At 64.5% G+C, this 56,388-nt stretch carries 53 protein-coding genes (1 of these 53 only partly in view); 22 read left to right on the top strand and 31 right to left on the bottom strand.

Annotation, left to right across the window (positions count from 1 at the left end):
* The 3 genes from pimC to HZB49_RS18620 form a co-directional block, all read right to left on the bottom strand.
* On the bottom strand, positions 1–655 hold the 5' portion of the coding sequence (gene pimC / locus HZB49_RS18630; RefSeq protein ID WP_291614000.1) for a pimeloyl-CoA dehydrogenase large subunit. 536 nt of this gene lie to the left of the window's left edge; only the first 655 of its 1,191 coding nucleotides appear in the window; it begins with the start codon at positions 653–655; the stop codon falls past the left edge of the window.
* 161 nt (positions 656–816) lie between these two features.
* Positions 817–2,496 (bottom strand): dicarboxylate--CoA ligase PimA, encoded by a 1,680-nt coding sequence (pimA, locus tag HZB49_RS18625; protein ID WP_291613998.1) that lies wholly within the window; start codon positions 2,494–2,496, stop codon positions 817–819.
* Positions 2,497–2,632: 136 nt separating this feature from the next.
* Positions 2,633–4,729 (bottom strand): 3-hydroxyacyl-CoA dehydrogenase NAD-binding domain-containing protein, encoded by a 2,097-nt coding sequence (locus tag HZB49_RS18620; protein ID WP_291613996.1) that lies wholly within the window; start codon positions 4,727–4,729, stop codon positions 2,633–2,635.
* Between the two features lie 179 nt (positions 4,730–4,908).
* Between HZB49_RS18620 and HZB49_RS18615 the strand changes: the two genes are divergently transcribed.
* The 9 genes from HZB49_RS18615 (at position 4,909) to HZB49_RS18575 (ending at position 15,984) form a co-directional block, all read left to right on the top strand.
* Positions 4,909–5,769 (top strand): IclR family transcriptional regulator, encoded by an 861-nt coding sequence (locus HZB49_RS18615; protein ID WP_291613994.1) that lies wholly within the window; start codon positions 4,909–4,911, stop codon positions 5,767–5,769.
* Positions 5,770–5,838: 69 nt separating this feature from the next.
* Entirely contained in the window at positions 5,839–6,636 is a 798-nt protein-coding gene (locus HZB49_RS18610; RefSeq protein WP_291613992.1) for an ABC transporter ATP-binding protein, read from the top strand.
* Positions 6,633–7,346, top strand: coding sequence for an ABC transporter ATP-binding protein (locus tag HZB49_RS18605; RefSeq protein ID WP_291613990.1), 714 nt, complete (start codon positions 6,633–6,635; stop codon positions 7,344–7,346). The genes HZB49_RS18610 and HZB49_RS18605 overlap by 4 nt, the downstream gene beginning before the upstream one ends.
* 13 nt (positions 7,347–7,359) lie before the next feature.
* Positions 7,360–8,238, top strand: a complete 879-nt coding sequence (locus HZB49_RS18600) for a branched-chain amino acid ABC transporter permease (RefSeq protein WP_291613988.1) — start codon at positions 7,360–7,362, stop codon at positions 8,236–8,238.
* A 2-nt stretch (positions 8,239–8,240) separates the two neighbouring features.
* The gene (locus HZB49_RS18595; protein WP_291613985.1) at positions 8,241–9,257 is read left to right on the top strand and encodes a branched-chain amino acid ABC transporter permease; all 1,017 of its coding nucleotides are present in this window, start codon (positions 8,241–8,243) and stop codon (positions 9,255–9,257) included.
* Positions 9,258–9,472: 215 nt separating this feature from the next.
* Positions 9,473–10,702, top strand: a complete 1,230-nt coding sequence (locus HZB49_RS18590; RefSeq protein WP_291613984.1) for an ABC transporter substrate-binding protein — start codon at positions 9,473–9,475, stop codon at positions 10,700–10,702.
* Positions 10,703–10,859: 157 nt separating this feature from the next.
* Complete coding sequence (locus HZB49_RS18585; protein ID WP_291613981.1) at positions 10,860–12,083, top strand: ABC transporter substrate-binding protein; 1,224 nt, start codon at positions 10,860–10,862, stop codon at positions 12,081–12,083.
* 154 nt (positions 12,084–12,237) lie between these two features.
* Positions 12,238–13,521: a glycerate kinase gene (locus HZB49_RS18580; protein WP_291613980.1), complete on the top strand. Its 1,284-nt coding sequence runs from the start codon at positions 12,238–12,240 to the stop codon at positions 13,519–13,521.
* 312 nt (positions 13,522–13,833) lie between these two features.
* Complete coding sequence (locus tag HZB49_RS18575; protein WP_291613979.1) at positions 13,834–15,984, top strand: EAL domain-containing protein; 2,151 nt, start codon at positions 13,834–13,836, stop codon at positions 15,982–15,984.
* A 149-nt stretch (positions 15,985–16,133) separates the two neighbouring features.
* Here HZB49_RS18575 and HZB49_RS18570 read toward each other — a convergent pair whose 3' ends face one another.
* A complete protein-coding gene (locus HZB49_RS18570) occupies positions 16,134–16,655 on the bottom strand; it encodes a MarR family transcriptional regulator (protein ID WP_291613978.1) in 522 nt (173 codons plus the stop codon).
* Positions 16,656–16,840: 185 nt separating this feature from the next.
* Here HZB49_RS18570 and HZB49_RS18565 point away from each other — a divergent pair, with 185 nt between their 5' ends.
* The 3 genes from HZB49_RS18565 to HZB49_RS18555 are packed head-to-tail and all read left to right on the top strand — an operon-like array spanning position 16,841 to position 20,383.
* Positions 16,841–17,881, top strand: coding sequence for a branched-chain amino acid ABC transporter permease (locus tag HZB49_RS18565; protein ID WP_291613977.1), 1,041 nt, complete (start codon positions 16,841–16,843; stop codon positions 17,879–17,881).
* Between the two features lie 4 nt (positions 17,882–17,885).
* Positions 17,886–19,655 (top strand): branched-chain amino acid ABC transporter ATP-binding protein/permease, encoded by a 1,770-nt coding sequence (locus HZB49_RS18560; RefSeq protein ID WP_291613975.1) that lies wholly within the window; start codon positions 17,886–17,888, stop codon positions 19,653–19,655.
* Positions 19,652–20,383: an ABC transporter ATP-binding protein gene (locus HZB49_RS18555; RefSeq protein ID WP_291613973.1), complete on the top strand. Its 732-nt coding sequence runs from the start codon at positions 19,652–19,654 to the stop codon at positions 20,381–20,383. Before HZB49_RS18560 ends, HZB49_RS18555 begins: the two co-directional genes overlap by 4 nt.
* Positions 20,384–20,450: 67 nt before the next feature.
* Here HZB49_RS18555 and HZB49_RS18550 read toward each other — a convergent pair whose 3' ends face one another.
* The 9 genes from HZB49_RS18550 to HZB49_RS18510 all read right to left on the bottom strand — a co-directional run bounded on the left by HZB49_RS18550 (position 20,451) and on the right by HZB49_RS18510 (position 29,156).
* Entirely contained in the window at positions 20,451–21,596 is a 1,146-nt protein-coding gene (locus tag HZB49_RS18550) for an ABC transporter substrate-binding protein (protein ID WP_291613971.1), read from the bottom strand.
* Between the two features lie 85 nt (positions 21,597–21,681).
* Positions 21,682–22,101, bottom strand: coding sequence for a thioesterase family protein (locus HZB49_RS18545; RefSeq protein ID WP_291613969.1), 420 nt, complete (start codon positions 22,099–22,101; stop codon positions 21,682–21,684).
* Between the two features lie 9 nt (positions 22,102–22,110).
* Positions 22,111–22,872: an SDR family NAD(P)-dependent oxidoreductase gene (locus HZB49_RS18540; RefSeq protein WP_291613967.1), complete on the bottom strand. Its 762-nt coding sequence runs from the start codon at positions 22,870–22,872 to the stop codon at positions 22,111–22,113.
* A 27-nt stretch (positions 22,873–22,899) separates the two neighbouring features.
* Complete coding sequence (locus tag HZB49_RS18535) at positions 22,900–24,792, bottom strand: feruloyl-CoA synthase (RefSeq protein WP_291613965.1); 1,893 nt, start codon at positions 24,790–24,792, stop codon at positions 22,900–22,902.
* Positions 24,789–25,595: a crotonase/enoyl-CoA hydratase family protein gene (locus HZB49_RS18530; RefSeq protein ID WP_291613963.1), complete on the bottom strand. Its 807-nt coding sequence runs from the start codon at positions 25,593–25,595 to the stop codon at positions 24,789–24,791. The genes HZB49_RS18535 and HZB49_RS18530 overlap by 4 nt, the downstream gene beginning before the upstream one ends.
* A gap of 107 nt (positions 25,596–25,702) precedes the next feature.
* Positions 25,703–26,161, bottom strand: a complete 459-nt coding sequence (locus HZB49_RS18525) for a DUF3237 domain-containing protein (protein ID WP_291613961.1) — start codon at positions 26,159–26,161, stop codon at positions 25,703–25,705.
* A gap of 67 nt (positions 26,162–26,228) precedes the next feature.
* Complete coding sequence (locus HZB49_RS18520; protein WP_291613959.1) at positions 26,229–27,548, bottom strand: TRAP transporter permease; 1,320 nt, start codon at positions 27,546–27,548, stop codon at positions 26,229–26,231.
* A gap of 3 nt (positions 27,549–27,551) precedes the next feature.
* Positions 27,552–28,061 carry a TRAP transporter small permease gene (locus HZB49_RS18515; protein ID WP_291613958.1) on the bottom strand — a complete coding sequence of 170 codons (510 nt, stop codon included), beginning with the start codon at positions 28,059–28,061 and terminating at the stop codon, positions 27,552–27,554.
* Between the two features lie 78 nt (positions 28,062–28,139).
* The gene (locus HZB49_RS18510) at positions 28,140–29,156 is read right to left on the bottom strand and encodes a TRAP transporter substrate-binding protein (RefSeq protein ID WP_291614504.1); all 1,017 of its coding nucleotides are present in this window, start codon (positions 29,154–29,156) and stop codon (positions 28,140–28,142) included.
* Between the two features lie 254 nt (positions 29,157–29,410).
* Here HZB49_RS18510 and pobA point away from each other — a divergent pair, with 254 nt between their 5' ends.
* A complete protein-coding gene (gene pobA / locus HZB49_RS18505) occupies positions 29,411–30,580 on the top strand; it encodes a 4-hydroxybenzoate 3-monooxygenase (RefSeq protein WP_291613955.1) in 1,170 nt (389 codons plus the stop codon).
* A 39-nt stretch (positions 30,581–30,619) separates the two neighbouring features.
* Here pobA and HZB49_RS18500 read toward each other — a convergent pair whose 3' ends face one another.
* Both HZB49_RS18500 and HZB49_RS18495 read right to left on the bottom strand, forming a co-directional pair.
* Complete coding sequence (locus tag HZB49_RS18500) at positions 30,620–31,072, bottom strand: PaaI family thioesterase (RefSeq protein ID WP_291613953.1); 453 nt, start codon at positions 31,070–31,072, stop codon at positions 30,620–30,622.
* Positions 31,073–31,089: 17 nt separating this feature from the next.
* Entirely contained in the window at positions 31,090–31,689 is a 600-nt protein-coding gene (locus tag HZB49_RS18495) for a TetR/AcrR family transcriptional regulator (protein WP_291613951.1), read from the bottom strand.
* Positions 31,690–31,874: 185 nt separating this feature from the next.
* Here HZB49_RS18495 and HZB49_RS18490 point away from each other — a divergent pair, with 185 nt between their 5' ends.
* On the top strand, positions 31,875–32,321 hold the full coding sequence (locus HZB49_RS18490; RefSeq protein WP_291613949.1) for a PaaI family thioesterase: 447 nt from the start codon (positions 31,875–31,877) through the stop codon (positions 32,319–32,321).
* On the opposite strand, the gene HZB49_RS18485 is transcribed toward HZB49_RS18490, so the two are convergent.
* Positions 32,318–33,211 carry a LysR family transcriptional regulator gene (locus HZB49_RS18485; protein ID WP_291613947.1) on the bottom strand — a complete coding sequence of 298 codons (894 nt, stop codon included), beginning with the start codon at positions 33,209–33,211 and terminating at the stop codon, positions 32,318–32,320. The genes HZB49_RS18490 and HZB49_RS18485 overlap by 4 nt on opposite strands.
* A 106-nt stretch (positions 33,212–33,317) precedes the next feature.
* Here HZB49_RS18485 and HZB49_RS18480 point away from each other — a divergent pair, with 106 nt between their 5' ends.
* On the top strand, positions 33,318–33,947 hold the full coding sequence (locus tag HZB49_RS18480) for a pyridoxamine 5'-phosphate oxidase family protein (protein ID WP_291613945.1): 630 nt from the start codon (positions 33,318–33,320) through the stop codon (positions 33,945–33,947).
* A 4-nt stretch (positions 33,948–33,951) separates the two neighbouring features.
* Here the strand turns inward: HZB49_RS18480 and HZB49_RS18475 are convergent, their stop codons facing one another.
* Positions 33,952–34,686, bottom strand: a complete 735-nt coding sequence (locus tag HZB49_RS18475) for a glutathione S-transferase family protein (RefSeq protein ID WP_291613943.1) — start codon at positions 34,684–34,686, stop codon at positions 33,952–33,954.
* Between the two features lie 30 nt (positions 34,687–34,716).
* Positions 34,717–34,959, bottom strand: coding sequence for a hypothetical protein (locus HZB49_RS18470; protein WP_291613941.1), 243 nt, complete (start codon positions 34,957–34,959; stop codon positions 34,717–34,719).
* A gap of 99 nt (positions 34,960–35,058) precedes the next feature.
* Here HZB49_RS18470 and HZB49_RS18465 point away from each other — a divergent pair, with 99 nt between their 5' ends.
* Positions 35,059–35,757 carry a YafY family protein gene (locus HZB49_RS18465; protein WP_291613939.1) on the top strand — a complete coding sequence of 233 codons (699 nt, stop codon included), beginning with the start codon at positions 35,059–35,061 and terminating at the stop codon, positions 35,755–35,757.
* On the top strand, positions 35,757–36,059 hold the full coding sequence (locus tag HZB49_RS18460) for a YkgJ family cysteine cluster protein (protein ID WP_291614501.1): 303 nt from the start codon (positions 35,757–35,759) through the stop codon (positions 36,057–36,059). Before HZB49_RS18465 ends, HZB49_RS18460 begins: the two co-directional genes overlap by 1 nt.
* Position 36,060: 1 nt before the next feature.
* On the opposite strand, the gene HZB49_RS18455 is transcribed toward HZB49_RS18460, so the two are convergent.
* Together HZB49_RS18455 and HZB49_RS18450 are read right to left on the bottom strand one after the other, a co-directional pair.
* Positions 36,061–36,462 (bottom strand): hypothetical protein, encoded by a 402-nt coding sequence (locus HZB49_RS18455; RefSeq protein WP_291613936.1) that lies wholly within the window; start codon positions 36,460–36,462, stop codon positions 36,061–36,063.
* A gap of 259 nt (positions 36,463–36,721) precedes the next feature.
* Positions 36,722–37,069 (bottom strand): DUF3307 domain-containing protein, encoded by a 348-nt coding sequence (locus HZB49_RS18450; protein WP_291614499.1) that lies wholly within the window; start codon positions 37,067–37,069, stop codon positions 36,722–36,724.
* 413 nt (positions 37,070–37,482) lie between these two features.
* Here HZB49_RS18450 and HZB49_RS18445 point away from each other — a divergent pair, with 413 nt between their 5' ends.
* On the top strand, positions 37,483–38,907 hold the full coding sequence (locus HZB49_RS18445) for a TAXI family TRAP transporter solute-binding subunit (RefSeq protein WP_291613934.1): 1,425 nt from the start codon (positions 37,483–37,485) through the stop codon (positions 38,905–38,907).
* 111 nt (positions 38,908–39,018) lie between these two features.
* Here HZB49_RS18445 and HZB49_RS18440 read toward each other — a convergent pair whose 3' ends face one another.
* From HZB49_RS18440 to HZB49_RS18430, 3 genes are all read right to left on the bottom strand, one after another.
* A complete protein-coding gene (locus HZB49_RS18440) occupies positions 39,019–39,795 on the bottom strand; it encodes an outer membrane beta-barrel protein (protein WP_291613932.1) in 777 nt (258 codons plus the stop codon).
* A 238-nt stretch (positions 39,796–40,033) separates the two neighbouring features.
* Positions 40,034–40,915, bottom strand: a complete 882-nt coding sequence (locus tag HZB49_RS18435) for a DUF6537 domain-containing protein (protein ID WP_291613930.1) — start codon at positions 40,913–40,915, stop codon at positions 40,034–40,036.
* An 11-nt stretch (positions 40,916–40,926) separates the two neighbouring features.
* A complete protein-coding gene (locus tag HZB49_RS18430) occupies positions 40,927–41,580 on the bottom strand; it encodes a cyclic nucleotide-binding domain-containing protein (protein ID WP_291613928.1) in 654 nt (217 codons plus the stop codon).
* Between the two features lie 322 nt (positions 41,581–41,902).
* Here HZB49_RS18430 and HZB49_RS18425 point away from each other — a divergent pair, with 322 nt between their 5' ends.
* Together HZB49_RS18425 and HZB49_RS18420 are read left to right on the top strand one after the other, a co-directional pair.
* The gene (locus HZB49_RS18425) at positions 41,903–43,015 is read left to right on the top strand and encodes a cyclic nucleotide-gated ion channel (protein ID WP_291613926.1); all 1,113 of its coding nucleotides are present in this window, start codon (positions 41,903–41,905) and stop codon (positions 43,013–43,015) included.
* An 11-nt stretch (positions 43,016–43,026) separates the two neighbouring features.
* Complete coding sequence (locus tag HZB49_RS18420; RefSeq protein ID WP_291613924.1) at positions 43,027–43,809, top strand: enoyl-CoA hydratase/isomerase family protein; 783 nt, start codon at positions 43,027–43,029, stop codon at positions 43,807–43,809.
* Positions 43,810–43,888: 79 nt separating this feature from the next.
* On the opposite strand, the gene HZB49_RS18415 is transcribed toward HZB49_RS18420, so the two are convergent.
* The 8 genes from HZB49_RS18415 to HZB49_RS18380 all read right to left on the bottom strand — a co-directional run bounded on the left by HZB49_RS18415 (position 43,889) and on the right by HZB49_RS18380 (position 53,069).
* Positions 43,889–44,602 carry a nitroreductase gene (locus tag HZB49_RS18415; protein ID WP_291613922.1) on the bottom strand — a complete coding sequence of 238 codons (714 nt, stop codon included), beginning with the start codon at positions 44,600–44,602 and terminating at the stop codon, positions 43,889–43,891.
* A gap of 112 nt (positions 44,603–44,714) precedes the next feature.
* On the bottom strand, positions 44,715–45,959 hold the full coding sequence (locus HZB49_RS18410; RefSeq protein WP_291613920.1) for an acyl-CoA dehydrogenase: 1,245 nt from the start codon (positions 45,957–45,959) through the stop codon (positions 44,715–44,717).
* Between the two features lie 114 nt (positions 45,960–46,073).
* Positions 46,074–47,321: an acyl-CoA dehydrogenase gene (locus HZB49_RS18405; RefSeq protein ID WP_291613918.1), complete on the bottom strand. Its 1,248-nt coding sequence runs from the start codon at positions 47,319–47,321 to the stop codon at positions 46,074–46,076.
* Positions 47,322–47,440: 119 nt separating this feature from the next.
* Positions 47,441–48,568 carry an acyl-CoA dehydrogenase family protein gene (locus HZB49_RS18400; RefSeq protein WP_291613916.1) on the bottom strand — a complete coding sequence of 376 codons (1,128 nt, stop codon included), beginning with the start codon at positions 48,566–48,568 and terminating at the stop codon, positions 47,441–47,443.
* A gap of 116 nt (positions 48,569–48,684) precedes the next feature.
* Positions 48,685–50,556: an AMP-binding protein gene (locus HZB49_RS18395; protein ID WP_291613914.1), complete on the bottom strand. Its 1,872-nt coding sequence runs from the start codon at positions 50,554–50,556 to the stop codon at positions 48,685–48,687.
* 41 nt (positions 50,557–50,597) lie between these two features.
* Complete coding sequence (locus tag HZB49_RS18390; RefSeq protein ID WP_291613912.1) at positions 50,598–51,407, bottom strand: enoyl-CoA hydratase/isomerase family protein; 810 nt, start codon at positions 51,405–51,407, stop codon at positions 50,598–50,600.
* Between the two features lie 193 nt (positions 51,408–51,600).
* A complete protein-coding gene (locus tag HZB49_RS18385; RefSeq protein WP_291613909.1) occupies positions 51,601–52,359 on the bottom strand; it encodes an SDR family NAD(P)-dependent oxidoreductase in 759 nt (252 codons plus the stop codon).
* Positions 52,360–52,412: 53 nt separating this feature from the next.
* On the bottom strand, positions 52,413–53,069 hold the full coding sequence (locus tag HZB49_RS18380; RefSeq protein ID WP_291613907.1) for a TetR family transcriptional regulator: 657 nt from the start codon (positions 53,067–53,069) through the stop codon (positions 52,413–52,415).
* Between the two features lie 161 nt (positions 53,070–53,230).
* Here HZB49_RS18380 and HZB49_RS18375 point away from each other — a divergent pair, with 161 nt between their 5' ends.
* Positions 53,231–54,403, top strand: a complete 1,173-nt coding sequence (locus tag HZB49_RS18375) for an acetyl-CoA C-acetyltransferase (RefSeq protein ID WP_291613905.1) — start codon at positions 53,231–53,233, stop codon at positions 54,401–54,403.
* A gap of 186 nt (positions 54,404–54,589) precedes the next feature.
* A complete protein-coding gene (locus tag HZB49_RS18370; RefSeq protein ID WP_291613903.1) occupies positions 54,590–56,128 on the top strand; it encodes an acyl-CoA synthetase in 1,539 nt (512 codons plus the stop codon).
* Positions 56,129–56,388: the final 260 nt, after the last annotated feature.

Here is a 56,388-nt window from a genome sequence, read left to right as displayed (position 1 = left end):
CGTCGTCGAAGAACACTTCGTTGACCTCATGGCCGCCGTCGATGGTCTGGATCGGGCGCACGGTGACGCCCTTGCTCTTCATGCTGAACACGATGAAGGAGATGCCGGTCTGCTTCTTCGCCGAGGGATCAGTGCGGCAGAGGCAGAAGATCATGTCGGCGTGCTGGGCGAGCGTCGTCCAGGTCTTCTGGCCGTTGATGATCCACTTGTCGCCCTTGCGCTCGGCCTTGGTCTTGAGCGAGGCGAGGTCGGAGCCGGAGCCGGGCTCCGAGAAGCCCTGGCACCACCAGTCGTCGACATTGGCGATGCGCGGCAGATATTCCTTCTTCTGCTTCTCGTTGCCGAAGGTGTAGATCACCGGGCCGACCATGCTGACGCCGAAGGCGAGCGGCGCCGGCGCCGGATAGGACTGCAGCTCCTCGTTGAAGATGTAGTGCTGCACCGAGGTCCAGCCCGTGCCGCCATATTCCTTCGGCCAGTGCGAGACGCCCCAACCCTTCTTGTTGAGGATGCGCCACCAGGTGACCATCTCGTCCTTGGACAGATGACGGCCCTCGACCAGCTTGCGCCGCGTCTCCGGCGGCACGTTGTCCTTGAAGAACTGCCGCACTTCCTCGCGAAACGCGATTTCTTCCTTGGTAAAAGCGAGATCCATCGGATCCTCCTTCTCTGAATTGTCGTCCCGGCGAAAGCGGGGACCCATAACCACCGAACTCAGTTATTGCGAAAACCGTCTCCCCGAGTGCCCCAAGCGTGGCCGCGGCGTATGGGTCCCGGCTTTCGCCGGGACGACGCGGAGTTTGCGGAGCGACTGCATCAACGTCCTCCTGATACGACTTGTTGCTGCTTCACAGTCGCCGGCTGGGCCTTGCGCAACTCGTGCCGCGACAGCTTGCCGACCGGCGTGCGCGGCAATTCCCTGACGAACTCGACGGCTGCCGGCAGTTCATGCTTGCCGAGCTTGCCGGTGAGAAAGGCGCGCAGCTCCTCGACGCTGAACGGCGTCGCATTCGCGCGCAGCGTGATGAAGGCCTTCGCCGCCTCGCCGCGATAGTCGTCGGGAATGCCGATCACGATCACTTCCTGCACGGACGGGTGCGTGTAGATCGCCTGCTCGATCATCTGCGGATAGACGTTGAAGCCGCCGGAGATGATCATGTCCTTCTTGCGGTCGACCAGGTAGAAGTAGCCGTCGGCATCCATGTAGCCGATGTCGCCGGTGAGGAAGCGGTCGCCGACGAAGGATTCCGCGCTCTCCTTCGGCTTGTTCCAGTAGCCCCTGGTGACGTTCGGCCCCCTGATGCGGATCTCGCCGACCTCACCTGTCGGCAGCACCTTCTTCGGATCGTCGAGCGAGACCACGTCGAGCTCGATGCCGGGCAGCATCAGCCCGATCGAGCCGGGCTTTTCCGGGCCTTCCTTGGGATGGCCGGTGCCGGGCGAGCAGGTTTCGGTCATGCCCCAGCCGCTCTTCAGCTTCATGCCGACCTTGCGCTCGAAAATGCCGGCGACTTCCACCGGCAGCGGCGCGCCGCCGGAGCCGGCGACGACCAGCGAGGAGAAATCGCGCTTGTCGAGATCGGGAAGTGCTGCGATGGCGATCCACATCGTCGGCACGCCCGGAAAGATGGTAGCGCGCTTGACCTCGATGTCGCGCATCACGGCTTCGACGTCGAAGCGCTGGTGCAGCGAGATCAGATTGCCGCGGCGGAGCGAGGACAGGAGCACCACGGTGAGCGCGAAGATATGGAATAGCGGCAGCACGCAGATCACGCGCTCGACGGCGTTGCGCTTGAGCCGCTCCGGCCTGCCCCAGACATCGTAGATCGATACCGCCGCGGTGAGATTGCCATGGCTGAGCATGGCGCCCTTCGGCAAGCCCGTGGTGCCGCCGGTATATTGCAGCAGCGCGACGTCATCGACGCCGATCTGCGGCCAGGCGGAAGGTTTCGTCACGCCGTCGACGAACTGCTTGTAGGTGACGATCGCGGGATTTTGCGGCAGCGCCGTCTGCGGCGTGCCGACCTTGCCCCAATCGTCGTCCTCGCAAACAATCAATTTGTCGAGCAGGCCCTTGTCGAGAAATTTCAGCGCCGTCGGCAGCAGCGCCGAGAGATTGATGGTGATCAGAACGCGCGCGCCGGAGTCGGAGAGCTTGTGCGACAGCGCGATCTCGCCGTCGAGCGGCGACAAATGCACGATGCGTGCTCCCGCCTTCAGCGCGCCGAAGAAATTGACGGGATGATCCGGCGTGTTGCCGAGAAAGAGGGCAACGGACTTGTCGCGGCCATAGCCGGCGCGCAAGAAGGCGCTGGCAGCGATCTCCACCTTGTCTTCCAGTTCGGCATAGCTGATCGGCCGGTCGCGGAATTCGATCGCCGGGCGCGCGCCGTATTCAGCGGCGGCTTTCGACAGCAGGTCGGGCACCGTGAAGCGCTCGATCGTGTCGTCCCAGCGGACGCCTTGCGGATAAAATTGTTCGCCGGGATGGGGCATCGGTTTCAGCGCACCAAATTGAATTCGTCATTCCGGGGCGAGCGAAGCGAGAGCCCGGAATCCATAACCACCATCGGGAGTATGGATTCCGGGCCTGCGCCTTTCGGCGCATCCCGGAATGACACTTGATAACCCATCAAGCCGCCTTCGAGGGTGCGGCGAGCGAGGCGAAGGTCCCGCCCGAGGCGGCGAGGCGCTTGAGCAGCGGCGCGGGCTCGAGGCTCGGATCGTTGGTCTCCCTGGCGTAATAGGAGAGACGATCGGCGATGTGCTTGAGGCCCACCGTGTCGGCCCAGAACATCGGGCCACCGCGGTAGATCGGCCAGCCATAGCCGTAGAGCCAGATCACGTCGATGTCGCTCGGACGTGCCGCGATGCCCTCCTCGAGGATCTTCGCGCCCTCGTTGATCATCGGGTACATCATGCGCTCGAGGATCTCGTCGTCGCTGACGGCGCGACGCTTCTTGCCGAGCTTCTGCAGGGTCTCCTCGATCAGCTTCTCGACATCGGGGTCGGGCAGCGGCGAGCGCGAGCCGCCTTCATACTTGTAGTAGCCCTTGCCGGTCTTCTGGCCGAAGCGGCCGGCTTCGCAGAGCGCATCCGCGATCTCCGACTTGATGCCGCGGTCCTTGCGCGAGCGCCAGCCGATGTCGAGGCCGGCGAGATCGCTCATCGCGAACGGTCCCATCGGCATGCCAAACTTGGTGACGACGGCGTCGACCTGCTGCGGCAGCGCGCCTTCGAACAGCAGCTTCTCCGACTGCTTGCCGCGCTGGGCCAGCATGCGGTTGCCGACAAAGCCGTCGCAGACGCCGACCACGGCCGGCACCTTTGCAATCTTGCGCGCGATCGAAACCGCCGTGGTCAGCGCATCCGGCGCGGTCTTGTCGGTGCGGACGATCTCGCACAGCTTCATGACGTTGGCGGGCGAGAAGAAGTGCATGCCCAGCACATCCTGCGGCCGCTTCGTCACCTTCGCGATCTCGTCGATGTTGAGATACGAGGTGTTGGAAGCGAGCACGGCGCCCGGCTTGGCATGCTGGTCGAGCGCACCAAACACTTCCTTCTTCACCGCCATGGTCTCGAACACGGCTTCGATCACCAGGTCAGCGTCCTTGACGTTTTCGAGGCCGACCTTGCCGTCGATCAGCGCCATGCGCTTGGCCGGCGCATCGGCCGGGATGCCGCCGCGGGCGGCAGTCGCTTCCCAGTTCTTCTGCATCACGCCCATGCCGCGCTTGAGCGCTTCCTCGCCGGTCTCGATCAGGGTGACCGGGATACCGGCATTGGCAAAGGACATCGCGATGCCGCCGCCCATGGTGCCGGCGCCGATGATGGCGACGCGATCGACCTTGCGCGGCTTGGTTCCATCAGGGACGCCGGCGATCTTCGAGGCCTCGCGCTCGGCGAAGAAGGCGTAACGCTGCGCCTTGGACTGATCGCTGGTGAGGAGCTTCAGGAAACCTTCGCGCTCCTTCTTGAGACCTTCGTCGAACGGCAGCTCGATGGCCGCGCGCACGGCGTCGGCCGCGGCGAACGGCGCTTCCAGGCCCCTCGCCTTCTTGGTCAGGGCTGCGACCGCGTTGGTGAAGATCGAAATGTCGGCCTTGGCCGCGGCAAGCTTGCTGTCGTCATCGCGCAGCTTGCGCAGCGGGCGCTTCTCGGCGATCAGCTTGCGGGCAAAGGCTTCTCCGCCCGAGGCCGGGCCTTCCACGATCTCCTCGATCAGGCCGCTCTTGAGCGCTTCGGCCGCCCCGACCGGATCGCCGCTGACGATCATCTTCACGGCGAGTTCCGGGCCCACGGCGCGCGGCAGGCGCTGCGTGCCGCCGGCGCCGGGCAGAAGGCCGAGCTTCACTTCGGGCAGGCCGAGCTTGGCTTCCTTGACCGCCACGCGATAGTGGCATGCCAGCGCGACCTCGAGGCCGCCGCCGAGCGCGGTGCCGTGAATGGCGGCCACGATCGGCTTCGGCGAATTCTCCATCGCCACCAGCACCTCGTGCAGGCCGGGCGGCTTCGGCGGCTTACCGAACTCGGTGATGTCGGCGCCGGCAATGAAGGTGCGGCCGCCGCAGGTCAGCACGATGGCCTTGATCGAGGGATCGGCGATCGCCTCTTTCATGCAATCGAAAATACCGCCGCGCACGGCTGCGCTCAACGCATTCACGGGAGGGCTGTCCACCGTGACGATGCCGATGGCGTCATGACGTTCGAGCTTGACCACTGCGTTCACGAGACTCTCCCTGAATCTTGTTCTTGGTTGCTTCACTTGCGTCGAGTAGCTGCACGAATTTGCGTTCAGCAGCTACGCCGGAAGTTAGTTTCGCACTGCGAAATTAAATTCCACATCTTGACACGGAGGGTTATTTTGAAGCACGTCCGTTGTCAACGAGACAGAAAACCAAGCAGGGAATGAAACGTCCAGCCAAGAAGGTGGCGACTGATCGCAGCTTCGTCGTCGCGCTTTCCCGCGGCCTCGATGTGTTGCGCGCATTTCATCCCAATGACGGGCTTCTGGGCAATCAAGAGCTTGCCGCCCGTACCAAATTGCCAAAGCCGACCGTTTCACGGCTTACCTACACTCTGACAAAGCTCGGTTATCTTACACCCGTCCCCCGCTTCGAAAAGTATCAGCTCGCGCCCTCAGCCATGGCGCTCGGGTATGCCGCCCTGGCGAATTTGGGGGTCCGGCATCTGTCCGAAGCCTTCCGCGAGGAAGTCATGCGCGAGACCGGTGGCGCGGTTGCCGTCGGCGCCCGCGACCGCCTCAGCATGATCTATTTCGGGCAGAGCCGTAACGGCCTGACGCTCGGCGTCCAGCTCGACGTCGGTTCGCGGATACCGATTGCAACCACGGCCATGGGTCGTGCGTATATATGGGCGCTGCCGCCGGACGACCGCGCCGCCCTGTTGCGCGAGCTGCGCGAGCACTACGGCAGCCGCTGGCCGAAAATACGCGACGGCATCGAGCGATCGGGCGAGATGGTGGCGCGCCATGGCTTCGCTATTTCTGCAGGCGAATGGCAGGACGATGTGCACGCAGTCGGTGTCGCCTTGAAGCTGAACGATGGAACCGGACCCTATGCCTTCAATTGCGGCGCGCCGGCATTCCGTTTCGCGGAAGATCGCCTGATCAACGACATTGGACCTCGTATGGTCGCGATGGTAAGGAACATCGAAACGGCGCTGGGCGGCATCGTTGCGCCTGCAAAAAAAGAAGAAAGCAAGAGAGGACGAGGAGGGAGAACGCGTGTTGTCGAGGGGATCAGATAGCCGTCGCGCGAGCGAACGGCGGATGAATTCGCGAGGTCGCGTCAGCCCGACGATGACGGGCGCAACGATATGACGCAGACACAGCTCGCGCAGGGCAATGCTCCCCTGCTTGCGGTTCGCGACGTCAGCGTCGTGTTCGGCGGCATCATCGCCTTGAATGGCGTCACCTTCGACATGCACAAGGGCCAGATCCTCGGATTGATCGGGCCGAACGGCGCCGGCAAGACGACGCTGTTCAACTGCCTCAGCCGCCTCTATCAGCCGTCCTCCGGCGACATCCTGATGGAAGGCGCCAGCATCCTGACGCGGCCGGCGCACAAGATCGCCGAGATCGGCATCGGCCGCACGTTCCAGAACGTGGCGCTGTTTCCCAATCTCTCGGTGATGGACAATGTCCGCATCGGCTGCCACGCGCGCACCTCCAGCGACATCATCAGCGACTCCATCAAGCTCGCCTGGGTCCGGCGCGGCGAAGCCGAGATCAACAGGAAGGTCGAGGAGATCCTCGCCTATCTCGAACTCGGGAACGTCGCCCATACGGTGGTCTCGGGCCTGCCCTTCGGCACCCAGAAGCGCGTCGAGCTGGCGCGCGCGCTGGCGGCCGATCCGAAGATCCTGCTGCTCGACGAGCCCGCCGGCGGCCTCAACCACGAGGAAGTCCACGTGCTCGGCGATCTGATCCGCCGTATCCGCGACGAGCGCCACATGACCGTGCTGCTCGTCGAACACCACATGGGCCTCGTGATGTCGATCGCCGACCATGTCGTGGCGCTGAACTTCGGCCGCAAGCTGGCCGAGGGAACACCGGCCCAGGTCCAGGCCAACCCGGACGTCATCAAGGCCTATCTCGGGAGCAAGGACCAATGACCGCGATGCTCAACGTCAAGGATCTGCGCGCCTATTACGGCCAGGTCCAGGCCCTGCACGGGCTGTCCTTCTCGCTCAACGAGGGTTCGCTGACTACGCTGCTCGGTGCCAACGGCGCCGGCAAGACCACCACGCTGCGGGCAATCTGCAACATGGTGCGATCGACCGGCGCGATCGAGTTCGAGGGCGCGCCGCTGTCCAGCAAGTCCACCGAGAACATCGTGCGGCTCGGCATCGCGCACGTGCCGCAAGGCCGCGGCACCTTTACCACCATGACGGTGGAGGAGAACTTGCAGCTGGGCGCGATCTCGCGCACGGACAAGGCCGGCATCGTTTCCGACATCGAGCGCATGTACGAGCACTTCCCGGTGCTGAAGGAACGCTACACCCAGCAGGCCGGCACGCTGTCGGGCGGCGAGCAGCAGATGCTCGCGGTCGCGCGCGCCCTGATGCTGCGTCCGCGCCTGATGCTGCTGGACGAGCCGTCGTTCGGACTTGCTCCGCTGGTGGTGCGCGACCTCTTCAAGATCCTCGGCAAGATCAACCGCGAGGAAAAGGTCACCATCCTGGTGGTGGAGCAGAACGCCCAGCTCGCGCTCGAGCTTGCCGACCAGGCCTATGTCATCGAAACCGGACGCATCGTGATGTCGGGTAACGCCAAGGACATCGCCAACAACGAAGACGTCCGCAAATCCTATCTGGGCTACTGAGGAGCCGGGGCAAATGGAACTCTTTGTCAACCAGATCCTGGCCGGCATCTCGACCGGTGCGATCTATGCCTGCATGGCGCTCGCGGTGGTCATGATCTACCAGGCGATCGACCATCTGAACTTCGCCCAGGGCGAGATGGCGATGTTCTCGACCTTCATCTCCTGGCAATTGATGCAGTGGGGCGTGCCCTACTGGTGGGCGTTCCTGCTCACGATTGCGATCTCGTTCGCCGGCGGCATCCTGATCGAGCGGCTGCTGTTCAAGCCGCTGGCGAAAGCGCCGGTGCTGACCAACGTCGCCGGCTTCATCGCGCTGTTTGCCATCGTCAACTCGGTCGCCGGCCTGATCTGGGACTTCACCATCAAGCAATATCCGACGCCGTTCGGCTCCTCGCCGTTCCTCGGCAGCCAGCTGATCTCGACCCATCAGGCCGGCATGATCGGCGTCACCCTGCTGATGCTGGTCGGGCTTTACCTGTTCTTCCAGTTCACCCGGATCGGCCTTGCGATGCGCGCCGCCGCCGCGCTGCCGGAATCGGCACGGCTCGTCGGCATCAACACCAGCTGGATGATCGCGCTCGGCTGGGGCATGGCGTCCGCGATCGGCGCGGTCGCCGGCATCCTGATCGCACCGGTCGTGTTCCTCGAACCGAACATGATGGGCGGCGTGCTGGTCTACGGCTTCGCTGCCGCCGTGCTCGGCGGCCTCACCTCGCCGCTTGGCGCCGTCGTCGGCGGCTTCCTGATGGGCGTCTTCGAGAATCTCGCCGGCACCTACATCCCCGCCGTCGGCAATGAACTGAAACTGCCGATCGCGCTTGCGCTGATCATTATCGTCCTGGTCTTCAAACCTGCCGGTCTGTTCGGCCGAGCCATCGTCAAGCGAGTCTGATCATGAGCGCAGCTGCAGAAGACGCCGTCACAGAAGCCCCGGCCGTCGAGGCCGTTCCGAAGCGCGCCATGACGCTGGGCACCGGCACCTCGCTGGCGATCCTGGCAGCGCTGCTCATCGCCCCGCTTTTCGTGAAGAACTTCATCGCCTTCCAGATGACGATGGTGATGATCTACGGGATCGCGGTGCTGGCGCTCAACATCCTGACCGGTGGGTCGGGCCAGTTCTCGCTCGGCCAGAGCGCGTTCTACGCGCTCGGCGCCTACACGTCGGCGGTCCTGATGGAAAACGCCAATGTGAACTACGCGCTGACGCTGCCGATCGCGGGGCTGGTCTCGTTCGGTGCCGGCTACCTGTTCGGCAAGCCGGCGCTGCGGCTTTCCGGCATCTACCTGGCGCTGGCCACTTTCGCGCTGGCGGTCGCCATGCCGCAGTTCCTGAAGCTGCATTTCTTCGAGTCATGGACCGGCGGTGTGCAGGGCCTCGTCGTCATGAAGCCCGATGCGCCGTTCGGCCTGCCGCTCAGCCAGGACAAATGGCTGTATTACTTCACGCTGGCGATCACGGTGGCGATCTATATCGGCTCGATCAACCTGCTGCGCTCGCGCTCGGGCCGCGCCTTCATGTCGATCCGCGACAACGAGATCGCGGCCTCGGCCATGGGTGTCGACGTCGCGAAATACAAGACGCTGGCGTTCGGCGTGTCCGCCGGCATTACCGGCATCGCCGGCGGTCTCAGTGCCATCGTCGTGGCGTTCGTGGCGCCCGACAGCTACACGATCAACCTCGCCATCTCGCTGTTCCTCGGCATGGTGGTCGGCGGTGTCGGCTGGCTGCCGGGATCGTTCGTCGGTGCCGCCTTCATCATCTTCGTGCCCAATATCGCCGAGAGCATCTCCAAGGGCCTTTCCGGCGCCGTGTTCGGCGTCCTGCTGTTCATCGTGATCTTCCTGGTGCCGCATGGCGCGAGGCAGGTGGCGATCGCTGCCCAACTGCTGATGGGCAAACTCAGGAAGTGACACCGGCAAGCCCGTCGGTCGCGGGCTCGATCGTTAATATTCCGCCGCACGGTCAACCGCGGGGCGGTTTGACCAAAGAACAGGCCCCCTGCGACCCCGTCGCCGGGGGCTTTTTGTTGCTGGCGGACGGCAGAAGGTATTGAATGAAGGCCAAGGGCCGCGAAGCGCCCGTCACCAACAACAAGACACAACAAACCGGATCCAGGGAGACCAGAATGCCCATCAATCAATTGCGACTGGGAGCCGTTGCGGCTGCCCTCGCATTGCTTGCCGCCACGAGCAGCCCCTCTTTCGCACAGAAGAAATACGACACCGGCGCCTCCGACACCGAAATCAAGATCGGCAACATCATGCCGTATTCGGGCCCGGCATCCGCCTATGGCGTGATCGGCAAGACCGAGGAAGCCTACTTCAAGAAGATCAACGCCGAGGGCGGCATCAACGGCCGCAAGATCAACTTCATCAGCTATGACGACGGCTACTCGCCGCCGAAGACGGTCGAGCAGGCGCGCAAGCTGGTCGAGAGCGACGAGGTTCTTTTGATCTTCAACCCGCTCGGCACGCCGCCGAACACGGCGATCCAGAAATATATGAACCAGAAGAAGGTGCCGCAGCTGCTCGTCGCCACCGGCGCCACCAAGTGGAACGACCCGAAGAACTTCCCGTGGACCATGGGCTGGCAGCCCAACTACCAGAGCGAATCGCAGATCTACGCCAAGTACATCATGAAGGAGAAGCCGAACGCCAAGATCGCGATCCTTTACCAGAACGACGATTACGGCAAGGACTACGTCAAGGGCCTGAAGGACGGCCTCGGCGCCAAGGCCGCCTCGATGATCGTGATGGAGGAAAGCTACGAGGTGTCGCAGCCCACCATCGATTCCAGCATCGTCAAGATGAAGGCGACCGATGCCGACGTGTTCTTCAACGTCACCACGCCGAAGTTCGCGGCGCAGGCGATCAAGAAGATGGCCGAGGTCGGCTGGAAGCCGCTGCACATCCTCAACAACGTGTCGGCCTCGGTCGGCACCGTGATGAAGCCCGCCGGGTTGGAGAATTCGCAAGGCATCATCTCCTCGCAATACATGAAGGATCCGACCGACACGCAATGGAAGGACGATCCGGGCATGAAGGCCTGGAACGAGTTCCTGGACAAGTACTATCCGGAAGCCAACCGTGCCGACGGCGCGGTAGTCTACGGCTACAACGTGGCCCAGGCACTCGTGCAGATCCTCAAGCAATGCGGCGACGACCTGACCCGCGAGAACGTGATGAAGCAGGCGGCGAACCTCAAGGACTTCGTACCCGGCGGCGTCCTGCCGGGCGTCAAGGCCAACACCTCGCCGACCGACTTCGCCCCGATCTCCCAGCTGCAACTCCAGCGCTTCAAGGGCGAGACCTGGGAACTGTTTGGTGAGATCCTGAGCGGCGACGTCGGCGGTTAACAACCGGCCCTGCTGCCCAAGGACGCAGCCCCTCGCGCCAAGGCGCGGGGGGCTTTTTGTTGTGATTGGACGGCTGAAATGCTACCTACGGCGCGCCAAAAACAGGTCCAACGGGCCGGGCAACTCGCAACTGGAACTCAACGGGAGAGAGACGTTAATGTCCGCCACTACCAAACTCGCGGTGCTTTCGACCGCACTCGCCGTGATCGCCGCTTCCTCGAGCGGCGCACTGGCGCAAAAGAAATACGATACCGGTGCAACCGATACCGAGATCAAGATCGGCAACATCATGCCCTATTCCGGTCCGGCGTCCGCCTATGGCGTGATCGGCAAGACCGAAGAGGCCTACTTCAAGAAGATTAACGCCGAGGGCGGCATCAACGGCCGCAAGATCAACTTCGTCTCCTACGACGACGGCTATTCGCCGCCCAAGACGGTTGAGCAGGCGCGCAAGCTGGTCGAGAGCGACGAAGTGCTGGTGGTTTTCAACCCGCTCGGCACGCCGCCGAACACGGCGATCCAGAAGTACCTGAACTCCAAGAAGGTGCCGCAGCTGTTCGTCGCCACCGGCGCCACCAAGTGGAACGATCCGAAGAACTTCCCCTGGACCATGGGCTGGCAGCCCAACTACCAGAGCGAGACCCAGATCTACGCCAAGTACATCCTGAAGAACTTCCCGAACGCCAAGATCGGCGTGCTCTACCAGAACGACGACTACGGCAAGGACTATCTGAAGGGCCTCAAGGACGGGCTGGGCGCCAAGACCTCGATGATCGTGCTCGAGGAGAGCTATGAAGTTTCAGCGCCGACCATCGACAGCCACATCGTCAAGCTGAAGGCCTCCGGCGCCGACGTGTTCGTCAACATCACCACGCCGAAATTCGCGGCGCAGGCGATCAAGAAGAACGCCGAGATCGGCTGGAAGCCGGTGCATTTCCTCAACAACGTGTCGGCCTCGGTCGGCAGCGTGATGAAGCCCGCCGGCTTCGAGAACGGCCAGGACATCATCTCCTCGAATTATCTGAAGGATCCGACCGACGCGCAGTGGAAGAGCGACGCCGGCATGAAGGCCTGGAACGAGTTCCTCGACAAGTACTATCCTGAAGCCAACCGCGCCGACGCCTCGGTCATGTACGGTTACACCGTGGCTCAGGGTCTCGTGCAGGTGCTCAAGCAGTGCGGCGACAACCTCACCCGCGAGAATGTGATGAAGCAGGCGGCGAGCATCAAGGATCTCGAGCTCGGTGGTCTGCTGCCGGGCGTCAAGGTCAACACCTCGGCGACCGACTTCGCCCCGATCTCGCAGCTGCAGCTGATGAAGTTCAAGGGCGAGACCTGGGAGCGCTTTGGTGAAGTCCTGAGCGGCGACGTCGGCGGTTAGGCTCTTCTCTTCGCTCGAAAACGCTCTCTGATCGCCGATTCCTATCGGCCGATAAGCAACGCACAAGACCCCCGCGAGCCGCGCTCGCGGGGGTTTTCTTTTGCGCGGAGAAATCGCATAACGGCCTCTGCTCACATCCTGGACCGTGAATGCGATGACCGACCGACGCCCTCTCCTGCGCGCGATTTTCGATGCGGCGGTTGCTGCGGCGCATCCCGCAACGGTGCTCGGCCGGCATCTGCCGCCTCCGCCGAAAGGCCGCGTGATCTGCCTTGCCGCCGGCAAGGGCGCCGCCGCGATGGCCGCGAGCGCCGAGCGGTACTACCTCGACACGTTGAAGCTCGAGCCGCAGCGATTGACCGGACTTGCCACCACCCGCCACGGCCACGGCGTGCCGACGCGGCGGATCAAGGTGATCGAGGCCGGCCATCCCGTCCCCGACGAGGCCGGGCTGAAGGCGGCCGACGACACGCTGCGGCTGGCGGCGGAAGCCACCGCCGACGATCTGCTGCTGGTGCTGCTCACCGGCGGCGGCTCCGCCAACTGGATCGCGCCGGTCGAGGGCGTGTCGTTCGCGCAGAAGCAGCAGGTCAACCGCGCGCTGCTGCGCTCCGGCGCGCCGATCGGCGAGATGAACGTGGTGCGCAAACATCTCTCGCGCATCAAGGGCGGCCGGCTGGCGCGCGCCGGCCAGCGTGCCGCCGGGATCGTGACGCTCGCGGTCTCGGACGTGCCGCATGACGACCCCTCCGCGATCGCCTCCGGCCCCACCGTGCCCGACCCGTCCACGCTGGCCGACGCACGCGCCATTGTCGCGAAATACAATCTCGCCATCGACGAGGCGGTGCGCCGCGCGCTCGACGATCCCAGCAACGAAAGCTGCAAGCCCGGCGATGCCGCCTTTGCCCGCGCAAGGTTCGAGCTGATCGCGAAGCCGAAGGCTTCGCACGAGGCCGCGGTCCGGGTTGCAAGGGATGCCGGGTACGAGACCATCGCACTCGGCGCCGACCTCGAAGGCGAGGCCCGCGAGGTCGCCGCCGAGCATGCGCGGATGGCGCTGAAGGCACGCGCCGAAGGCAGGCGCATCGCCATCCTGTCCGGCGGAGAACTGACTGTCACCGTGCGCGGCAACGGCCGCGGCGGCCCCAACCAGGAATACGCGCTGGCGCTGGCGGGGCTGTTGAAGGACACGCCCGATATCGCCGCGCTCGCGGCCGACACCGACGGCGCCGATGGCGGCGCCGGCAGCGCCACCGATCCGGCCGGCGCCGTCATCGATGCCGCGACTTTCTCGAAAATGAAATCGCTCGGCCTCGACGCCCAGGCCTATCTCGCCAACAACGATGCGACCGGATTCTTCGTGCAGACCGGCGATCTGCTGCTCACCGGACCGACGCTGACCAATGTCAACGACGTCCGGGTGATCCTGGTGGATTAGCAAACCCTCATGGTGAGGAGCGCGTCTTCGCGCGTCTCGAACCATGAGGCCACAGTCGGGCCTTCACCCTTCGAGACGCGCGCGTTGCGCGCTCCTCAGGATGAGGACTTCAATCACGCCCGGCTTCGTCAGGAATTCATTCCATGCCACGTCCCGGCTATCACCCAACCGCCGCATTAACGCTTCGTTCACCCCGTTCGCAGGATTTTGCCCGGATTTGACGCGGTACAAGGATGCAGTTCACCCGCTTCGGTCTGTAATGGCGGCCTCCTGAAAGCAGGAACGCCGCGAATGGCGACGGGGAAACGCCATATGACCGATCGTGACCAGCCCGCCATGGTCCCGGAGCCCGGGAATCTGCAGATGCGGCTCGAAGAAGCGCTGCACAATCTGTCGCTCGGCATTGTCATCTTCGACCGGGACCGCAGGGTCATTTTCTGCAACCGCCGCTATGTCGAGATGTACGGGCTGACGCCCGAGCAGGTGAAGCCGGGCACGCCGACCAGCGCGCTGATCCAGCACCGCTTGAATCTCGGCCTCAAGGTGCGGATGGCGCCCGAGCAATACATCCGCGAGCGCGTCGGCCGCGACATCGCGCTCGACACCACGGTCCAGGAATTCACCGACGGAAGGATCATCGCCTACGCGGTCCGCCCACTGCCCGACGGCGGCGGCATCGCCACCCATGAAGACATCACCGAGCGCGAGGAGCTCCACGCACGCCTGAAGCGGCAGTACGAGCTGGGCAGGGAGCAGGAAGAGGCGTTACGGATACGCAATGTCCAGTTCGACACCGCGATCAACAACATGTCGCAGGGCCTGTGCTTCTTCGACTCCGACCACAGGCTGATCGTGTGCAACGACCGTTTCACCGAAATGTACGACATTCCGCCCGACAAGGTCGGTCCCGGCACGCCGCTGACCGACATCGTCGACCTGCGCTATGAAGCCGGCAGCTTTCCCGCCATGTCGCGGGACGAATACCTGCTCTGGCGCACCAACGTTGCGGTATCCAACGAAGCCAAGGACAGCATCGTCGATCTGAAGAACGGCAAGACCTTCAAGATCCGGCACCGCCCGATGCCCGATCTCGGCTGGGTTGCGACTCACGAAGACATCACCGAGCAGCGCCAGGCCGAGGTCAAGATCGAGCACATGGCCCACCATGATGCGCTGACCGATCTCGCCAACCGGGCGTTGCTGAACGAGCGGCTCGAACAGGCTCTCGCCCGCTTCCACGGCGGGCAGATGGTGGCGGTGCATCACCTCGACCTCGATCAGTTCAAGGCGGTCAACGACACGTTTGGACATCCGGCTGGCGACAAGCTGCTCAGGATCGTCGCCGACCGCCTGCGCGCCCTGGCGCGCGAAACTGATACGATCGCGCGGATGGGCGGCGACGAATTCGTCATCGTGCAGGCGCCGGTCTCCGATCCCGCAGAAGCGACCATGCTGGCGCAGCAGATCATCGCCTGGATCAGCGAGCCCTACGAGATCGACGGCCAGCAGGCGAGCGTCGGCACCAGCATCGGCATCGCGGTCAGCCCCGGCGATGGCGATGCACCCGACAAGCTGCTGCGTAATGCCGATCTTGCGCTCTATCGCGCCAAGGGCGACGGCCGCGGCACGTTCCGCTTCTTCGAGCCCGCGATGGACGAGCAGATGCAGGCCCGCCGCATCATGGAGCAGGATCTGCGCAAGGCGCTGCCGGCCGGCGAGTTCGAGCTCTACTACCAGCCGGTGGTGAACCTGGAGAGCAACGAGATAAGCGGCTTCGAGGCCCTGATCCGCTGGAACCATCCGGAAGCCGGGCAGATTCCGCCGTCGACCTTCATTCCGCTGGCGGAAGAGATCGGCTTCATCGTGCCGCTCGGGGAATGGGTGATCCGCGAGGCCTGCTTCGCCGCGTCGCGATGGCCGGAGCATCTCAATGTGGCGGTCAATATCTCGGCCGCCCAGTTCCGCGGCTCGAGCCTGCTGCCGGTCATCGTGAATGCGCTGGCGGCTTGCGGCCTGCACCCGACGCGGCTGGAGATCGAGATCACCGAAACCGTGCTGCTGCAGGACCGCGAAGCGACGCTTGCGGTGCTACATCAACTGCGCGCACTCGGCATCCGCATCGCCATGGACGATTTCGGCACCGGCTATTCCTCGCTGACCTATCTGCAGTCGTTCCCGTTCGACAAGATCAAGATCGACCGCTCCTTCGTCAAGGACATCACGGAGAATGCCGGCTCGCTCTATATCGTGCGCGCGGTTGCGGCATTGGCGAACGGCATGGGCATGGCGGCGACCGCCGAGGGCGTCGAGACCGCCGAGCAGCTCGACAAGATCGCCGCCGTCGGCTGCACCGAGATGCAGGGATTTCTGTTCAGCAAGCCGCTACCCGTCGCCGAGATCGAACGGCTGTTCCTGTCACGGTTTCCGAAGCCGGTTGCTGCGAAGAATTCCGCCGTTGCGTAGGCGAGAAATTGCAGGGTAGGCAAAGCCAACGGGTCGCGCGAATGCGCGCCCGATGACAGGCTCCGCGTGCCCACCATCCCGAGCAGGCTTGACAAAGGTGGGCACGGCGCGTGCGCGCCTTTGCCCACCCTACGGGATGAGGTGCTATCTCAAAACTCGCGCGCGATCTTCGCGAGCATGTCCAGCAACGCGGCACGGTTGGCGGGGCCGAGCACCTCGTTGAGCCGTGCCTCGTGCTTGGTGGCGACCAGCTTCTTGGCACGGGCGAGCACCGCGCGGCCCTTGTCGGTCAGGGTCAGGATGTGCGAGCGGCGGTCGTTGGTCGAGCGCATCCGCGCGCAAAGGTCGCGGCTTTCCAGCCCGTCCAGCATGGCCACGAAATTCGGCCGGAGGATGCCGAGCGTGTTGGCGATCTCGGTCTGGTTGCGGCCGGGGTTGCGGTCGAGCAGCAGGAGCACGGAAAACTGCGCCGGCGTCAGCTGCAACGGGGCAACGCAATTGAGGAAGTCCTCGAAGACCCTGAGTTGCGCCCGCTTCAGCGAATAGCCCAGCAATTCAGAGAGTTCCCCGAGCTGCAGCGAGGCGGCCTCGTCAGCCCCCTCGCCATTCGCCTTGCGGGACGGACGGGGCGGCTTGGCGGCATCGACATCGGCAGTCTTGGAAACAGTCATCGCTCGAAGCTCGCAATCCCGCTAAAAAGGGCGCTCAGGGGACCCTCGGGCCGGTTAGGGCCTTGAGGTTATATTCGATAATTGTTATCCAATATATCAAATACCGGTAACTTTCAACCGGCGAAATGGGATGGCCGGGGCGCGCAAGCCGCGCCCCGCCGGAGGCGTGAGGGGGAGCGTCCGGTTTGAATACGACGATCATGCTGTTCCTGATCCAGGACGGCATCACAAATGGCGCGATCTACGCGCTGCTCGGGCTGGCACTGGTGCTGGTGTTCGCGGTCACCCGCGTCATCCTGATTCCGCAGGGCGAATTCGTCACCTACGGCGCGCTGAGCTATGCGATGCTGTGCGCCGGCCACGTGCCGGGCACGGTGTGGCTTGCCGCCGCCATGGGCGTCGTCGCCTTCGTCCTTGATCTGTTCGCTTCCCGCCGCGCGCTGCATCTGAAGAAGATCGGCCGCAGCCTCGCGCTCAACATCGCCTTTCCGGCCGTCATCCTCGCGGCTACCTGGCTGCTCGCCGGCCCCACGACGCCGATCGCGGTCAACATCGTGCTGGCGCTGCTGATCGTGGCGGCGATCGGCCTTTTCCTCTACCGCCTCGCGTTCCAGCCGCTGGCACATACGTCCGTGCTGGTGCTCTTGATCGCGTCCGTCGGCTGCCATCTGGCGCTGCAGGGCCTCGGCCTCGTCTTCTTCGGCGCGGAGGGCTTGCGCGGGCCCCCGCTTTCCACCGCCGCCTTCACCATCGGCGACCTGCGCTTCACCGGCCAGAGCATCGCCGTCTATGGCGTCACCATCGCTTTCATTGTCGCGCTGTGGCTGTTCTTCGGCGTCACGCTGATGGGCAAGGCGCTGCGCGCCACCGCGGTCAATCGGCTCGGCGCGCGCCTCGTCGGCATCCGCACCACGCTGTCGGGCCAGATCGCCTTCCTGCTGGCGTCCGTGATCGGCGCCATCTCCGGCATCCTGATCGTGCCGATCACCACGCTCTATTACGACACCGGATTCCTGATCGGCCTCAAGGGCTTCATCGCCGCGATCATCGGCGGCCTGGTCAGCTACCCCCTGACCGCCGTCGCCGCGCTGATCGTCGGGACGATCGAGGCCTTCTCTTCATTCTATGCCTCCAACTTCAAGGAAGTCATCGTGTTCACCCTGATCATCCCCGTGCTGGTGCTGCGCTCGCTCGCCGCACCCGCAGTCGAGGAAGAGAAGGACTGACGCCATGATCAACCGCTGGCCCCTCCTCGTCTTTGCCGCCGCGATGGCGGCGATCCCGCTGATCCCTGGCGTGCCGCCGTTCTGGATCGTGCTTCTGGACAATATCGGCCTCGCCGCACTGGTCGCGATGGGCCTGGTGCTGCTCACCGGCCTCGGCGGCCTCACCTCGTTCGGCCAGGCCGCGTTCTGCGGCTTCGGCGCCTACACCACCGCCGTGCTGACCACCGCCTACGGCGTCTCGCCCTGGCTGACGCTGCCGGCCTCGCTTGTCGTCAGCGGCATCGCCGCCGTGATCCTCGGCATCATCACGGTCCGCCTGTCCGGGCACTATTTGCCGCTCGGCACCATCGCCTGGGGAATCGGCCTCTATTATCTCTTCAGCAAGCTCGAATTCATCGGCCGCAACGACGGCATCTCCAACATTCCACCGCTGTCGATCGGCGCGACCAGGATGCTAAGCCCCGACACGATCTATTTCGTGATCTGGGCCGCGGTGCTGATCTCGGCGGTGCTGTCGATGAACCTGCTGGATTCCCGCACCGGCCGCGCTATCCGCGCGCTGCGCCGTGGGCACATCGCGGCGGAAGCCTTCGGCGTGCAGACCCCGCGCGCAAAACTGCTGGTGTTCATCTATGCCGCCGTGCTGGCCGGACTGTCCGGCTGGCTCTACGCGCATTTCCAGCGCGCCGTCACGCCGACGCCGTTCGGCGCGCATGCCGGCATCGAATATCTCTTCATAGCCGTGGTCGGCGGCGCCGGCTATGTCTGGGGCGCCGTGCTGGGCGCCGGCATCGTCGTGATCCTGAAGGAAGTGCTGCAGAGCTATCTACCCTATATTTTCGGCGGCAAGTCGCAGCTCGAGACCATCGTGTTCGGCATCCTGCTGGTGCTGCTGCTGCAGCTGGCGCCGACCGGCGTGTGGCCCTGGCTGATGTCGTGGCTGCCGTTCAAGTTCGGCCGCAAGCATCCCGACACGGCGCTGACCCTGCCGGCGCGCGTGCGCTCGCCGACCGAACCTTCGGTGCTGCTGCAGATCGAGCAGGCGCGAAAGGTGTTCGGCGGCGTGATCGCGGTCAACGACGTCTCTTTCGACGTGCAGGCGCGCGAGATCGTGGCGCTGATCGGTCCCAACGGGGCCGGCAAGAGCACGACCTTCAACCTGATCACGGGCGTGTTGACCTCGACCGGCGGCACCATCTCCTTCCTCGGCAAGCATGTCGACAACGCGCCGCCGCAGGAGATCGTCAAGCTCGGCATCGCCCGCACCTTCCAGCACGTCAAGCTGGTGCCCGACATGACCGTGCTGGAGAACGTCGCGATCGGCGCGCATCTGCGCGGGCAATCCGGCGCGATCTCCAGCATGCTGCGGCTCGACCGCGCCGACGAGGCGCGGCTGCTGGCGGAAGCAACCCGGCAGATCGAGCGCGTCGGGCTCGGCGACCAGATCAACCAGCTCGCAGGCTCGCTCTCGCTCGGCCAGCAGCGCATCGTCGAGATTGCGCGTGCGCTGTGCGTCGATCCCGTGCTGCTGCTGCTCGACGAGCCGGCCGCTGGCCTGCGCCACATGGAAAAGCAGCGGCTCGCCGCGCTGTTGCGTCAGCTCCGCGACGGCGGCATGTCGGTGCTGCTGGTCGAGCACGACATGGGATTCGTGATGGATCTCGCCGACCGCGTCGTGGTGCTCGACTTCGGCACCAAGATCGCCGAAGGCACGCCCGAGGCGATCAAGAGCAACCCCGAAGTGATCAAGGCCTATCTCGGAGCGGTGGCATGAGCGCGCTGTTGGGTGTCAGCGATGTTCACATCGCCTATGGCAAGGTCGAGGCCGTGCGCGGGGTTTCGCTCGAGGTCGCCGACAACGAGATCGTCACCATCATCGGCGCCAACGGCGCCGGCAAGAGCACGCTGCTCAACGCCGTCATGGGCGTGCTGCCGCTGAAGGGCCGCGTCGGCTTTGCCGGCGAGGACATGGCGCGGCTCGAGATCGAGGACCGCGTCGCGCTGGGCCTTAGTCTGGTTCCGGAGCATCGCGAGCTGTTCGCGACCATGAACGTCGAGGACAATCTGCAGCTCGGCGCGTTCCGCATTGCCAAGGCGACCGCCGCGCAGTCGTTCGAGCGCGTCTACACGCTGTTCCCGCGGCTGAAGGAGCGGCGCAAGCAGCTCGCCGGCACGCTGTCCGGCGGCGAGCAGCAGATGCTGGCCATGGGTCGCGCGCTGATGGGCGCGCCGCGGCTGCTGATGCTGGACGAGCCGAGTCTCGGGCTGGCGCCGATCATCGTCGCCGACATCTTCCGCACCATCGGCGAGCTGCGCGCCGCCGGTGTCTCGGTGCTGCTGGTCGAGCAGAACGCGCAGGCTGCGCTGAAGATCGCCGACCGCGCCTACGTGATGGAGCTCGGCGAGTTCGTGCTGAACGGCTCCGCGCAGGACATCGCTAGCAACCAGCGCGTCGCCGCCAGCTATCTCGGCTTCCAGCACGAAGGCGACAGCGCGGTTTAGAGGTGAAAAGGAAAAGCCGGTCCCTTTGCAGGGACCGGCTTGATCTTCGACTCAACTCTGAAGAGCCTCACTTCACCATCTGGTACTTGCCGCCCTTCACCGTCAGCAGGATGCGGGCGCGGTCGTCGACGCCGTAGCGGTCCTTTTCGGTGAAGTTGTAGACGCCCTGGCTGGCGGCGATTTCGCGTTCGGTCAGCAGCGCCTGGCGGATGGCTTCGCGGAATTCCGGCGTACCGGGCTTGGCCTTCTTCAGCGCCACCGGCACCACGCGCTCCAGCACCAGGAAAGCGTCGTAGGAATGGCCGGCGAACTGGCTGCGGCTGTTGGGGCCGTACTTGGCTTCATAGGCCTTGTTGAGCGCAAGACCCGGCTTCTTGGTCAGCGCGCTGTCGGGCTGGTCTTCGGGATCCATCACCGGGCCCGAGGCCATCAGCACGCCCTCGGCGGCAGCCCCCGCGATGCGGATGAAGTCCATGCTGGCGGCGCCGTGGGTCTGGTAGATCAGGCCCTTGTAGCCGCGCTCGCGCAGCGTGGTCTGCGGCAGCGCGGCGGCAGTGCCGGAGGCACCGATGAGGATCGCGTCGGGGTTGGCGGCGACGAGCTTCAGCGCCTGGCCCGCGACGGAGGTGTCCGGACGCGCAAAGCGCTCTTCGGCGACGAGGTTGATTCCCATCGGCACGGCCTGGTTCTTGAGATCGTTGAACCAGAGATCGCCGTAGGAATCGGAGTAGCCGATGTAGCCGATGGTCTTGACGTTGTTCTTCTTCATGTGGTCGTACATGACCTTGCCGACGATCGGAATCGGCTGCGGCATCGCCACCGACCACTTGGCGCGCTCCGGCGTAATCGGGAACGGCGCCAGCCCGAGATGCGGGATGCCCGCCTCGTTGGCGACGTTGGCGACCGCGATGCTCGACGGCGTCGTCGAGGAACCCATGATGATGTCGGCCTTCGACTCCGTCACGAAGCGGCGGGTGTTGGTGGTCGCGGTCGTGGGATCGCCGGCGTCATCGAGCGTGATGACCTTCAGCGGCACGCCGCCGATTTCCTTGGCGACGAATTCCAGCGAGTTGCGCTCGGGGATACCGAGCGCCGCGGCCGGACCGGTGGTCGAGATCGAGATGCCGATCACGATCTCGTTGCTCTGCGCAAGCGCCGCATTCGGCAGCACCAGCACCGCAGCAACCGCGGCGGACAGCAAGAACTTCTTCATTAACTCCTCCCTTGGACGTTATGTTTGTTAGATCAAAGAATAGTAGAGGGTTCAGCCCCTTCTTTAGGTGGTGTGGCGGGGCAAGTCAGCCCTGCATGAACTTGTCGATGATCTCCTGCGGCACGGGGGCGGATTTCAGCTTGTCGGGATCGTCGGGATGCTTGCCGACCAGCACGCGGGTCTCCCACGCCTCGATCGCCAGCGCATCTGCCTTGTACACCTTGTGCGTCACCTCGAAGCTCGAACGCTTGAAGTTCTCGATGCGGCTCTCGATGGCGATCCAGTCGCCATGGGTGGAGGGGATGTAGAATTTCGCCCGCGTGTCCACCATGGGGATGCCCACCAGGCCGTATTTGTGGATCAGGTCCTGCTTGGAATAGCCGGCTGCCTCGAACAGGATCGAAGTGGAGTCGTCGAACATCGCGAAGTAGCGCGGATAGTAGACGATGTTCGCGGGATCGCAATCACCCCACTGGATCTGCACGTCGCGCCGGTTGACGAACATGCGTTTACCTCAGCGCGGCGCCATGCGGAGTGCGCCATCAAGCCGCACCACCTCGCCGTTCAGATAGGGATTGTCGATCATGTGCGCGGCAAGCGAGGCGAACTCTTCCGCGTGGCCGAGCCGGCGCGGGAACGGGATCGCGGCAGCGAGCGAGTCCTGCGCTTCCTGCGGCAGGTTGGCGAGCAGCGGCGTGAGGAACAGGCCGGGCGCGATGGTGAGCACGCGGATGCCGAACTGCGCGAGTTCGCGCGCGATCGGCAGCGTCATGCCGACGATGCCGCCCTTGGAGGCCGAATAGGCCGCCTGCCCGATCTGGCCGTCATAGGCGGCAACGGAAGCGGTGTTGATCACCACGCCGCGCTCGCCGGTCGCAAGCGGCTCGAGCTTCGACATTGCCGTCGTGGCGAGCCGGATCATGTTGAAGGTGCCGTTGAGGTTGACCTGGATCACCCTGTCGAAATCGGCAAACGGCATCGGTCCTTCCTTGCCGATCACACGCTTGGCGACGCCGATGCCGGCGCAGTTCACCAGCACGCGCGCAGGCCCATGCGCCTTCTCGGCGGCGGCAACCGCGGCCTCTGCCGAAGCGGCATCGGCAACGTTGCAGGTGACGGCAACGCCCTTGATTTCGGCGGCGACGCTTTCGGCCAGCTTCGTGTTGAGATCGCACACTGCGACCTTCGCGCCGAGCGAGGCCAGCCGCCGCGCCGTGGCGGCTCCCAGTCCCGATGCACCGCCGGTGACGATGGCTGCCTGATCCTTCAACTGCATGACGTTCTCCTTTGGAAACCCGTTGGTTCAGCCGAGCGCAATGATTTGCGCCGGCGGTTGTTCTGCGTAAAGCGTCTCGATCAGGCCGCTGCGATGCTCCAGCACCGCGCGCTGGTTGATCGAGCCCTTGTCGGTGACCTCGCCGCGGTCGATCGACAGCGGCGCATCGAGCAGCACCGCGCGCGTGATGCGGGTCGACGAGCCGGTGGCGGTCGCAAGAAACTTTGCAAAGCGCTCGCGGAAGGCGGCGCGAACCAGCGGGTCGGCGGCGACGACTGCGAGGTCGTCATGCGGCAGCGTCGGATTGATCAGCCGGCAGCCGTCGAGGTCGAGCACCACCAGCGCCGAGATCTCGTCGCGGTTGATGCCGGCAATGACGACGTCGCGCACCAGCGGCGCGCAGGCCGCCACGAAGCGCGCCCTCAAGGGGCCGACGGAAACCCAGGTGCCGCTGGCGAGCTTAAAGTCCTCGCCGATACGGCCGTCGAAATCGAAGCCGGCATTGAAGTCGTCGGGATCGGCGGGCTTCAGCGCGTCGCCGAGTTTGTAAAAGCCTTCCTCGTCGAACGCGGCCGCAGTGAGATCGGGCTTGCGCCAGTAGCCGGGCATCACGTTCGGCCCCTTGGCGCGGACTTCGAGCTTGCCGTTGTTCGGCAGCAGCTTTGCGTCATTGCCCGACACCGGCAGGCCGACATGGCCGGAGCGGCTGGTGAGGGGATTGACCGACATGAAGAACGGCGCGGTTTCGGTGGAGCCCAAGCCTGTCAGCATCGGTACGCGATAACCCTTGGCCTGCACCGCGAGCTCGTCGAGGCTGTTCCAGACGAAGGGCGACAGCGCCGCGCCCGAGAAGAACATCGCATGCAGCCGGGCGAAGAATTTCTCCCGCAACGCCCGATCGTCGCGCAGATAGGGCAGCAGCGATTCGTAGCCTTTCGGTACGTTGAAATAGACCGTCGGCGAAATCTCCCTGAGATTGCGCACGGTCTCCTCGATGCCGCCGGGCATTGGCTTGCCCTCGTCGAGATACATCGAGCCGCCATTGTACAGCGTCAGCCCGATGTTGTGATTGCCGCCGAAGGTGTGGTTCCACGGCAGCCAGTCGACGATGACGGGCGGCTCGTCCTTCAGGAAAGCCAGCGTCTCGCGCAGCATCACCTGGTTGGCGCAGATCATGCGCTGGGTGTTGATGACGGCCTTGGGATTGCCGGTCGAGCCGGAGGTGAGCAGGAATTTGGCGATCGTGTCCGGCCCGATCGCGGCATGGATGGCGTCGAGATCGGGATGGAGCGGCGCGGCCATGAGATCGGCGAGCGTCGTCACCGTGCGGCCGGGCACATTGCCGAAGGAAGCGGCGATCTCCACGCCCTCGGGCACATTCGCCGACAAGGCGTCGGCAAACTTGTCGGCGTCGTCGGCGAACACGAGACCGGGAGTGAGCAAGCCCATGACATAGCCGAGCTTGCCGTAATCCCTTGAGATCAGCGAATAGGCCGGCGACACCGGGCAGAAGGGAATGCCTGCGTAAAGCGCACCGAACGCCAGCAGCGCGTGATCGATCGAATTGCCGGAGAGGATCGCGACCGGCCGTTCCGCCGAGAGCCCGCGCGCCAGCAGGGCGGAGGCGATGTGGCGGCTGGAGACCAGGAGCTCCGCATAGGTGATCTCGCGCCAGCCGCCGCTCTTGTTGCGCTCGGCCATGAACACGCGATCGGGCTGGGCAGCGGCCCAATGATGCAGGCGGTCGGTGATGCGCACGGGATAATCGCCGAGCGGCGTCTTCGGACGCAGATAGATGGTGCCGTCGGCGCGGCGCTCGACATTGACGGCGGGCGTGCCGAACGAGATCGCGCGCAACGGATGGCTCGAGGCGCCGCGCGCGCCGCCGTCGACGGCAGATTTGCTGGGCTTCGCGCTCATTTGTTCGGCTTCACCTTGGCCGTCTTGTGATCGAGAAAGGCGCGGATGCGGCGCTTGGCCTCCTTGTCGCTCTGCGCCACCGTCGCCATCAGCGATTCCATCAGAAGGCCGGTCTGCGGATTGGCTTCCGCGATCATCGGCAGCGCCTGCAGCACGGCGAAATTCGTCAGCGGCGCATTGGCAGCGACGCGCTCGGCGATCTCCAGCGCCTTGGCCAGCGACCCGCCGGCCTCGGTCAGATATTGCGAGAAGCCGTAGGAAGCGCCCTCGGTCGCGGAATAGACGCGGCCCGTCAGCATCATGTCCACCATGCGCGGCACGCCGATCAGCCGCGGCAGCCGCACCGATCCGCCGCCGCCGACGAAGATGCCGCGCTGGCCCTCGGGCAGTGCGAAATAGGCCGACGGCTCGGCGACGCGGATATGCGCGGCGCAGGCAAGCTCCAGCCCGCCGCCGATGACAGCGCCCTGCAGCGCCGCGATCACGGGCACGCGGCTGTACTGGATGCGGTCGAACACGCGGTGCCACATCTGGGAATGCAGCAGCCCTCCGGTGGCATCGTGGTCGGTCAGTTCGGAGAGGTCGAGGCCGGAGGAGAAATGGTCGCCGACGCCATGGACCACGACGGCGCCGACGCCGTCGGGGAGATTGGCGAAGCAGTCGCCGATGGCGAGGATGATGCCGTCATTGAGCGCGTTGCGCTTGGCGGGGCGGTTGAGGCCCACGGTCAGCACCGCGCCTTTCTGCCCGATCTGCAGCAGTTCTCCTTGGCCCGCAGCTTGCGCGGGGACGGCGTTTCCCATGGGTTTATTGCTTCCGTTTCAGAATAGTTATATTTTATAACGAATAGGGCAGGAGTCAACAAGGCGCGCCGGGCGCAACCCTCCCCTGCAAGGTGGGTAAAATGGCCTCACAACACCTTGTGGACGTCGATAACGACCCGGTCGGCGTGGCGGGCGGCGGAGGCTACGAAAATGTGCTCCATCAGCCAGCGGTATTTTGCGGCGCCGGTCTCGAATTTCGGCACAGTGCGGAAATAGATCAATTTGGGGTCGACCGGCTCGCCGCGCTTCAGCTTCTGCAGGAGCTCGACCGGCCCGAAGCGGATGCCCTTGTTCTCGACATAGACCACGGCGCCGTCGTCGGTCTCGAAGGCATATTTGGCTTCGAGGTCGATCAGCTCGTTGGGACGGATGATCTGGAAATCGGCGCCGAACGGCAGCACCTTGCCGTTGATCTCACCGCTCACCTCGCCGCCGACGATCGGAATGATGCGGCGGACGCCGTGGCCGATGTCGCCGGCAGTCGTCACTTCCGCAATGCGCGCGGTGATGGTGAAGACGTATTTCGTTTCGATCGACTGGACCATGGCGTGGAGTCCTAAAGCGCGGGCATGACCTTGCCCGAAAACCGGTGCCCACACTTCGGGGGCATGCTCAATGTGCCATCATGCGGGCCGGCAGCCACAGCGCCAGCATCGGAAATGCGATCAGGATCACCAGCCGGATCAGGTCGGTCACCACGAACGGGATGACGCCGCGGAAGATCGTCGAGAACGTCACGTCCTTCACCACGCTCTTGATCACGAACACGTTCATGCCGACCGGCGGATGGATCAGGCCGAGCTCGACCGTCATGACGATGATGACGCCGAACCAGATCGGGTCGAAACCGAGATGGATGATGACCGGGAAGATGATCGGCACCGTGAGGATGATCATCGCCATCGCATCCATCAGGCAGCCGAGCACCAGGTACATCACCATGATGAGGGCGAGAATGCCGTAGGGACCGAGCCCGAGGCCGGTGAGAAGTTCCGTGACCTTCTGCGGGGTCTGCGTCACCGTCAGGAAATAACCGAAGATCAGCGCGCCGATCAGCACGGTGAAGACGGCAGCTGCCGTACGCGTCGCCTGCAACAGCGAGGCGAGGATCTTCTCCCTGTCGAGCCGGCCGGTGAGGACGCCGATCAGGAATGCGCCGGTGGCGCCGACACCGCCGGCTTCCGTAGGCGTGAAGCGCGGCAGGAACGGCAGGCCGTAAAGCCCGCCGATCACGAAGATGAACAGCAGCACCGGCGCCCAGATGCTCTTCAGACCGGCGAAGCGCTCGCGCCAGGGGATCGGCGTGCCCCTCGGCAGGAAATCCGGCCTGACATAGCCGATCAGCGCGATGGTCAGCATGTACATGGTCATCGCGAGCAGGCCCGGAATGATGCCGGCGATGAACAGCTTTCCGATGTCCTGCTCGGTGATGATGCCGTAGACCGCAAGCACGGTGGACGGCGGCAGCATGGCCCCCAGCGTGCCGCCGGCCGCGATCACGCCGGTGGCAAAGGACTGCGGATAGCCGAAACGGCGCATTTCCGGATAGGCCACGGCGGAGAAGGTCGCGGCGGTCGCCACCGACGAGCCGCAGATCGCGGCAAAGCCGCCACAGGCGCCGACGGTGGCGATGCCGAGCCCGCCGCGCAGATGGCCGACGAAGCCGTTGGCGGCGCGGAACAGCTCGCGGCTCATGCCGGAATTGGACACGAAGGTGCCCATCAGCAGGAACATCGGAATCACGCCAAAGGTGTAGTCGGTGACCGTGCGCATCGAGGTCTGGCCGACCAGCTTCAGCGCCGGCGTGAAGCCGACGAGATAGCCGAAGCCGCAGACACCGACGAGGCCCATCGCCATGCCGACGGGCACGCGCAGCAGCATCAAGGCAAACAGCGCAACAAATCCCAGGACTGCGACCGCGTCGGTGCTCATCCCCTACTCCACGGTCTTGATCTTGGTTTCCTGCATCTCCTCGGGATGGAAGATCAGGCGATACGTGCGGATCGCGATCAGCAGCACGGCGGCGAAATCGCCTGCCCAGGCCAGCGCGAAGAACGGCCAGGTCGGCATGTGCATGTCGAAGGTCAGCACATTGTCGTTGTAGGTGCCGCGTACCTTGTCGAACAGGGTCCAGGTCTGTACCGCCACCACGAACAGCAGCACCAGCGTGGCGAACACGTCGATCACGCGCTGGTATTTCGGGCCGACATTGGCCCAGACCAGGTCCACCGTGATGTGGCCGCCGCGATAGCTGGTGGCCGCGATGCCCCAGAAAATCAGGATGCCGAGCATCATGCGCCCGATATCGAAGGAATCCGGGATGGTGTAGCTGAGCGTGTTGCGCAGGATCACGGCAAGGAAGATGTTAAGCGCAACGATGCCGACAAAGGCGGCCGCGATCCATTCGATCGTGTCGATGAACCGGTCCATCCACGCGCGATTCATGTCCGCTTCCGAAGGGCTGACCAGGATAAGGAAAAGACGCGGCGGACGATCCGCCGCGCCGGGCTACGGGTTCGGGCGCTAATCTGCCAGCGCCTTGTACTTCTTCAGCGTGGCGCGCAGGTCGGCCATCGCCGGGTCCGGCTCGACGCCGCTCTTCTTGACGCCCTCGGCCCAAGTCTTGGCCAGCGGCTCGGACGCCTTCTTCCACAGCGCGATCTGCTCGGGCGTGAGCTTGTAGACCTCGTGGCTCGGTTCCGCCTTGATCTTGGCGATGCCGGCGTCCTCCATCTTGCCCCAGTGTTCCCCGACCTTGCCGGCGGTCTCGGTGTTGCAATTGTTGTCGATCGCCTTCTTCTGCTTGTCGGACATCTGGTTGTACTTGTCCTTGTTCATCACGAAGGCGAAGGTCGTGACATAGAGCGGCGCGTCCATGTCGTACTTGGTCACCTTGTCGATGCCGAACAGCAGCAGCGAGCCCCACGGGAAGGTGACGGCGTCGGCGACGCCGCGCTCGATGATGTCGCGCACTTCCGGCGCCGAGGACTGCACGTTGGTGCCGCCGAGCGACGTGACGAAGTTCGCCATGGTGGCGTGCGCCGGGCGGATCTTCATGCCCTTGACGTCGTCGGGCACGACGATCTTCTTGCTGCGGGAATGGAACGACGACGGCGAATGGATGAAGCCGAGGCAGAACTTGACGTCCTTCATCTCCTTGTCGGCATATTTGCGATACCATTCGTCCAGCGCCATCGAGCCGCCCTTGGCGTCCGACATCAGGAACGGCAGCTCGCCCGCGCCGATGACCGGGAAGCGGCCGGGCTGGTAGCCGGGATTGACATAGGTGACATCGGCGATGCCGTCGCGCGCCATGTCGTAGTGGTCGAAGGCCTTGCCGAGCTGCTGCGCCGGAAACACCTTCGATTTGATGGTGCCGCCGGAGTCCTTTTCGACTGCGGCAGCCCAGTCTTCCAGCGACTTCTGCAGCGGGTGCGAGGCCGGCACCCAGTGCGAAATCTTCAGCTCGAAGGTTTTTTCCTGCGCCAAAGCGGGCGTCACGCCGGCGGCAAACAGCAGCGCCAGACAGGTCATCCTCATCTTCATCGACGTCCTCTCCCATTTGAAGGCCGGCTTGGCTCCGGCTCATTAATTAACATGTTATCTAGTTTGCGCTGCCTTGCAAGACGGAACAGACCGGCTTCGACCTTAGGCCTATGGCCGCACCGCTTCTTGCCCTGCAGCGAAGTCGCTTTCGCAAACGTCCTTGCCACGACTGTTATATACTATAATCATCAATGCAAGCAGGCGGACGCGTCACAGGGCCGACCGCGTTCGTCCCGGGGGAAGGAAAATTGCGCACCAAAGTGGCCATCATCGGCGCCGGTCCGGCGGGACTGCTGCTCGGGCAACTCCTGCACGGCTACGGCATCGACAATGTGATCCTCGAGCGGCAGACGGGCGACTATGTGCTCAGCCGCATCCGGGCGGGCCTGCTCGAGGAAGGCACGGTGGCGCTGCTCGACAAGGTCGGCGCCGGCGCGCGCGCCCATCGCGAGGGGCTGGTGCATCACGGCCTGGAACTCGCGTTCGGCGGATCGCGTCACCGCATCGACCTCCACGGCCCGACCGGGAAGTCCGTCATGATTTACGGCCAGACCGAGGTGACACTCGACCTGATGAACGCCCGCAAGGCGGCCGGGCTCCACTCGATCTACCGGGCCGGCGACGTCACGCCGCATGATTTCGACACCGACCACCCACGCGTCACCTATGTCAAGGACGGCGTTACCCACGAGATCGCCTGCGATTTCATCGCCGGCTGCGACGGCTTTCACGGCGTCAGCCGCGCCAGTATCAAACCAGAAGCGATCAAGACCTATGAGCGGGTCTATCCGTTCGGCTGGCTGGGCATCCTGTCCGAAACACCGCCGGTCTCGCCGGAGCTGATCTATGTCAACCACGAGCGCGGCTTTGCGCTCTGCACCATGCGCTCGATGCGGCGCAGCCGCTACTACGTGCAATGCCCGCTCGACGACGATATCGAGCAATGGCCGGACAAGCGTTTCTGGGACGAACTGAAATCGCGGCTGGACGAGCGTGCCCGCGACAGCCTCGTCACCGGTCCCTCGATCGAGAAGAGCATCGCGCCCTTGCGCAGCTTTGTCGCCGAGCCGATGCGGTTCGGCCGCATGTTCCTGGCAGGCGATGCCTCGCATATCGTACCGCCGACCGGCGCCAAGGGCCTCAATCTCGCGGCCAGCGACGTGCATTATCTCTCGAGCGGCTTGCGCGAGTATTACGACGAGAAATCCTCCGCCGGAATCGACGCCTATTCCGCAAAGGCGCTGGCGCGGGTCTGGAAGGCGGTGCGCTTCTCCTGGTGGATGACCTCGATGCTGCACAAATTCCCCGACCAGGGCGAATTCGGCCAGCGGATCCAGGAGGCGGAGCTCGACTATCTCGTCTCTTCGAAGGCGGCCTCCACCTCGCTCGTGGAGAACTACGTCGGGCTGCCGTTCTAGACGCGGCTGCACCGCACGCGAAGCGACAGTCGGCCGATGCTACGCCGCCGATTTCTCCGGCTTGATCTGGAAATTGCGCGTGGTGGCGAGCACCGTTCCGCACAGGGTTTCGCTATCGCCGGAGACGACAAAAATGTCGGCCGCGCCGACCGAATTGGTACGGCCGGCCTGCAGCACGCGGCCCCTGGCCCTGAGCATCTCGCCCTTCGCCGCGCCGGTCATCTTCACCGTGAAGTCCAGCGTCGCCAGCGCCCAGCCGCGCGGCAGCAGCGACAGGCAGGACGTGACGGCGGCGACGTCGCCGGCGGTTCCGACGATGGAAGCCGGAAACTGCCCGGGCGGGCCGGAGAAGCGCGCGACGAACGGCAGTTCGATCGTGACCTCGCCGGGCGAGACCGCGACGATGCGAATGCCATAGGCCCGCACGAAGTCCATCGAGGTGGCAAAGGCTTCGATTTCGGCCCGGCCAAGCCGGTCTTGCAGGTCAATCATGAACTCGTCTCCTTGCCTCAACTCGCCGCCCGCTTGCGGGCGGGCACATCGCTTCGCAGGACGACCGCGAGCGACTTCGCGACATCCTCGATCGGCGCGCCGCTGCGCTCGACACGGGCAAGAATCAGCGAGCCCTCCAGCGAAGAGACTGCCAACGTCGACAGCCGCCGCGCTTCGGCTCGCGAAAATCCGTCGCGAACCAGCGCCCGTGCGATCACCGCGCGCCAGGCGGCGAAGGCTTCGCGCCCGGCCAGCGCGATGCCGGCCGATTGCGGCGCGGATTCCAGCAGCGTCGTCGCGATCGGACAGCCGTCGCGGAAGCCGGATTTTGCCATCCAGCCGGTCACCAGCCGGCAATAGGCCTGCATCATGGCCGCCGCCGTCTTGTGCTCCTGTTCCAGCTTCTCGAGCGTGGCGACCACCCCCTTGCCGGCGAAGCGCACGGCGGCTTCGGCGATCTGGTCCTTGCCGTCGGGAAAATAGTGATAGAGCGAGCCCTTCGGCGCGCCCGCTACTTCCGCGATCTCGTTGATCCCGGTCGCGGCATAGCCGTTGCGGCGGAACAGCGTCGCCGCCGCCCGCACGATCGCGCCCCGGTGTTTTGGCGGTGCCGCCATCAAGCTGGTTCCCTGCGGTCCGTCTTCTTCATGGCGGACCGCAGGAATTCTATATAGACTGGTCTAGATAGGCAATGGCGAACGTTTCAAACAAGCGCTGCAAGGCCGTTTAAAACTTTGTAGGCGGTGCGTTTGCCGCCGACATCGCCTTCAATGCGGGAAGCAACGCAGCACCAGGGGTCCGCATGACAATGACAGACGTTCAGCCAGATTCGATTCCCGCCGGCTTCGAGCCGCATTTCCGCAAGAGCCCGCTCACCGATCCCTGGGAGCCGCTTTATTCCAGACGCACCGACAAGTCCGTGCACATGGGATTGCGGCTGGCCAGGGCGCACACCAATTCGCGCGGGCTGATTCACGGTGGCCTGATTGCCGCCCTCTCCGACAACGCGATGGGCTACGCCTGCGCGCAGGCGATGGGCTGGGACACAAGCAAGTCGCTGGTGACCATCGGCCTAGCGGTGGATTTCATCGGCACCGCGGAGGTCGGCCAATGGCTCGCAATCGAGCCGGAAGTGATCAGGACCGGCAGCACCATCTGCTTCGCGCAGAGCCTGATCAGGGCCGACGACGTCGTGATCGCCCGCGCCAACGGCACCTTCCGCGTGGTGCCGAGGAAGCCGGCCGCCTAGCCGAAATGCCAGTCGGCGGTCTCGGTGACGAGGTCGATGAACGCGCGCACCTTGGCCGAAAGCAGCCGCGACGTCGGGTAGACGATGTGGATCGGCAGCGGTGGCTGCTCGAACTGCTGCAGTACCACCTTGAGCGCACCGCGCCGGATGCCATCGGCCGCCTGATAGGCGAGCACCCGCGTCAGCCCGCCGCCCTGCTCGGCATACTGGATGGCGGCGTCGGCGCCATTGGAAGAGAAGCGCGGCGCGATGTTGAGGCGGAATTCGCGGTCTCCCTCGGCGAAGCGCCATTCACCGCTCACGCTGCTCGCGCCGAACTGGATGGTCTGGTGGCCGGCGATTCCGGCTGGCGTCTTCGGCTCGCCATGACGTTTGAGATAATCGGGCGAAGCCACGACGATACGCCGCATCTCGCCGACATGGCGCGCCACCAGCGAGGAGTCGGCGAGGAAGCCGATGCGAACCGCCAGATCGATGCCGTCTTCCACGAGGTTGACGACGCGATCCTCCAGCCGAAGCTCGGCGGAGACATCGCCATGGCGCTGCAAATAGGCCGCCATCACCGGGCTGACATGCAGCCGGCCAAAGCCGACCGGCGCCGACACCACGAGCCGCCCGCTCGGCCGCGTGCGCTCGCCTTCGGCCGCAAGTTCCGCCTCCTCGACATCGGCGAGGATCCGCCGCGCCCGTTCGAGAAAGCGCGTGCCGGCATCGGTGAGCGTCACCGAGCGCGTGGTCCGCTGCAACAGCCGAGCGCCGAGGCGCTCCTCCAAGGCTGCGATCAGCCGCGTCACCGCCGAGGGCGACAGCCGCAGCTTGCGCGCAGCCGGGGCAAAGCCCCGGAAATCGGCCACCGCGACAAAGGCCTGCATGGCGTCGATACGGTCCATGCCATTATTTCAATATCTGCAACAGTAAACTGTCAATCTCGGTGATTGTTTAAATCATGGAAATATCCACCTTAAAGCCAGACAATGAGGCCATGAGATTACCCCGATGTCGGACGTTCACCCCTATTCCAGCGACGTTGCCTTCACGCCGGCCGTCAAGGCCATCCAGACCCGCAAGGGATCGCGCGAGACCTATGCCAGGCAGGAGGAGCGCGGCGGCTGGCGCACCGAGATCGACGACAATCTCGCGGCTTTCCTCGCCGAGACCAGCAGCTTCTATCTCGCAACGGCGACCGCCGACGGCCAGCCCTACATCCAGCACCGCGGCGGCCCGAGGGGATTTGTGAAGATCCTCGACAAGAACACGATCGCGTTCGCCGACTATGCCGGCAACCGGCAATACATCACGCAGGGAAATCTCTCGGAGAATCCGAGGGCCTACATTTTCGTGATGGATTACGCGCATCGGCGCCGGGTGAAGATCTGGGGCGAGGCGCGCATGATCGACGACGATCCGGCGCTGATCGACGCGCTGATGCCGAAAGGCTATCGCGCGCGGCCCGAGCAGGTGCTGGTGTTCAAGATCGCAGCCTGGGACACCAATTGCCCGCAGCACATTCCGCAGAAGTTCGACGCGGCTGATGTTGCGGCGGCGCTCGCCGCGCGCGACGCGCGGATCGCCGAACTGGAGGCGGAGCTGGCGGCCCTGAAGGGACGGCCGGTTCCCGCCGGGTGAGAGATCACGCGGCGACGGCCTGCTGCAGCGGCTTCCAGGCGAATTCCGGATAGTACTGCGCCATCATGCGGTCGACATAGGCGGTGAGGTTGTCGAACTTCTCCGCGCGCTCACGCAGGGTCGAATCGAAGAACGGTGTCAGGATTCCCGCCAGCGCGCCGAAAGCGGTGGCATCGGTGCCGCAGGGCTCCTCGCCCATCAGATAGGTCTTGTCGCCGAGCTGCACCGACAATGCGAACAGCGAGCGCACCGCAAGATCGACATCCTCGTCCGGGGCGTGGCGGCCGAGGCCGCTCAACAGATAGTTCTCGGCGACGCGGAATTGCGCGTCCTCGCGGACTTTCTCACGCTGGTGCTCGGGCACGCGGTCGAAGAAATGCGCCGGCCCCTTGGCAAAATTCTCCGGATCGACCCAGCGCGCGCCGACCAGCGCCCAGTAGACATGGTGCTCGATCATGCGCTCGAACGCCCAGGCCTGCGCGCGCTGCTGCAGGCTGAGAGGCGCGTCGAAATCGAAGCCGTACTTGCCCTCGATATGGGCGCGGATGAAGGTGGTATCGGCGATGCGCTCTGCCTCGTCCTCGATATAGGGCAATTGCCCCTTCGGCGAGGCGGGAGGCATGGCCTTCTCCTTGGCGTAGGTGAGGCCAGCCATGCGCAGCTGCACCTCGGCCTTGGTGACGAACGGGCTGATTTCCGGCAGGCCAAATCCGGCGCCAAAGCCAAATAGCGTAATCATTTCGGGCTCCTTCGATCTCTGACGCAAACGCTAGCGGAGGCCTGCTGCCACCATGGTGTCAGCAGGGTTTTGCCGGCCGCTTGTTCCCTCCCGCCTGGCCGATACAAGTTTCCGGCACCCGAAGGCCCAGGCGGCGGCCACCAGGTTCAGCGCCAGCGCGAGCAGGCCCCAGCGCAGGTCGGAACCGAGCTGGACTGCGATCAGGCGCACCAGCAACCAGGTTTGAAGCCGCCCAAGCGGCTGGTAATTTCCGTGTTCGGATAGAATCATCATGGACAAATCCCTTCTCGTTTGTTGTCCCTGATGTAGCCGCCCCCTGCTGACAACATCCTGTCAGCATCGGCGCGATGCCTTGAGAAAAGAGAACGACCCATGAGACGCGCCGACCGGCTGTTCCAGATCATCCAGGTGCTTCGGCGCACGCGCAAACCGCTGACGGCGGATGCGATCGCGGCTGAACTGGAGACCTCGAAGCGCACCATCTATCGCGATATCGCAACCCTGATCGGCCAGCGCGTGCCGATCCGCGGCGAAGCCGGCATGGGTTATATCCTCGAAAAGGGATTCGACCTGCCGCCCCTGATGCTGACGCCCGACGAGATCGAGGCGGCCGTGCTCGGCGCGCAATGGGTGGCGAGCCATGCCGATCCCGTGCTGGCGCGGGCGGCCGAGGATCTGAAGGCGAAGATCGCCGATACCGTGCCGGAGCGGCTGCGGCCTTTCGTGCTGGAGCCGGCGAGCGGCGCACGCCCGAGCTGGCGGCGCGAGCCAGACCGCATCGACATGGTGCGCACCCGCTCGCAGATCCACGAGGGCAAGAAGATCGCGCTGCGCTACCGCGATGAGCACGGCCGCGACAGCGAGCGCACGATATGGCCGATCGCGATCGGCTATCACGAAGCGGTGCGGCTGCTGGCCGCCTGGTGCGAGCTGCGCAAGGATTTCAGGAGCTTCCGCACCGACCGCGTGGTTGGCGCCGATTATCTCGACGAGAAGTACCCTGAGAGACGCGATGTGCTGCGGGCGAAGTGGCGGCAGAGCATGGTATGGGAGCAACCGAAAGAACCATGATGCCGGACGCCGCCCAGAACCCCTGCCAGAGTTGCGGCGCCTGCTGCTTCTATTCGGCGAACTGGCCGCGCTTCACCGTCGAGGACGACAGCGCGCTCGATCTCATTCCCGTCAGGTATGTCAACGACAGGCAATCCGGCATGCGCTGCGACGGCGACCGCTGCTCGGCCCTGACGGGCGATGTCGGGATAGCAACCTCATGCGCGATCTACGCCGTGCGGCCGGAAGTCTGCCGCACGTGCCTGCCCGGCGATGTCGAATGCAACATGGCGCGCCGGCGGCATGGGTTGCCGGCGATCTAGGTCAGGCCGTGATGGCTGCCGCGACGTCCTCGTCGACTTCGTCGTCGAGCGGCTTGAAGGTGGAGAGCGGCTTGGTCGAGAGCGTGATCGGCTTGCGGCCGCCGCTGGCGGTGGATGTCGTTGCGCGCGCCGCCGGCTCGCGCGACAGCGCATGAAGGGTCGAGCCGACGCGGCCGCCGATCTCGATCAACTCGCGCTCGGTGCAGCTTGCGGCAATGGCCAGAGCCAGCTGATGCAGGTGGCTGCGGCGGTAGCAGAACAGCGCCAGCATGGCACGGACCTCGGGCGAAACGCTCTCGACGAGCTTTGGCAATCCATGCTCGCTGGCGCGATACATCTCGCCGAGCAATTCGTCGCGGACCGGGCAGAAATCGTTCTCAAAGGCGTCGCGGCTTGAAAACATTGCAGTTCTCCCTGTTTGGGAAGATGCGCCGCAATTCTCTAACGAAGGGTTAACCCTCCCGTCCGGTGGTCCTCCGGGGGTGTTGCAAGGGGTTCGCGAATCGGAACGGCGCCTCTCTCACCCTCCCATGAAGAGGAATCGTGCAGTAAAAACGCATCCGGTTCACCGTGGAATGCCTATGCCCTTCACCATCTCCGATCTCCGCCGGCAGCCGCAATCGGGCCGCACGAACTGGATGTGTACGTTCGAGAGAAGCCGCTCAGTTCGACGCCATGAAGATCGACAGGCCAAACCCGGTGAGGTGATGCAGCGCCTGGTCGACGCCGATCAGCGACCAGAACCAGGGATGCTCCTGGTTGACGCCGAAGTGCGAGGTCACAAAACCCTTGGCGCGGTCAATGGTGATGTGGATGGCGAAGTCGATGAAGGCGACGAACCAGAATTTCGGCGCGACGATGAGGATCAGCAGCAACGCAACCCCAAGATGCACGAGGCAGTGTGCCAGCAGCGGCAGCGCCCAGCCGTGCCGCTGGTCCTTGCCGATCGCCATCCATGAATTCTGCAGGAAAAAATCCGCCACGATGTGCTTGGCGGTCAGCAGCAACATCCATCCGACCAGCGCGCCAACCGGAACCGAGGAAGACATCGTAGGGAGCAACAAAGCTGACGCCTCTATTGACTGGACTTGGGAGAGCGGGATCGGGAGTTCAGGCGGTCAGCTCGATTTTCTTCTCGAACCGGGACATTTGCCCGGTATTGGCGCATTTATGACAAATCCCGGCAGGGATTGCACCTGTAACCGCGCCGAAAATCCGCCAGTGTGACCTTCCGGCGATACGCCGCCGGGCAATGACGGTAAGGTTACCGGCGGGCCGGATTTGCAAACCGGGCCGCCAAGGGTATCATCCCGAGGCTGGAAATTATCGTTCTTTTTTAGACAGTTAGGTTTTCCCGGGCGCCCCACAACCTTTGGCGGTGGGAGCAGCGCCCCCGGCCCAGGTTCAAACCAGGTCTCCAACCATGAGCGTCGAAGCTCCGATCCCGCCAGCTGGAAAGCAGCGCAAGCGCATCAGGATCATCAAGAGCAATCGCGTCCAGATCTTCCTGTTCGTCCTGCTGACGCTGGTGCTGACCGTCACCACCGTCTGGGGCGCGCGGATCTGGCTGAAGAATTCCGAGACGCTGGTGTTTGCCGTGGGCGACCCGAACGGTCCCGAGGCGCGCTTTGCCAACAAGCTCGCCACGATGCTGAAGAACAATCTGTCGCGCCTCAGGGTGAAGATCGTCACCAACGCCGACAACGCCAAGGCGCTGGCGCAGTTCGATCGCCGCGAAGCCAATCTGGCCGTGCTGCGCACCGACGCCAAGGTGCCGGCGCGCGCCCGCGCCGTCGCCATTCTCGACCACGACCTGGTGCTGGTGCTGAGCCCGGGCGGCAAGAAGATCAAGTCGCTCGCCGAGCTGAAGAAAAAGAAAGTGGCCGTCATCTCCGACAACGAGAGCGGCTCCAGTTTCATTCGCAGCGTCCTCGAATTGGCCGACAGCCCCGCCACGGCGCCGCTGATGCAGGTCGTCCCGCCCGGCTCGCCCGTCGACAAGTTGTTTGCGTCCGGCTTCGCCGCGGTCATCGCGATTGCTCCGGCATCGAAGCTGATCAAGGACAAGAGCTACGAGCAATATGCCCGGCGCGGCGGCCTCACCGTGAACGCGATCGAGGCGGCAAAGCTGCTGACCCGCAAATATCCGGCGCTGTCGGATGAGACCATCGCAGCCGGCACGCTGTCCTCCTCGCCGGCGATACCGGAGGACGACGTCGAAACGGTCGGGCTGCAATGGCTGCTGGTCACACATTCGAGGATGCCGAACACGACCATCGGCGAGCTCGCCCGCCTGATCTACGAGAACAAGGCGGATCTGGCGGTGGAGAACGGATTCGCCTCGCGGATCGAGCCGGCCGCCACCGACAAGGAGGCCTTCATCATCGCCCATCCCGGCGCTGCCGAATACATCAACGACGACATCAAGTCGTTCGTCGAGCGCTACAGCGATCTGATGTACTTCGCCGCCGCCGCACTCGGCATCATCGGCTCGATCTGTGCCACGCTCTATACCAAGGTGACGCGCGTCGCGCCGGAGAAGGCGAGCGAGCTGGCGACGCAGCTGCTCGACATCGGCGAGGACTGCCAGGACGCGACCTGCGCCGACGATCTCGATCGCATGCAGGACGAGCTGGAAAGGATATTGCGCGGGGTGGTGATAGGGCTGCGCGACGGCACGATCAGTAGCGACGGGCTGGAAACCTTCAAGCTCGGCTACCAGTTCGTGCGCGACGAGATCGCCATGCGCCGCGAGGCGCTGTTGCGCCATGCCCATGATGCGGCCCCTGCCCCCGCCCCCGCCCATGAGGACAACGTCGTGGTGGTGAAGACGGCGCAAAGCGCCTGAGACGGAGCTGCGTGGGCACCCACGTGTGGAAGCGGCAACCAATGCCGCGGTTCCAAATGAAAAGCCCCGGACGACGCCGGGGCTTTTGAGTTTGTCGGAGAGAAGAACGGATCAGTACTTCGCGACGACCGCCGCCGGGCCGCCGAACTTGTAGTCGAGGCGAATTCGACCAACAACTGCGCTGTTGGTGATGTTCCAGTTGCGGTCGGCCGGGAAGAGGTTCGGAAGCAACTGACCGATGGGGAGGTTCTGCTTGAATTCGTAGTACAAGCCTTCGCCGCCGAGGATCCAGTTGTCGGTCAATGCGTACTGAACGCCGCCGCCGGCAACCCAGCCGATGTTGGACGACGTCACCGACGCGATATCGGTGAGGACGGCCAGGTTGGCAGCGGTATAGTTCTCATAGCTGTTGGTGATCCGGGCAAAGGCCGCGCCGCCCGTGACGTAGAGCAGCAAGCGATCCGTCGCCGCGAAGCCCAGGCGAACCCGCGCCGAGCCGAGCGCATCGTACCTCGTACGCAGGATCTCATCGCGGTTAATGCTGTCCATGATGCCGTAGTGGTTCACGTCGATCCAGGTTCCGTCGACCTCACCGCCGACCACGAACCGATTGACCTGGTAGTTACAGCCGACCTGACCACCCACAACCCCGCGATCAGCGCTCGGTTCCTGGTTGAAAATCTGGGTCGTGTTGGGGACAGTATAGGCCCAATCAGACCTCACACCGGCCCAGCCCGCATGGCCGCCGATGTAACAGCCGGTCCAGCTGAACACCGGAACGGGCGCTACCATCGGCCGTGCCTTGACCGCCATATCGGCCGCAGAAGCGGCGCCTGCTGCGCCGAGGGTGATAACTCCAGCGAGGATTGCTGCCAGCTTCGTTTTCATTGCACGCCCTCCAAATAATTCAAATTTGTCGAGGCCGATTCCAATGAAATTCGCCTGCACACACAAGCATAACCATGCAAATCCACGGTTGAAGTCGGCCGATTTGCCAGCGACTGTGGCAATTCAGCCATAGATGGGCCTTTCAGCGGGTGGTTTATGGGTCATGTCGACTGGCTTCCCCGGCATATGGGGAAAACGGCCCACTTTGCGGGCAGCCCAACGGGGAAGCGGAACTGCCCTATTCCGCGGCCGTGTCCGTCTCAGCCGCGGTCCCCCGTGCCCGGATTTCCGCGATCTTGCGCTTGAGCGCGACCTGGCGGGGGTCGGGCATCGCGGCCGCCCGCGCCTCGGCGATGGCGCCGGCAAGATCGGCCAGCCTCAGCACGCCGTCGAAGGTCGGCTTGGCAAGGCCGTCGATGATGGCGTGCCAGTCGGCCAGACCGTAGCGGTACGCGTCGCCATAGCCCTGGACCATGGTGGCGGTATCGACGATGGCGCGGGCCGCCGCCGGCTGCTTGGTGAGCGCGCGGTCGACCATGTGCAGCCAGCGTTCGACCCAGTCGCGCTCCTTCGAATAGCGGATCGAGTAGCGGCGCCAGCGCTTCAGCGAAGCCTCGATCTTCAGGCGGCGAATGCTGAAGCGGCTCGCGGTGCTGAAGTGGATCGAGACGCGCTTGTGCACCCAGCCGAGCCAGTTGAGCACGTCGAGCAGCGGCTCGGCGACCACCGTGGGCAGCGCCTCCACCATCTCGTCGAGCCGCAATTTCCTGACGTCGTCGGCGCGCGGCGTATCCGGATAGGCCTCCAGCTCCAGCAGTTTCAGCTGCGCGATCCGGATCGCGTCCTCGTAGCTCATGCGCATCGCCATCAGGCGAGCGATATCGAGCAGCATCGCATCGTCGACGCCCCGCTTGCCCACGAAACGCTTGAGCCGGTCGACATAGAGCTTGGCATATCGCGTACCCTGATACTCGATCAGGAGGTGGATGGCGTCGCTGGCGACCGGCACCGCCGCCTCCGGCAGTCCCGCGGGCAAATGGGGCATCGAGCCGTCCTGCTCGCCGATGATGTCGGCGAACAGATAGCGAAGGGACTCGCGGACGTCGGAAAATGCACCCATGCTGCCTGCGCTCAAGCGGTCTTGGCCGCAGCCTGTTGCGCCAGCCGCTGCTCAAGCTTTTCGATATTCTCGAACAGCCGCGCGCTGGAAAGACGGAGGAAGTAGAAGCCGAACGCCGGGTTCTGCACGTAGAGCTCCTCGACCTTGCTGTAGCTGACGGAAAGGATCAGGCCGTCGGCGATGCATTCCAGGGTCTGCGTGCGCATGTTCGACGGCGACAGCATGCCAAGTTCGCCGACGATGGCGCCGACCGGCAGCTCGATGCCGGACTCCACCAGGCGGAAGCGGCCGCTGACGATGTAGAGCATGTTCTCGGCCTTCTCGTCCTTGTAGAAGATGATCTCGCCGGCCTTGTAGGTGCGCTCGGTCATGAACGGCTTCAGCCAGTCCATCGAGAGGTCGCTGTTGACTGATCTCCTGACGTCGCGGATGAGCTGCAGCATCTGGTGCAGGCGATAGGAGTTGAGCACCAGCACCACCGTCTGCACCAGGATCACCAGGTAATTGTGGCTCGGGATCGCAGTCCCGATCAGCACGAGATTGGTCAGGATACCGACCACCCGGAGCGGGATCATGGTCTTCATCGTGGTGGTTGCGACCACGAAGATCGACGCGAACACCGCGCCGGCGGTTCCTGCGTGTTGTGCCAGATTTGACGGATCCATGGGAGCCAACCAGTTGTTTCGAAATGAACGGTTTTCGCGATCTTAGCGTGGCCGCGGCCGCCATCATAAGGCGCGCCGGACTCCTTCGATATACGGAGAAAAAGCGAGGTTTGGTCGGGAATTTCACAGGTCTGGATCAAATTTGGCCGGCTCCCCGGGGGGTGCGGCCGGTCCGGTCGAGCCGGCCTGCGCCGCCAATCGCCGCATTGCCCCTAAACCCTTAAGCGCGCGGGACAAAGCGACCCGGCCGTCGTTGACGGCACCCGTCGAGGCGGGCACCTTGCGACTTTCGGGTTCCTCCAGGGAGAGGCATTGCCTCCCGATGTCAAAGCCGCGCTTTCCAGCCCTGTCCCTGTTCGTCGCGGCGACCGCCGGCCGCAACATGACGAGGCCGGCCTATGTCGCGGTGGCGGTCGGCGTCGGGACGATGGTGCTGCTCACACTGGACCCTGCCTATGAGGCGGCGCATCGCTGGGTCGATGCGGTGATGTTCGCCTGCCTGGCTTTTTTCGTGTTCGAATGGGTGGTACGGCTGCGCCACGCCATCCACTCCCAGCGCGGGCTTGCCTACAGCTTCACCTTCCGCGGACTGGTCGACCTGGCCGGCGCCGCGACCGTTCCGGTGGCCTTCGCCGCAGGCGCCGGCCCCCAATCGGCCTGGCTGTTCGGCGTCCTCTGGTTGCTGAAACTCGTGCCGGGCATTCCCGGCCTGCGCCAGCTGCGGCGGGTGGTGGTGCTGGAATCAGGCCCCCTGTTTTCCGTGCTGGTGATCTTCCTGATGGTGGTGTTCCTCGCCTCGGTGGCCGAGCATTTCCTCGAGCGCGATATCCAGCCGCAGACTTTCGGCAGCGTGCCGGCGGCCCTGTGGTGGGCGGTGGTGACGCTCACCACCACGGGTTATGGCGACGTGGTGCCGGTGACGCCGCTCGGGCGCATGGTGGCCGCGCTGGTGATGATCTCCGGCCTCGGCGTATTCGGCCTGTGGACCGGCATCATGGCAACCGGCTTTGCCGCCGAGACCCGCCGCGACAATTTCCTGAAGACCTGGGAATCCGTCAGCAAGGTGCCGTTCTTCGCCGCCCTTGGACCTGCCGCGATCGCCGACGTCACCAACATGCTGCGCACCATGGACCTGCCGCCGCGCACCATGATCATCCGCAAGGGCCAGCAGGGTGACTGCATGTATTTCATCGCCGCCGGCGAGGTGGAGGTCGACCTTCCCGGCGGCAAGAAGGTGGCGCTCGGCGAAGGCGCCTTCTTCGGCGAGATGGCGCTACTCGGCAATGCCACGCGCAACGCCGACATCACGACAACGGGCGTGACGCGGCTGCTCGTGCTCGACCTCGTCGACTTCCGCCTGCTGATGGCGCGCCATCCCGAGCTCGGCCAGACCATCGACGCCGAGGCCAAGCGCCGCGCGCTGGAAAACAAATAAGGAGAATCCCGATGCAGGACAACGAGGGCGCCAGCGCGCCGCTGCTCGACATTGCCGGCGCCCGCGCCACCATCCGCCTCAACCGGCCACGGCATCACAACCGGCTCGAGGCCGACGACCTCGGCGTGCTGTTGAAACTGTTCGATCAGGTCGAGGCCGATCCGGCGCTGCGCGTGCTGGTGCTGACCGGCACCGGCCGCACCTTCTCCTCCGGCTACGATCTCGGCTCGGTCGCCGAGCGCGCGGTCAGCGCCAACGAGCAGCAGAGCGCGGGCTCCGCCTTCGAGGTCGTGGCCAACCGGCTGGAAGATCTTGCCGTGCCGACGATCTGCCGGCTCAATGGCGGCGTCTATGGCGGCTCGACCGACCTGGCGCTGGCCTGCGATTTCCGCATCGGCGTCGACACCGCCGAAATGTTCATGCCGGCGGCGCGGCTTGGCCTGCATTATTACCGGAGCGGCCTCCAGCGCTACGTATCGCGGCTCGGCGTCGACAACGCGAAGATGTTGTTCCTGACGGCGCAGAAGATCGGCGCGGCCGAGATGCTGCGGATCGGTTACCTCACCACGATGGTGCCGGCCGAAACTCTGGACGCGGAAGTCGACCGCCTCGCCAACCTCCTCGCCGCCAATGCGCCGATGGCGATGGCCGGCATGAAGCGCGCCATCAACGAATTCGCCCGGGGCAAGCTCGACGAAGCGGCCTGCGACCGGCGCCACCGCGAAAGCATGCGCGGCGCCGAGATCAGGGAAGGCATCAAGGCCAGAGCCGAGAAGCGGCCGCCGAGGTTTTGAACTGCATCCCGGGGTCGGGACACAAATCGCGAAAACAACCCCATGCAAAGTAGAAAGGGTCTTGGCGACTGGTATCGGGCTACTCCTCCACGAACGTCACGGTGTCCGCCACCGTCGCCCGCGAGGTGCGGTAGCTGTTCACCAGATGCGCGTGATCGGCGAAGCCGAAGGAGATGCCGCAGACGACGCGGCGGTCGTCGGGCAGGTTGAAATGGCGGCGGATCAGCTTTGAGTGCCGGGCCAGCGCGGCCTGAGGGATGGTACCGAGGCCCAGCGCCTGCGCCGCTAGCATGAAGTTGCCGACATAGGCGCCGCAGTCGATGGCGCCGTAGACGCCGAGCGGCTCGTCGGTGTGGATGATCGCGACATGCGGGGCGCCGAAGAAATTGTAGTTCTCCAGCGCCTGCTTCGCATAGGCCATCTTGTCGCCGCGCGCGATGCCGAGCGTGTTGTAGAGCTGGAAGCCGCTTTCGCGGCGGCGCTCCAGATAGACGCCGAGATATTCGCGCGGCGGCGGGAAGTCGTGGCCTTCCTCGGCGCCGGAGATCGCCGCCGCATAGATCGCCTTGCGAAAACGCTCCTTGGCCTCGCCGCTGGCGATGATCACCTGCCAGGGCTGGCTGTTGCACCAGGACGCCGTGCGCTGCGCCGCGCTGAGCAGCCGCACGATGGTCTCGCGCGGCACCGGCCGCGGGAGGAAGGCGCGCACCGAATAGCGCTCGCCCAGGAGCTCTTCGAGCACGCCGATGCGATCGTCGGTAGAGTGATGGGCCTTTGGTGACTTCGCATCCATAACGCGTCCTCGTCCTTCGTAGGGTGGGTTAGCCGAAGGCGTAACCCACCGCTCTTGTCGTACGTGGTTGCATTGGTGGGTTACGCTTCGCTAACCCACCCTACGGCAATCTTTATCGTCCCTTGGTCGGGATCTTGTTGAACGGCACGTCCTTGTCGACGCGGATGTCGCCGGGCAGACCGAGCACGCGCTCGGCGATGATGTTGCGCAACACTTCATCGGTGCCGCCGGCGATGCGCATCGAGGGCGACGACAGCAGCATCTGCTGGAACTGGCCGCGCGCCTCTTCCTCGGCGTCGCCGGTGAGGCCGCCTGCGCCGCCCTGCAAGTCCATGGCAAACGCCGCGATGTCCTGCAGCATCATGCCGGAGACCAGCTTGCCGATGGAGTTTTCCGGCCCCGGACGCTCGCCCTTGGACAGTGCCGAGATGGCGCGGTAGCTGGTGTATTTCAGCCCGTTCGATTTCACCGCCCAGGTCGCTAGCTTCGAGCGCACCGCGCGATCGTCGATCGCAAGACCGTCTTCCAGCATCAGGTTGGAGCAGAATTCGAACATCTCGGGCACGCCGGTGGCAAGCCGCGAGCCGATCGACATGCGTTCGTTCATCAGCGTGGTCAGCGACACGTTCCAGCCGTCGCCGACATTGCCGAGCCGCTGGCTGTCCGGGATGACGACGTCGGTGAAATAGACCTCGTTGAACTCCTGCATGCCGTTGGCCTGCTTGATCGGCCGCACCTCCACGCCCGGGCTCTTCATGTCAAGGAAGAACATGGTGAGGCCCTTGTGCTTGGGCACATTCGGATCGGTGCGTGCGATCAGCAGGCCATAATCGGAATAGTGCGCGCCCGAGGTCCAGATCTTCTGGCCGTTGACGACCCAGTTGTCGCCCTTCTTCTCGGCGCGGGTACGCAAGCCCGCGACGTCGGAGCCGGCAGCGGGTTCGGAGAACAGCTGGCACCAGATCTCCTCGCCGGAGGCGAGCTTGGGCAGATAGCGGCGCTTCGACTCCTCGCTGCCCCAGGCCATCACGGTCGGGCCGCACATGCCCTCGCCGATCTGGAACGGCTGCGTCAGCTTGCCGTAGACGCCTTCTTCCTGCTGCCAGATCACGCGCTCGATCGGGGTGGCGCCGCGGCCGCCATATTCCTTCGGCCAGTGCAGGCAGGCCCAGCCGCCGTCGGCCTTCTTCTTCTGCCAGGCCTTGCCGACCTCGACCATGTCGTGTTTCGCCAGGCGAATGCGCCCGAGCGAGGATTTCGAGAGTTCTTCCTCGAACTCCTTCGGCGCGTTGGCGCCGATCCATTTGCGGGCGGTAGCGCGGAATTCGGCTTCCTGCGGCGTGTCGTCGAAATTCATGGCGAACCCCTTTTCTGCGTAGGGTGGGTTAGCCGAAGGCGTAACCCACCGTGTCTATCGAGCGTCATTGCTGGGAATGGTGGGTTACGCTGCGCTAACCCACCCTACGATTCCTCATGCCCTTCCCTTGGTCGGGATCTGGTTGAACGGCACGTCCTTGTCGACCCGGATGTCTCCGGGTAGCCCAAGCACGCGCTCGGCGATGATGTTGCGCATGATCTCGTCGGTGCCGCCTTCGACGCGGGTGCCGGGCGCACGCAGCAGCATTGCCTGAAATTTTCCGGCGACTTCGGCGTCTTCCTGGCTGCTGACCACGCCCGCCGCGCCCTGCAAATCCAGCGCGTACATCGCGACGTCCTGGATCATCGAGGCCGCGACCAGCTTGCCGATGGAATTTTCCGGGCCCGGACGTTCTCCCTTGGACAACGCCGAGATGGTCCGCATGCTGGTGTAGCGCAGCCCGCTTGCCTTCACCGCCCAGCTCGCCAGCTTCGAGCGCACATTGCGGTTCTCGATGGCGGGGCCGTCTTCCAGCATCAGGCCGTTGCAGAACTCGAACAGCTCCGGGAAGCCGGTGGCGACACCTGCGCCGATCGACATGCGCTCGTTCATCAGCGTGGTCAGCGACACGTTCCAGCCGTCGCCGACCGCGCCGAGCCGCTGCGAATCGGGAATGTGGACGTCGGTGAAATAGACCTCGTTGAAATCCGACTGCCCGCTCGCCTGCTTGATCGGCCTGACCTCGACGCCGGGGCTCTTCATGTCCAGGAAGAACATGGTCAGCCCCTTGTGCTTGGGCACCGTCGGATCGGTGCGGGTCAGGAGGATGCCGTAGTCCGAGTAATGCGCGCCCGAGGTCCAGATCTTCTGGCCGTTGACGATCCACTCGTCGCCCTTCTTCTCCGCGCGCGTGCGCAGGCCGGCGACGTCGGAGCCGCCGGCGGGCTCGGAGAACAGCTGGCACCAGATCTTTTCGCCGGCAGCGAGCGGCGGCAGATATTTGCGCTTCTGCTCCTCGCCCGCGAATGCCATCACGGTCGGGCCGCACATGCCGTGGCCGATGATGAAGACCGAAGAGAGCTTGCCGAACGGCCCCTCTTCCTGCTGCCAGATCACGCGCTCGATCGGGGACGCGCCGCGGCCGCCATATTCTTTCGGCCAGTGCAGGCAGGCCCAGCCGGCGGCGGCCTTCTTCTTCTGCCAGGCTTTTGCGACATCGAGCAGGTTGGCGCCCTTGATCTGGGTGCGGCCGAGCGCGGACTTGCGCAGGTCTTCTTCATACTGCTTGGGCGCATTGGCCGCGATCCAGGCTTTCGCCTCGGCGCGGAACGCGGCTTCCTGCGGGGTGTCGTCGAAGTTCATGGCGCTTCTCTTGTTTGCGTAGGGTGGGTTAGCCGAAGGCGTAACCCACCATTTTCATCGAGCGTCCTTGCTGGCGATGGTGGGTTACGCTTCGCTAACCCACCCTACGATTCTCGTCGTCACGCCGCGTTCTTCTTGCGCATGCGGTCGATCAGCGCGTCTTCCCAGTAGGAGAGCGAGCCGAGCGTCACAGCGGTGGCGTTGGCGCGGCGGTAGTACATGTGGCAGTCGAACTCCCAGGTGAAGCCCATGCCGCCGTGAACCTGGATGTTGTTCTTGGAGCAATGCTGGAACGCCTGTGTCGCGCTGATCCGCGCGGCAGCGGCCGCTTCCGGCAACTCGCCGGCATTGGTCGAGAGCGCCCAGGCGCCGTAGTAGCAATTGGAGCGCGCCAGCGTCGCCGAGACATACATGTCGGCGAGCATGTGCTTGATCGCCTGGAACGAACCGATCGGGCGGCCGAACGCGATACGGTCGAGCGCATAGTCGCGGCCCATTTCCAGCGCGCGATCGGAACCGCCGACCTGCTCGAAGGCGAGCAGCACCGCGGCACGATCGAGCACCTGCGTGATCACGCCCCAGCCTTCGCCGGCCGCACCCAGGGGCTCGGCCTTGCAGTTCTTGAAGGTGAGCTCGGCCTGGCCGCGGGTCGGATCGACATTGGTCAGTTCCTTCACCTCGACGCCGCCGGCCTTGAGGTCGACGAGGAACAGCGAAATGTCGGAGTCGCGGCCGGTCGAGCCCGTGCGCGCAGCAACCACTGCGAAATCGGCAATCGCGCCGTCCGGCACCGGCTTCTTCACACCATTGAGCGTGCCACCCGCCGCCGTCAACTTGATCGCCTTGGGCGACGGATTGCCCGCACCCTCGAACAGCGCCAACGTGCCGATCGCTTCACCGGCGGCGATCTTCGGCAGCCATTTCTGCTTCTGCGCGTCGGAGCCGGCGATCAGCAGCGCTTCGGCGGCAAGATAGACCGTCGAGGAAAACGGCACCGGCGCGATCGCGCGGCCCATCTCTTCGGCGATCACGCACAGCTCGAGATGGCCCGCGCCCGCACCGCCGAATGCTTCCGGGATCGCGACGCCGAGAAAGCCCATCTCGGCGAGGCCCTTCCACAATTCCTTGTCGTAGGCCGCCTTGCCGTCGAGCACGGCGCGCACCGCTTTCGGCGGGCACTTTTCGGACAGGAACTTGCGCGCGGCATCGCGCATCTGCTTCTGGTCGTCGGAGAAATCGAAGTTCATGGCGTTTCACTCGGTTGGTGCTGGCGTTGTATTTGTAGGATGGGTGGAGCGAAGCGATACCCATCGGTTGCTTGGTGGTGCGTGATGGGTTTCGCTGCGCTCTACCCATCCTACGATCAGTTCAGAACGATCACGTCCTCTCCGGGCTTTGCGGCATAGAGCCGCTCGACCAGGACGGCGCGGCGCTCGAGGCCCGCACGCTGGTTGATGTAGCCCTTGTCGGTGAGTTCGTTGCCGTCGATGGAGGGCGGCTCGGCCATCAGCATGGCGCGCGCGATGCGCATGCTGCTGCCGGTGGCGGACGCATTGTGCGCCTCCAGCCCGCGCTTCAGGCAGCCGATGACTTCGGGATGCCTGACGACGTCCTCGAAAGTCGCATCGGGATTGCCGACGATCTGGCGGCAGGCATGCAGGTTGGGCCAGGCGAGCAGCCCGATGAATTCCCGGTCCTGCCCCGCCACCAGCGCGTCATGAACCACGGGCGTGGCGGCGGCGATCGCATCGGTGCGCAGCGAGCCGACATGCACGAAGGTGCCGGTCGTCAGCTTGAAGTCCTCCACCACGCGGCCGGCGAAGATGATGCCCTGCAGCGGGTCCTTGTCGTCGACGAAGATGCCGGCATCGCCGATGCAGTAATAGCCTTCCTCGTCGAACATCTTTTTCGTCAGGTCCGGCTGGCCGAAATAGCCAGGCGTGACGTTGATGCCGCGCAGCCGCAGCTCGTATTTCGAGCCGCACGGCACCAGCTTCAGCTCGACGCCGGGGAACGGCAGACCGATCAGGCCGACGCGCTCGGTGTCCCAATAGGTGCCGGTCGAGGTCGGCGCGGTCTCGGTCGAGCCCCAGCCGGTGTAGAACACGATGCGCTCGCCGGTGGTCTTGACCGCCAGCGCCTGCATGCGGTCGTAGAGATCGTCGGGCAGCCGCGCGCCGCCATAGGCCATGATGGAGAGATTCTTGAAGAAGCTGCGGCAGAGCGCGTCGTCCTTCTCCATCGCCGCGGCGAGCGCGGCGTAGCCGGCGGGCACGTTGGCGTAATAGGTCGGCGACACCTCGCGCAGATTCCTGATCGTCTCCTCGAACTGGCCCGGCATCGGCCGGCCGTCGTCGATGTAAAGCGTGCCGCCGTCGACCAGGATCGGATGGAACGCGGCGTTGCCGCCCATGGTGTGATTCCACGGCATCCAGTCCAGCATGGTCGCGATCGGTCCGTCCGGGTCGCGCGGCCGCACCTGCATCATCATCGCCGCATTGGCGCACATCATCTCCTGGGTGTTGATGACGGCCTTGGGCATGCCGGTCGAGCCGGATGTGAACAAGAGCTTGCCGACGGTGTCCGGCGTGATCTTCGCGATCGACTCCTCGACAGCCTTCGTGACCGGCGTCGCCGCGAGATCGGCAAAGGACACGCTCTTGATGCCCTCGCAGGGACGCAGCACATGCACGACGGTGACGCCGGTGAGATCGAGCGCCTTGAGCGCCTTCTCGAAGGTCGGACCGTCCTGCACCATCACCACCGCAGGCTTGATCAGGTCAAAGAGATATTTGAGCTTGAGGTGATCCTGGCTCATCAGTGAATAGGCCGGCGATACCGGCGCTGCCGGAAGGCGCGCCTGCATCGCGGCCTGCGTCATCAGCGCGTGCTCGATGGAATTGCCCGAGAGGATCGCGACGGGGCGGCTGTCTTCGACGCCGAGATCGAGCAGTCCCTGGGTCAGCCCGTCGACGATGCGCTTGGCCTCGCCATAGGAAACCTTGCGCCATTGCCGGTCCGGACCGCCGCGCTGCGCGAGCCAGATGCGCTCGGGCGCTTCCCTGGCCCATTTCGCCAGCGACGCCGGTATATGCTTTTCGTAAGCCTGCAGCGGAATGCGCGATTTCAGGACGATGACGCCATCCGGGCGGCGCTCGACCGCGATGTCGCGCGGCAGCCATTCGATCTTGCGAAAGGCCGGCCTGGTCAGCACCGCCGCTGCACTGCCACTCATTATTGCGTCTCCCGGAATTCTTTTCTTGTCGGTTCTCGTTGTCAGCGCCTGATATAGACAGGCTTTCGCTTTTCGAGGAAGGCCCTGATGCCTTCGCCAAAATCTTCGGACCGGCTGCACAGTACCTGGTTGCGGTCTTCCATCGCGATGACCGCCTCGATCGAGCCGGCATCCACCGCCATGTTGAGGCATTCCTTCGACAGCCTGAGGCCCACGGGCGAGGCCGTCAGCATGGCATCGACATAGGGTTCCGCCGCCGCATCGAGCGCGGCGGCATCCTCGACCAGTTCGGAAACGAGCCCGACCGCCAGCGCGCGCTCGGCACCGATGAAGCGGCCGGTGAGGATCAGTTCGGAGGCGACGGAGACGCCGACGAGGCGCGGCAGGAAATAGCTGGTGCCGATATCGCAGCCGCCCAGCCCCAGCTTGATGAAGGCGCAGTTCATCCGCGCGTTCTTCGCGGCAATGCGGATGTCGGCCGCGAGCGCCAGCGCAAAGCCGCCGCCGGCCGCCGCGCCCTGAATGAGTGCGATGATCGGCTGCGGGCAGCGCCGCATCAGCATGACGATGTCGGCGATGCGCCGCTGCGAGTCGAGGCTCTCGGTCACGCCCGGCGGCTCCTGCTGCCCGGCGCGGCGCTTCATCGCCTGTTTCAGATCGAGCCCGGCGCAGAACGAGGCGCCGGCGCCCTTCAGCACCACGACGCGGGTCTCGCGGTTGCGCTGCAGGCCCTGGAAATAGGCGTTGAGCGCATCGATCAATGCCGGATCGAGCGCGTTGAGGCTGTCCGGGCGATTAAGCGTCACCCGGTCGACGCCGTCATGGTGTTCGATCAGCAGCGGTTGAGTCACTGACTACTCCCTGCATTCCTGCGGCGCCAGTTGCTGCGCCCTCTCCCCTTGTGCGAGAGGGCATAGCCAGCATCAGCCATGCATTCGATCGGGTGAGGGGTCTGTTTCCGCGGAGAGAACCCCTCATCCGTCGCGCATCTATCGATGCGCGCCACCTTCTCCCACAAGGGGAGAAGGGAAGAAGCGCAACGCGTTACCGCGGCGCCATGCGGATTGCGCCGTCGAGGCGGATGGTTTCGCCGTTCAGCATCGGGTTCTCGACGATGTGCACCGCGAGATTGCCGTATTCGCTGGCATCGCCGAGGCGCGCCGGATGCGGCACCTGGGCGCCGAGGCTCTTGCGGGCTTCCTCGTTGAGACCCATCAGCAGCGGCGTCAGGAACAGGCCCGGCGCGATAGTGTTGACGCGGATCTTCAGGGAAGCGAGATCGCGCGCAGCCGGCAACGTCAGGCCGACCACGCCGCCCTTCGATGCCGAATAGGCGATCTGGCCGATCTGGCCTTCATAGGCCGCGACCGAGGCGGTGTTGATGGCGACGCCGCGCTCTTCGCCGATCGGCGGCGCGGTGGCGAGACGCTCGGCGAACAGACGCAGCACGTTGAAGGTGCCGATCAGGTTGACGTTGATGATGCGGACGAACTTGGCCAGCGGATAGACGCCGTCCTTGCCGACCACGCGCTGCGAGCCGCCGATGCCGGCGCAGTTCATCAGCACGCGCGCGACGCCGTGGGCTGCTTCCGCCTTGGCAATCGCCGCCTTGATCGCCTCTTCGTCGGTGACGTCGGCGTGGAGGGCGATGCCCTTCACTTCGGCCGCGACCTTCTCGGCGTTTTCCTTGTTCTGGTCGATCACGCCGACCTTGGCGCCCTTGGCCGCCATGGCGCGGGCGGTCGCGGCACCGAGACCGGAGCCACCGCCGGTGATGAGAACGGCAACGTCTTTCAACTGCATCGTAACAAACCTTTCCTTGGGCGTTTCTTCTCTGGACTTGACTTGCAAACTTCCTAGGCGGGCGCGTTCTCCTTGCTCGGCGCGAGCATGCCGCCGAAGATCAGCGCTTCCATATGCTTGATGTATTCGCGGCAGACGTCCTCGGTGACCGGGCCGACGCCGACCGCGCGCGACATCGCGTGACGGCCGAAGAACAGGTGATCGCAGGCGCCGATCAGGCTGGTGTAGAACAGCACCGGATCGATCTTGCGGAACTCGCCGGCCTTGATGCCTTCGGCGAGCAGCCGACGATGGAAATCCAGCAAGGGTGCCACGAAGAATTTCGACACTTCGTCGGCTGCCTCCGCCGTGCTCTCGTGCAGCAGATAGTGGATCAGCCGGTTCATGTAGGGGAACTGGTGATAGGCGCGGATGATGCCGCCGATATGCAGCCGCAGCTTTGCGGTCGGCGTGATCTTCTGCGCCAGGAGATATTCGAGCTGCGACATTTCGGTGGCGGCGTCGCGCGCCAGCAGCGCCAGCAACAGCCCGTCCTTGTTGCCGAAATGGTATTTCACCAGCGCGGCGTTGACGCCGGATTTTTGCGCGATGTCGGACAAGGACACGTCGATCGAGGCGCGCTCGATCATCAGTTCGCTCGCGGCGACCAGCAGTTTTTCCGCGGTGGGATTTTTGGCGGTCAGAGCCTTCGTCGGTACGCTGGTATTCAACTGCGGTCCTTGCCTGTTCCGCGGAAAATCGCGGCCGCACATAAGCGCATGAGGGGGTCGCACTCAAGAGTTAATTGATCGATTGACTAAGACCGGTCCGGTCCCTTAAATCCGGCCCATCTTTGCAAATACCCAATCCAGAACAATCAGGGAGAGCAGTCATGGCCGAGGCCTTTATCGTCGCCACCGCCCGCACCGCGGGTGGCCGCAAGGGAGGCCGCCTCGCCGGCTGGCATCCGGCGGACCTCGCCGCCACCGTGCTGGATTCTCTCGTCGAGCGCACCGGCGCCGACCCCGCGCTGGTCGAAGACGTCATCATGGGTTGCGTGATGCAGGCTGGCGAGCAGTCCAACAACATCGCGCGCAACGCCATCATGGCCTCGAAGCTGCCGGAAAGCGTGCCGGGCACCTCGATCGACCGCCAGTGCGGCTCCTCGCAGCAGGCGCTGCATTTCGCGGCGCAGGCCGTGATGAGCGGCAGCATGGACATCGTGATCGCCGCCGGCGTGGAATCGATGACCCGCGTACCGATGGGCCTCGCCTCCTCGCTGCCCGCCAAGAACGGCTTCGGCCACTACAAGAGCCCGGGCATCGAGAAGCGCTATCCGAACATCGTGTTCAGCCAGTTCACCGGCGCGGAAATGATGGCGGAGAAATACGGGCTCTCCAAGGATCAGCTCGACGAATATTCCTATCAGAGCCACCAGCGCGCGATTGCGGCCACGCAAGCCGGCGCCTTCAAGAACGAGATCGTGCCGGTCAAGATCACCCGCGCGGACGGTTCGACCGACACCCACCACATCGACGAAGGCATCCGCTTCGACGCCACCATCGAGGGCATCAAGGGCGTCAAGCTGATCGCGGAAGGCGGCAAGCTGAGCGCGGCAAGCGCCAGCCAGATCTGCGACGGCGCCTCCGGCGTGATGGTCGTCAACGAGAAGGGCCTGAAGCAGCTCGGCGTGAAGCCGATGGCGCGCATCCACCACATGACCATGATGGGCGGCGACCCCGTCATCATGCTGGAAGCCCCGCTGCCCGCCACCAAGCGCGCGCTGGAGAAGGCCGGCATGAAGATCGGCGACATCGACCTGTTCGAGGTCAACGAGGCCTTCGCCTCGGTGCCGACCGCCTGGCTGAAGGCCACCGGCGCCGATCCGGCCCGCCTCAACGTCAATGGCGGCGCGATCGCGCTCGGCCATCCCCTCGGCGGCTCCGGCACCAAGCTGATGACCACGCTGGTCAACGCCCTGCAACAGCGCGGCAAGCGCTACGGGCTGCAGACCATGTGCGAAGGCGGCGGCATGGCCAACGTCACGATCGTCGAGCGGCTGTAAACGAAGTAGGTGTGAGAGGCAGAGCGCCTCCACACTAACGGTGTCGTCCCGGCGAAAGCCGGGACCCATAACCCCAAATGCGTGCGGTTATGGCGAGCTGGCGCTCCAGCTCATTTCAACAATGTAGATCGGTGGTTATGGGTCCCGGCGTTCGCCGGGACGACCACCTTGTTCTTGGCGAGCATCATGACCCACCCGACCGTCCACGCCCGCACCCATCCGAACAAGATCGCCTACCAGATGGCGGGCACGGGCAAGGCCATCACCTATCGCGAGCTCGACGAGCTTTCCAACCAGGGCGCGCACCTGTTCCGTTCGCTCGGCCTGAAGGCCGGCGACCATATCGCGCTGCTGATGGAGAACCGCCTCGCCTTCATGGAAATCTGCTGGGCCGCGCAGCGCTCGGGTCTCTACTACACCGCGATCAGCCGCTACCTGACGCAGGACGAGATCGACTACATCGTGAAAGACTGCGGCGCCAAGGTCTTCATCACCACGCCGAAATGCCATGAGCAGGTGAAGGCGCTGGTCGACCAGAAGGGCGGCCCGCTGCTCTACATGATGGACGAGCCCGAACCCGGCTTCCGCTCCTGGGACAAGGAAGCCGCCGCGCAGCCGACCACGCCGATCGCGGACGAAGTCGCCGGCTACGACATGCTCTATTCCTCCGGCACCACCGGCCGGCCCAAGGGCATCAAGAAAGACTTCGAGGGCAGGCCGATCGACGAGCCCAACGCATTCCTGAAAGTCCTCTGCGCCGACATGTGCGGCATGAGCGCGGACAGCATCTACCTGTCGCCGGCGCCGCTCTATCACGCGGCTCCGCTGCGCTTCAACATGATGGCGACCATCCTCGGCGGCACCTCGGTCATCATGGAGCATTTCGATGCCGAGGAATTTTTGAAGCTGGTCGAAAAGTACAAGGTGACGCAGTCGCAGCTGGTGCCGACCATGCTCGTGCGCATGCTGAAGCTGCCGGAGGACGTCCGCAAGCGCTACGACGTTTCGACGCTGAAAGGCGCCATCCACGCCGCCGCGCCCTGCCCGGTCGACGTCAAGGCGAAGATGATCGAATGGTGGGGACCGATCCTGATCGAGTATTACGCCGGCTCCGAGGGTAACGGCGTCACCGTCTCGACCTCGCAGCAATGGCTGAGCCACCGGGGCACCGTCGGCCGCGCCGTGGTCGGCAAGGTGAAGATTCTCGACGAGAACGACGAGGAGCGACCGGTCGGCGAGATCGGCACCGTCTATTTCGCCGACGCGCCGGTGTTCAGCTATCACAACGATCCCGACAAGACCAAGCGCGCCTACAACGCCAAGGGCTGGTCGACGCTCGGCGACGTCGGCTATCTCGATGCGGAAGGCTTCCTCTATCTCACCGACCGCAAGAGCTACATGATCATCTCCGGCGGCGTGAACATCTACCCGCAGGAGACCGAGGACGTGCTGATCACGCATCCCGCGGTTTCCGACGTCGCGGTGTTCGGCGTGCCGAACGAGGAGATGGGCGAGGAGGTCAAGGCCGTGGTGCAGCCGCACGACATGGCGAAGGCGGGCAAGGAGCTCGAGAACGAGCTGCTCCTGTTCTGCCGCAAGCATCTGTCGCCGATCAAATGCCCGAAGAGCATCGACTTCGAGGCCGAACTGCCGCGCACGCCCACCGGCAAGCTGGTGAAGCGCCATCTGCGCGACCGGTACTGGCCGCAGAAGGCAAAGGCGTAGGCTTCCTTCCCTTCTCCCCTTGTGGGAGAAGGTGGCGCGCGAAGCGCGACGGATGAGGGGTCTCTATCCGCGGAGACAGACCCCTCACCCGCGCTCGCTTCGCGATCGCACCCTCTCCCGCAAGGGGCCTGTTGCGTAATTCGGCGATTGTGATTCTCTGAGACGTGGCCTTGGGAGATCGCGATGGCAGTGAAGCAGACCGGACAACCGAGCTTTATGGAAGTGCTATTGCCGAAGGGGGCGGGGGCCAATGCTGCACT

The organism is Bradyrhizobium sp., from assembly GCF_016219575.1.
Lineage (GTDB): Bacteria > Pseudomonadota > Alphaproteobacteria > Rhizobiales > Xanthobacteraceae > Bradyrhizobium.
The sequence above is the reverse complement of the archived record's forward strand: the minus strand, read 5'-3'. Positions and strand labels throughout refer to the sequence as shown.

Excerpts from the sequence above, each read along its gene's own strand:
- pimA (WP_291613998.1), bottom strand. The coding sequence starts at position 2,496 with ATGCCCCATCCCGGCGAACAATTTTATCCGCAAGGCGTCCGCTGGGAC.
- HZB49_RS18615 (WP_291613994.1), top strand. The coding sequence starts at position 4,909 with ATGAAACGTCCAGCCAAGAAGGTGGCGACTGATCGCAGCTTCGTCGTC.
- HZB49_RS18610 (WP_291613992.1), top strand. The coding sequence starts at position 5,839 with ATGACGCAGACACAGCTCGCGCAGGGCAATGCTCCCCTGCTTGCGGTT.
- HZB49_RS18605 (WP_291613990.1), top strand. The coding sequence starts at position 6,633 with ATGACCGCGATGCTCAACGTCAAGGATCTGCGCGCCTATTACGGCCAG.
- HZB49_RS18600 (WP_291613988.1), top strand. The coding sequence starts at position 7,360 with ATGGAACTCTTTGTCAACCAGATCCTGGCCGGCATCTCGACCGGTGCG.
- HZB49_RS18595 (WP_291613985.1), top strand. The coding sequence starts at position 8,241 with ATGAGCGCAGCTGCAGAAGACGCCGTCACAGAAGCCCCGGCCGTCGAG.
- HZB49_RS18590 (WP_291613984.1), top strand. The coding sequence starts at position 9,473 with ATGCCCATCAATCAATTGCGACTGGGAGCCGTTGCGGCTGCCCTCGCA.
- HZB49_RS18585 (WP_291613981.1), top strand. The coding sequence starts at position 10,860 with ATGTCCGCCACTACCAAACTCGCGGTGCTTTCGACCGCACTCGCCGTG.
- HZB49_RS18580 (WP_291613980.1), top strand. The coding sequence starts at position 12,238 with ATGACCGACCGACGCCCTCTCCTGCGCGCGATTTTCGATGCGGCGGTT.
- HZB49_RS18575 (WP_291613979.1), top strand. The coding sequence starts at position 13,834 with ATGACCGATCGTGACCAGCCCGCCATGGTCCCGGAGCCCGGGAATCTG.
- HZB49_RS18570 (WP_291613978.1), bottom strand. The coding sequence starts at position 16,655 with ATGACTGTTTCCAAGACTGCCGATGTCGATGCCGCCAAGCCGCCCCGT.
- HZB49_RS18560 (WP_291613975.1), top strand. The coding sequence starts at position 17,886 with ATGATCAACCGCTGGCCCCTCCTCGTCTTTGCCGCCGCGATGGCGGCG.
- HZB49_RS18555 (WP_291613973.1), top strand. The coding sequence starts at position 19,652 with ATGAGCGCGCTGTTGGGTGTCAGCGATGTTCACATCGCCTATGGCAAG.
- HZB49_RS18550 (WP_291613971.1), bottom strand. The coding sequence starts at position 21,596 with ATGAAGAAGTTCTTGCTGTCCGCCGCGGTTGCTGCGGTGCTGGTGCTG.
- HZB49_RS18545 (WP_291613969.1), bottom strand. The coding sequence starts at position 22,101 with ATGTTCGTCAACCGGCGCGACGTGCAGATCCAGTGGGGTGATTGCGAT.
- HZB49_RS18540 (WP_291613967.1), bottom strand. The coding sequence starts at position 22,872 with ATGCAGTTGAAGGATCAGGCAGCCATCGTCACCGGCGGTGCATCGGGA.
- HZB49_RS18535 (WP_291613965.1), bottom strand. The coding sequence starts at position 24,792 with ATGAGCGCGAAGCCCAGCAAATCTGCCGTCGACGGCGGCGCGCGCGGC.
- HZB49_RS18530 (WP_291613963.1), bottom strand. The coding sequence starts at position 25,595 with ATGGGAAACGCCGTCCCCGCGCAAGCTGCGGGCCAAGGAGAACTGCTG.
- HZB49_RS18525 (WP_291613961.1), bottom strand. The coding sequence starts at position 26,161 with ATGGTCCAGTCGATCGAAACGAAATACGTCTTCACCATCACCGCGCGC.
- HZB49_RS18520 (WP_291613959.1), bottom strand. The coding sequence starts at position 27,548 with ATGAGCACCGACGCGGTCGCAGTCCTGGGATTTGTTGCGCTGTTTGCC.
- HZB49_RS18515 (WP_291613958.1), bottom strand. The coding sequence starts at position 28,061 with ATGAATCGCGCGTGGATGGACCGGTTCATCGACACGATCGAATGGATC.
- HZB49_RS18510 (WP_291614504.1), bottom strand. The coding sequence starts at position 29,156 with ATGAGGATGACCTGTCTGGCGCTGCTGTTTGCCGCCGGCGTGACGCCC.
- HZB49_RS18500 (WP_291613953.1), bottom strand. The coding sequence starts at position 31,072 with ATGATTGACCTGCAAGACCGGCTTGGCCGGGCCGAAATCGAAGCCTTT.
- HZB49_RS18495 (WP_291613951.1), bottom strand. The coding sequence starts at position 31,689 with ATGGCGGCACCGCCAAAACACCGGGGCGCGATCGTGCGGGCGGCGGCG.
- HZB49_RS18490 (WP_291613949.1), top strand. The coding sequence starts at position 31,875 with ATGACAATGACAGACGTTCAGCCAGATTCGATTCCCGCCGGCTTCGAG.
- HZB49_RS18485 (WP_291613947.1), bottom strand. The coding sequence starts at position 33,211 with ATGGACCGTATCGACGCCATGCAGGCCTTTGTCGCGGTGGCCGATTTC.
- HZB49_RS18480 (WP_291613945.1), top strand. The coding sequence starts at position 33,318 with ATGTCGGACGTTCACCCCTATTCCAGCGACGTTGCCTTCACGCCGGCC.
- HZB49_RS18475 (WP_291613943.1), bottom strand. The coding sequence starts at position 34,686 with ATGATTACGCTATTTGGCTTTGGCGCCGGATTTGGCCTGCCGGAAATC.
- HZB49_RS18470 (WP_291613941.1), bottom strand. The coding sequence starts at position 34,959 with ATGATGATTCTATCCGAACACGGAAATTACCAGCCGCTTGGGCGGCTT.
- HZB49_RS18465 (WP_291613939.1), top strand. The coding sequence starts at position 35,059 with ATGAGACGCGCCGACCGGCTGTTCCAGATCATCCAGGTGCTTCGGCGC.
- HZB49_RS18460 (WP_291614501.1), top strand. The coding sequence starts at position 35,757 with ATGCCGGACGCCGCCCAGAACCCCTGCCAGAGTTGCGGCGCCTGCTGC.
- HZB49_RS18455 (WP_291613936.1), bottom strand. The coding sequence starts at position 36,462 with ATGTTTTCAAGCCGCGACGCCTTTGAGAACGATTTCTGCCCGGTCCGC.
- HZB49_RS18450 (WP_291614499.1), bottom strand. The coding sequence starts at position 37,069 with ATGTTGCTGCTGACCGCCAAGCACATCGTGGCGGATTTTTTCCTGCAG.
- HZB49_RS18445 (WP_291613934.1), top strand. The coding sequence starts at position 37,483 with ATGAGCGTCGAAGCTCCGATCCCGCCAGCTGGAAAGCAGCGCAAGCGC.
- HZB49_RS18440 (WP_291613932.1), bottom strand. The coding sequence starts at position 39,795 with ATGAAAACGAAGCTGGCAGCAATCCTCGCTGGAGTTATCACCCTCGGC.
- HZB49_RS18435 (WP_291613930.1), bottom strand. The coding sequence starts at position 40,915 with ATGGGTGCATTTTCCGACGTCCGCGAGTCCCTTCGCTATCTGTTCGCC.
- HZB49_RS18430 (WP_291613928.1), bottom strand. The coding sequence starts at position 41,580 with ATGGATCCGTCAAATCTGGCACAACACGCAGGAACCGCCGGCGCGGTG.
- HZB49_RS18425 (WP_291613926.1), top strand. The coding sequence starts at position 41,903 with ATGTCAAAGCCGCGCTTTCCAGCCCTGTCCCTGTTCGTCGCGGCGACC.
- HZB49_RS18420 (WP_291613924.1), top strand. The coding sequence starts at position 43,027 with ATGCAGGACAACGAGGGCGCCAGCGCGCCGCTGCTCGACATTGCCGGC.
- HZB49_RS18415 (WP_291613922.1), bottom strand. The coding sequence starts at position 44,602 with ATGGATGCGAAGTCACCAAAGGCCCATCACTCTACCGACGATCGCATC.
- HZB49_RS18410 (WP_291613920.1), bottom strand. The coding sequence starts at position 45,959 with ATGAATTTCGACGACACGCCGCAGGAAGCCGAATTCCGCGCTACCGCC.
- HZB49_RS18405 (WP_291613918.1), bottom strand. The coding sequence starts at position 47,321 with ATGAACTTCGACGACACCCCGCAGGAAGCCGCGTTCCGCGCCGAGGCG.
- HZB49_RS18400 (WP_291613916.1), bottom strand. The coding sequence starts at position 48,568 with ATGAACTTCGATTTCTCCGACGACCAGAAGCAGATGCGCGATGCCGCG.
- HZB49_RS18395 (WP_291613914.1), bottom strand. The coding sequence starts at position 50,556 with ATGAGTGGCAGTGCAGCGGCGGTGCTGACCAGGCCGGCCTTTCGCAAG.
- HZB49_RS18385 (WP_291613909.1), bottom strand. The coding sequence starts at position 52,359 with ATGCAGTTGAAAGACGTTGCCGTTCTCATCACCGGCGGTGGCTCCGGT.
- HZB49_RS18375 (WP_291613905.1), top strand. The coding sequence starts at position 53,231 with ATGGCCGAGGCCTTTATCGTCGCCACCGCCCGCACCGCGGGTGGCCGC.
- HZB49_RS18370 (WP_291613903.1), top strand. The coding sequence starts at position 54,590 with ATGACCCACCCGACCGTCCACGCCCGCACCCATCCGAACAAGATCGCC.